Origin of the sequence: Pseudogemmobacter bohemicus, assembly GCF_003290025.1 — a bacterium.
Lineage (GTDB): Bacteria > Pseudomonadota > Alphaproteobacteria > Rhodobacterales > Rhodobacteraceae > Pseudogemmobacter > Pseudogemmobacter bohemicus.
In genome coordinates, this window is the sequence record NZ_QNHG01000004.1 from 502,319 (window position 1) to 558,482 (window position 56,164).

The 56,164-nt window shown below is 64.6% G+C and carries 54 protein-coding genes and 1 pseudogene (2 of these 55 cut by a window edge); 18 read left to right on the forward strand and 37 right to left on the reverse strand.

Annotated features, from left to right (window positions below):
* Both DRF71_RS21500 and dut read right to left on the reverse strand, forming a co-directional pair.
* On the reverse strand, positions 1-150 hold the beginning of the coding sequence (locus DRF71_RS21500) for a HesA/MoeB/ThiF family protein (RefSeq protein WP_232831626.1). Its footprint begins 885 nt before the window's first position; 150 of the gene's 1,035 nt are visible here — the first part of the coding sequence; its start codon is at positions 148-150; its stop codon lies beyond the left edge, outside the window.
* Positions 151-180: 30 nt separating this feature from the next.
* Positions 181-636 carry a dUTP diphosphatase gene (gene dut / locus DRF71_RS21505; protein WP_112312561.1) on the reverse strand — a complete coding sequence of 152 codons (456 nt, stop codon included), beginning with the start codon at positions 634-636 and terminating at the stop codon, positions 181-183.
* A 146-nt stretch (positions 637-782) separates the two neighbouring features.
* Between dut and DRF71_RS21510 the strand changes: the two genes are divergently transcribed.
* The gene (locus tag DRF71_RS21510) at positions 783-1,673 is read left to right on the forward strand and encodes an oxygenase MpaB family protein (protein WP_198672305.1); all 891 of its coding nucleotides are present in this window, start codon (positions 783-785) and stop codon (positions 1,671-1,673) included.
* Positions 1,674-1,893: 220 nt separating this feature from the next.
* Here the strand turns inward: DRF71_RS21510 and ychF are convergent, their stop codons facing one another.
* A complete protein-coding gene (ychF, locus tag DRF71_RS21515) occupies positions 1,894-2,991 on the reverse strand; it encodes a redox-regulated ATPase YchF (RefSeq protein WP_112312562.1) in 1,098 nt (365 codons plus the stop codon).
* A gap of 52 nt (positions 2,992-3,043) precedes the next feature.
* Positions 3,044-4,033, reverse strand: coding sequence for a phosphatase PAP2 family protein (locus DRF71_RS21520; protein WP_112312563.1), 990 nt, complete (start codon positions 4,031-4,033; stop codon positions 3,044-3,046).
* 277 nt (positions 4,034-4,310) lie between these two features.
* On the opposite strand from DRF71_RS21520, the gene trpA reads away from it, so the two are divergent.
* The gene (trpA, locus tag DRF71_RS21525) at positions 4,311-5,102 is read left to right on the forward strand and encodes a tryptophan synthase subunit alpha (protein WP_112312739.1); all 792 of its coding nucleotides are present in this window, start codon (positions 4,311-4,313) and stop codon (positions 5,100-5,102) included.
* Positions 5,103-5,124: 22 nt separating this feature from the next.
* Here trpA and DRF71_RS21530 read toward each other — a convergent pair whose 3' ends face one another.
* Both DRF71_RS21530 and DRF71_RS21535 read right to left on the reverse strand, forming a co-directional pair.
* Entirely contained in the window at positions 5,125-6,840 is a 1,716-nt protein-coding gene (locus DRF71_RS21530) for a proton-conducting transporter transmembrane domain-containing protein (protein WP_112312564.1), read from the reverse strand.
* A gap of 160 nt (positions 6,841-7,000) precedes the next feature.
* On the reverse strand, positions 7,001-7,945 hold the full coding sequence (locus DRF71_RS21535; RefSeq protein WP_112312565.1) for a DMT family transporter: 945 nt from the start codon (positions 7,943-7,945) through the stop codon (positions 7,001-7,003).
* Positions 7,946-8,164: 219 nt separating this feature from the next.
* Between DRF71_RS21535 and ade the strand changes: the two genes are divergently transcribed.
* From ade to DRF71_RS21575, 8 genes are all read left to right on the forward strand, one after another.
* Complete coding sequence (gene ade, locus DRF71_RS21540; RefSeq protein ID WP_408634562.1) at positions 8,165-9,874, forward strand: adenine deaminase; 1,710 nt, start codon at positions 8,165-8,167, stop codon at positions 9,872-9,874.
* A gap of 11 nt (positions 9,875-9,885) precedes the next feature.
* Entirely contained in the window at positions 9,886-10,308 is a 423-nt protein-coding gene (gene arsC, locus DRF71_RS21545) for an arsenate reductase (glutaredoxin) (protein WP_112312566.1), read from the forward strand.
* Positions 10,305-10,943 carry a GDSL-type esterase/lipase family protein gene (locus DRF71_RS21550; protein WP_112312567.1) on the forward strand — a complete coding sequence of 213 codons (639 nt, stop codon included), beginning with the start codon at positions 10,305-10,307 and terminating at the stop codon, positions 10,941-10,943. Before arsC ends, DRF71_RS21550 begins: the two co-directional genes overlap by 4 nt.
* 60 nt (positions 10,944-11,003) lie before the next feature.
* Positions 11,004-11,681: a CbiX/SirB N-terminal domain-containing protein gene (locus tag DRF71_RS21555; protein ID WP_112312568.1), complete on the forward strand. Its 678-nt coding sequence runs from the start codon at positions 11,004-11,006 to the stop codon at positions 11,679-11,681.
* Between the two features lie 28 nt (positions 11,682-11,709).
* Positions 11,710-12,897: an alpha-hydroxy acid oxidase gene (locus tag DRF71_RS21560; protein ID WP_112312569.1), complete on the forward strand. Its 1,188-nt coding sequence runs from the start codon at positions 11,710-11,712 to the stop codon at positions 12,895-12,897.
* A 71-nt stretch (positions 12,898-12,968) separates the two neighbouring features.
* Positions 12,969-14,366, forward strand: coding sequence for an aspartate aminotransferase family protein (locus DRF71_RS21565; RefSeq protein WP_112312570.1), 1,398 nt, complete (start codon positions 12,969-12,971; stop codon positions 14,364-14,366).
* A gap of 1 nt (position 14,367) precedes the next feature.
* Positions 14,368-15,756: a glutamine synthetase family protein gene (locus DRF71_RS21570; protein WP_112312571.1), complete on the forward strand. Its 1,389-nt coding sequence runs from the start codon at positions 14,368-14,370 to the stop codon at positions 15,754-15,756.
* Positions 15,757-16,669: 913 nt separating this feature from the next.
* Positions 16,670-17,446 carry a 2-dehydro-3-deoxygalactonokinase gene (locus tag DRF71_RS21575; protein WP_157971235.1) on the forward strand — a complete coding sequence of 259 codons (777 nt, stop codon included), beginning with the start codon at positions 16,670-16,672 and terminating at the stop codon, positions 17,444-17,446.
* Here DRF71_RS21575 and DRF71_RS21580 read toward each other — a convergent pair.
* On the reverse strand, positions 17,443-19,053 hold the full coding sequence (locus DRF71_RS21580; protein WP_112312573.1) for an alpha-amylase family glycosyl hydrolase: 1,611 nt from the start codon (positions 19,051-19,053) through the stop codon (positions 17,443-17,445). The two genes, DRF71_RS21575 and DRF71_RS21580, sit on opposite strands and share 4 nt — an antisense overlap.
* 54 nt (positions 19,054-19,107) lie before the next feature.
* Positions 19,108-19,596, reverse strand: coding sequence for a hypothetical protein (locus DRF71_RS29110; protein WP_112312574.1), 489 nt, complete (start codon positions 19,594-19,596; stop codon positions 19,108-19,110).
* A gap of 274 nt (positions 19,597-19,870) precedes the next feature.
* On the opposite strand from DRF71_RS29110, the gene DRF71_RS21590 reads away from it, so the two are divergent.
* Positions 19,871-21,133 carry an MFS transporter gene (locus DRF71_RS21590; RefSeq protein WP_112312575.1) on the forward strand — a complete coding sequence of 421 codons (1,263 nt, stop codon included), beginning with the start codon at positions 19,871-19,873 and terminating at the stop codon, positions 21,131-21,133.
* Between the two features lie 471 nt (positions 21,134-21,604).
* Here the strand turns inward: DRF71_RS21590 and DRF71_RS29540 are convergent.
* Positions 21,605-21,707 (reverse strand): annotated as a pseudogene (locus tag DRF71_RS29540) (IS5/IS1182 family transposase); the annotation flags it as partial.
* A 744-nt stretch (positions 21,708-22,451) separates the two neighbouring features.
* Between DRF71_RS29540 and DRF71_RS21600 the strand changes: the two are divergent.
* Positions 22,452-23,474 (forward strand): aspartate-semialdehyde dehydrogenase, encoded by a 1,023-nt coding sequence (locus DRF71_RS21600; RefSeq protein ID WP_112312576.1) that lies wholly within the window; start codon positions 22,452-22,454, stop codon positions 23,472-23,474.
* 75 nt (positions 23,475-23,549) lie between these two features.
* Here DRF71_RS21600 and DRF71_RS21605 read toward each other — a convergent pair whose 3' ends face one another.
* Together DRF71_RS21605 and DRF71_RS21610 are read right to left on the reverse strand one after the other, a co-directional pair.
* Positions 23,550-23,831, reverse strand: a complete 282-nt coding sequence (locus DRF71_RS21605) for a YiaA/YiaB family inner membrane protein (protein WP_112312577.1) — start codon at positions 23,829-23,831, stop codon at positions 23,550-23,552.
* A 44-nt stretch (positions 23,832-23,875) separates the two neighbouring features.
* The gene (locus DRF71_RS21610) at positions 23,876-24,553 is read right to left on the reverse strand and encodes a PspA/IM30 family protein (RefSeq protein ID WP_112312578.1); all 678 of its coding nucleotides are present in this window, start codon (positions 24,551-24,553) and stop codon (positions 23,876-23,878) included.
* A 106-nt stretch (positions 24,554-24,659) separates the two neighbouring features.
* On the opposite strand from DRF71_RS21610, the gene DRF71_RS21615 reads away from it, so the two are divergent.
* Positions 24,660-25,256, forward strand: coding sequence for a TetR/AcrR family transcriptional regulator (locus DRF71_RS21615; protein ID WP_112312579.1), 597 nt, complete (start codon positions 24,660-24,662; stop codon positions 25,254-25,256).
* A 124-nt stretch (positions 25,257-25,380) separates the two neighbouring features.
* Positions 25,381-27,030: a DUF4139 domain-containing protein gene (locus DRF71_RS21620; protein ID WP_157971236.1), complete on the forward strand. Its 1,650-nt coding sequence runs from the start codon at positions 25,381-25,383 to the stop codon at positions 27,028-27,030.
* Here DRF71_RS21620 and mnmD read toward each other — a convergent pair whose 3' ends face one another.
* Positions 27,031-27,714, reverse strand: coding sequence for a tRNA (5-methylaminomethyl-2-thiouridine)(34)-methyltransferase MnmD (mnmD, locus tag DRF71_RS21625; protein WP_112312581.1), 684 nt, complete (start codon positions 27,712-27,714; stop codon positions 27,031-27,033).
* A 57-nt stretch (positions 27,715-27,771) separates the two neighbouring features.
* Here mnmD and DRF71_RS21630 point away from each other — a divergent pair, with 57 nt between their 5' ends.
* The gene (locus tag DRF71_RS21630) at positions 27,772-28,815 is read left to right on the forward strand and encodes an NAD(P)/FAD-dependent oxidoreductase (RefSeq protein WP_112312582.1); all 1,044 of its coding nucleotides are present in this window, start codon (positions 27,772-27,774) and stop codon (positions 28,813-28,815) included.
* A gap of 978 nt (positions 28,816-29,793) precedes the next feature.
* Here DRF71_RS21630 and DRF71_RS21635 read toward each other — a convergent pair.
* Positions 29,794-31,236: an aldehyde dehydrogenase family protein gene (locus DRF71_RS21635; protein ID WP_112312583.1), complete on the reverse strand. Its 1,443-nt coding sequence runs from the start codon at positions 31,234-31,236 to the stop codon at positions 29,794-29,796.
* Positions 31,237-31,558: 322 nt separating this feature from the next.
* Between DRF71_RS21635 and DRF71_RS21640 the strand changes: the two genes are divergently transcribed.
* The gene (locus DRF71_RS21640; RefSeq protein ID WP_112312584.1) at positions 31,559-32,215 is read left to right on the forward strand and encodes a peroxiredoxin; all 657 of its coding nucleotides are present in this window, start codon (positions 31,559-31,561) and stop codon (positions 32,213-32,215) included.
* Positions 32,216-32,303: 88 nt separating this feature from the next.
* On the opposite strand, the gene DRF71_RS21645 is transcribed toward DRF71_RS21640, so the two are convergent.
* The 11 genes from DRF71_RS21645 to DRF71_RS21695 all read right to left on the reverse strand — a co-directional run bounded on the left by DRF71_RS21645 (position 32,304) and on the right by DRF71_RS21695 (position 42,774).
* Entirely contained in the window at positions 32,304-32,783 is a 480-nt protein-coding gene (locus DRF71_RS21645) for a CHAP domain-containing protein (RefSeq protein WP_332872071.1), read from the reverse strand.
* Between the two features lie 417 nt (positions 32,784-33,200).
* Entirely contained in the window at positions 33,201-33,599 is a 399-nt protein-coding gene (locus DRF71_RS21650) for a hypothetical protein (RefSeq protein WP_157971237.1), read from the reverse strand.
* Between the two features lie 72 nt (positions 33,600-33,671).
* A complete protein-coding gene (locus DRF71_RS21655) occupies positions 33,672-34,817 on the reverse strand; it encodes an alpha-hydroxy acid oxidase (RefSeq protein WP_112312587.1) in 1,146 nt (381 codons plus the stop codon).
* A 14-nt stretch (positions 34,818-34,831) separates the two neighbouring features.
* Positions 34,832-35,809: an ABC transporter permease gene (locus DRF71_RS21660; RefSeq protein ID WP_198672306.1), complete on the reverse strand. Its 978-nt coding sequence runs from the start codon at positions 35,807-35,809 to the stop codon at positions 34,832-34,834.
* A complete protein-coding gene (locus tag DRF71_RS21665) occupies positions 35,806-36,738 on the reverse strand; it encodes an ABC transporter permease (protein WP_112312588.1) in 933 nt (310 codons plus the stop codon). Before DRF71_RS21665 ends, DRF71_RS21660 begins: the two co-directional genes overlap by 4 nt.
* Positions 36,738-37,457: an ATP-binding cassette domain-containing protein gene (locus DRF71_RS21670; RefSeq protein ID WP_112312589.1), complete on the reverse strand. Its 720-nt coding sequence runs from the start codon at positions 37,455-37,457 to the stop codon at positions 36,738-36,740. Before DRF71_RS21670 ends, DRF71_RS21665 begins: the two co-directional genes overlap by 1 nt.
* Complete coding sequence (locus DRF71_RS21675) at positions 37,450-38,271, reverse strand: ATP-binding cassette domain-containing protein (protein ID WP_232831627.1); 822 nt, start codon at positions 38,269-38,271, stop codon at positions 37,450-37,452. The genes DRF71_RS21670 and DRF71_RS21675 overlap by 8 nt, the downstream gene beginning before the upstream one ends.
* Positions 38,240-39,427, reverse strand: a complete 1,188-nt coding sequence (locus DRF71_RS21680) for an ABC transporter substrate-binding protein (RefSeq protein ID WP_112312590.1) — start codon at positions 39,425-39,427, stop codon at positions 38,240-38,242. The genes DRF71_RS21675 and DRF71_RS21680 overlap by 32 nt, the downstream gene beginning before the upstream one ends.
* A 52-nt stretch (positions 39,428-39,479) precedes the next feature.
* On the reverse strand, positions 39,480-40,604 hold the full coding sequence (locus DRF71_RS21685; RefSeq protein ID WP_198672307.1) for an ABC transporter substrate-binding protein: 1,125 nt from the start codon (positions 40,602-40,604) through the stop codon (positions 39,480-39,482).
* Positions 40,601-41,800, reverse strand: coding sequence for a CaiB/BaiF CoA transferase family protein (locus DRF71_RS21690; protein WP_112312591.1), 1,200 nt, complete (start codon positions 41,798-41,800; stop codon positions 40,601-40,603). The genes DRF71_RS21685 and DRF71_RS21690 overlap by 4 nt, the downstream gene beginning before the upstream one ends.
* 203 nt (positions 41,801-42,003) lie before the next feature.
* A complete protein-coding gene (locus tag DRF71_RS21695) occupies positions 42,004-42,774 on the reverse strand; it encodes an IclR family transcriptional regulator (RefSeq protein ID WP_112312592.1) in 771 nt (256 codons plus the stop codon).
* A 143-nt stretch (positions 42,775-42,917) separates the two neighbouring features.
* Between DRF71_RS21695 and DRF71_RS21700 the strand changes: the two genes are divergently transcribed.
* Complete coding sequence (locus DRF71_RS21700) at positions 42,918-44,018, forward strand: lactonase family protein (RefSeq protein ID WP_112312593.1); 1,101 nt, start codon at positions 42,918-42,920, stop codon at positions 44,016-44,018.
* Positions 44,019-44,184: 166 nt separating this feature from the next.
* On the opposite strand, the gene DRF71_RS21705 is transcribed toward DRF71_RS21700, so the two are convergent.
* The 12 genes from DRF71_RS21705 to DRF71_RS21760 form a co-directional block, all read right to left on the reverse strand.
* Positions 44,185-45,024 (reverse strand): fumarylacetoacetate hydrolase family protein, encoded by an 840-nt coding sequence (locus DRF71_RS21705; protein ID WP_112312594.1) that lies wholly within the window; start codon positions 45,022-45,024, stop codon positions 44,185-44,187.
* 14 nt (positions 45,025-45,038) lie between these two features.
* Positions 45,039-45,776: an SDR family oxidoreductase gene (locus DRF71_RS21710; RefSeq protein ID WP_112312595.1), complete on the reverse strand. Its 738-nt coding sequence runs from the start codon at positions 45,774-45,776 to the stop codon at positions 45,039-45,041.
* Between the two features lie 10 nt (positions 45,777-45,786).
* Positions 45,787-47,001, reverse strand: a complete 1,215-nt coding sequence (locus DRF71_RS21715) for a UxaA family hydrolase (protein ID WP_112312596.1) — start codon at positions 46,999-47,001, stop codon at positions 45,787-45,789.
* Positions 46,998-47,327 carry a UxaA family hydrolase gene (locus tag DRF71_RS21720; RefSeq protein ID WP_112312597.1) on the reverse strand — a complete coding sequence of 110 codons (330 nt, stop codon included), beginning with the start codon at positions 47,325-47,327 and terminating at the stop codon, positions 46,998-47,000. The genes DRF71_RS21715 and DRF71_RS21720 overlap by 4 nt, the downstream gene beginning before the upstream one ends.
* Positions 47,324-47,770, reverse strand: coding sequence for a MaoC family dehydratase (locus DRF71_RS21725; RefSeq protein ID WP_112312598.1), 447 nt, complete (start codon positions 47,768-47,770; stop codon positions 47,324-47,326). Before DRF71_RS21725 ends, DRF71_RS21720 begins: the two co-directional genes overlap by 4 nt.
* A complete protein-coding gene (locus DRF71_RS21730; protein ID WP_112312599.1) occupies positions 47,763-48,818 on the reverse strand; it encodes a Gfo/Idh/MocA family protein in 1,056 nt (351 codons plus the stop codon). Before DRF71_RS21730 ends, DRF71_RS21725 begins: the two co-directional genes overlap by 8 nt.
* The gene (locus DRF71_RS21735; RefSeq protein ID WP_112312600.1) at positions 48,811-49,140 is read right to left on the reverse strand and encodes an L-rhamnose mutarotase; all 330 of its coding nucleotides are present in this window, start codon (positions 49,138-49,140) and stop codon (positions 48,811-48,813) included. The genes DRF71_RS21730 and DRF71_RS21735 overlap by 8 nt, the downstream gene beginning before the upstream one ends.
* Positions 49,137-50,255, reverse strand: a complete 1,119-nt coding sequence (locus tag DRF71_RS21740; protein WP_112312601.1) for a mandelate racemase/muconate lactonizing enzyme family protein — start codon at positions 50,253-50,255, stop codon at positions 49,137-49,139. The genes DRF71_RS21735 and DRF71_RS21740 overlap by 4 nt, the downstream gene beginning before the upstream one ends.
* 3 nt (positions 50,256-50,258) lie before the next feature.
* Positions 50,259-51,344, reverse strand: coding sequence for an ABC transporter ATP-binding protein (locus DRF71_RS21745; RefSeq protein ID WP_112312602.1), 1,086 nt, complete (start codon positions 51,342-51,344; stop codon positions 50,259-50,261).
* Positions 51,345-51,347: 3 nt separating this feature from the next.
* Positions 51,348-52,214: a carbohydrate ABC transporter permease gene (locus DRF71_RS21750; RefSeq protein WP_112312603.1), complete on the reverse strand. Its 867-nt coding sequence runs from the start codon at positions 52,212-52,214 to the stop codon at positions 51,348-51,350.
* A 1-nt stretch (position 52,215) separates the two neighbouring features.
* Positions 52,216-53,112, reverse strand: coding sequence for a carbohydrate ABC transporter permease (locus DRF71_RS21755; protein ID WP_112312604.1), 897 nt, complete (start codon positions 53,110-53,112; stop codon positions 52,216-52,218).
* Between the two features lie 85 nt (positions 53,113-53,197).
* Entirely contained in the window at positions 53,198-54,508 is a 1,311-nt protein-coding gene (locus DRF71_RS21760) for an ABC transporter substrate-binding protein (RefSeq protein WP_112312605.1), read from the reverse strand.
* A 185-nt stretch (positions 54,509-54,693) separates the two neighbouring features.
* Here DRF71_RS21760 and DRF71_RS21765 point away from each other — a divergent pair, with 185 nt between their 5' ends.
* A complete protein-coding gene (locus DRF71_RS21765) occupies positions 54,694-55,524 on the forward strand; it encodes an amidohydrolase family protein (RefSeq protein WP_112312606.1) in 831 nt (276 codons plus the stop codon).
* On the opposite strand, the gene dhbA is transcribed toward DRF71_RS21765, so the two are convergent.
* Positions 55,521-56,164 carry the 3' portion of a 2,3-dihydro-2,3-dihydroxybenzoate dehydrogenase gene (gene dhbA, locus DRF71_RS21770; protein ID WP_112312607.1) on the reverse strand. It continues 118 nt past the right edge of the window, so only the last 644 of its 762 coding nucleotides appear in the window; the start codon falls outside the window, past its right edge — the gene reads right to left on this strand; it ends in the stop codon at positions 55,521-55,523. The genes DRF71_RS21765 and dhbA overlap by 4 nt on opposite strands.

The following is a 56,164-nucleotide window of genomic DNA, read 5'->3' on the forward strand; positions in this document are numbered from 1 at the left end:
CAGCCGGGCATTCACCCGCTCGACACCATACCAGCCGATCCCGGCCTGGAGGCAGACCCAGAACAGCGCAACGAGAATGGTCGTCCGCCGCCCGAGCCAGGTCGAAAGCAGCATCGCCAGCAGGAAGAACACCGTCGGATTGTCGAACATCTGCGCTCTCCCGCCCTGTCAGACCCGGCCTCAGCCGCCGGTCGAGCCAAATCCGCCGGCACCGCGCTGCGTCTGCGTGCTGAATTCCCCGACCACCCGGAAATCGGGGCGCAGCACCGGCACAAAGATCATCTGGGCGATGCGCTCGCCCGGGATGATTTCAATCGGGTCCGAGCCTGCGGGGTTGCGGTTCCAGACCGAGACCATGATCTCTCCGGTATAATCCGGGTCGATCAGCCCGGTGCCATTGCCCATCACAAGGCCCTTCTTGTGGCCCAGCCCCGAGCGCGGCAGCACCAGCGCCGCCAGCGACAGATCGCCGAAATTCAGTGCGATGCCCGATTTCACCAGCACAGCCGGTGCCTGAGGCGCAACCAGCATCGGCGCGTCGATACAGGCCATCAGATCCACGGCGGCGGCGCCCGCGCTCTGATAGCGGGGCAGGCCCCAGTCATTCAGGCGGGGATCGAGAATCCTGACTTCCACGGGCTGGCTCCTGTGCGGGGAATGGCCCCTCTTAGCAACCGCCCTCACGGCACACAATATCACGGCGAGCCGCCCTTGCGCATCCCCGCCGGGCGGGCGAGACTGCCGCGACGCGACCCCAAGACGCGACCTGGACTGGAAGCATGATGGCGCTGGAACCGCTGCGCAAACTGATCGCCGGCACTATTCTGAAGATCACCGGCAGCGGCCAGATCCGCTTTGATGCGCCCCCGGGCGATCCCGGCCTGTTCGGGCCGGATGCCGTTTGCTGGCGGGTTCATGCCGATTTCGTGCCGATGGTGGTGGGGGGTGTCTCGGCGCTCCTCTTGCAGATGCTGCATCCGCTGGCGATTGCCGGGGTCTGGGACCATTCGAATTTCCGGGATGATGTGATGGGGCGGCTGGCGCGCACGGCGCAGTTCATCGCCGGCACCACCTATGCGGCACGGGCCGAGGCGGAAACCCTGATCGCCCGCGTCCGCCGCATCCATGAGCGGGTGCAGGGCAAGGATGCCTCGGGCCAGCCCTACAGCGCCTCGGATCCCGATCTGCTGACCTGGGTTCATGTGGCCGAGGTTTCGGGCTTTCTTGCCGCCCATCTGCGCTTTACCGAGCCGGATATGCCCATTGCGGAACAGGACCGCTATTACGCGGAAATGGCGCTGGTCGCACGGATGCTGGGCGCGCGGGATGTGCCGGAGACGGCGGCAGCGGTGCAGGATTACCTGGCTGGCATGGTGCCGCAGCTGCGTTTTGACGACCGCGTGGCCGAGGTTTTGCGGGTGATTTCGACCGCGCCGGTCAGGCCGGCGGCTCTGGGCGTGTTTCGCAAGATGGTGACCGTCAGTGCCTTTCAGATCCTGCCCGATCCGATCCGGGCGCTTTATCCACGCAAGGCGCAGCCGCGTTTCCCGGTGGCCTCGGGGCTGATGGGCATGGCCACGCCCGCCGGTCGCTGGGCGATGCAGGGCGGCGTGGCGCGACGCGCCAGAGCGCGGGTGGCGGCGGGAAACCCTGCCCCATCGCCGATGGTCTGAACTCCTCCCGCGCCGTGAAACCGGCAGCGGGCCAGGTGCGGAAGTTGGACGCGGAAGTCAGGTGCGGAAGTCGGGCACAGAAATCAGGCGCGGAAGTCAGGCTGGTTCAGGCCCCGCAGGCTGGCCCTGGTATATGGTTCCAGAGCCTCGCCTGGCTTTCGGGGCGCGGGATGCGCCGGTTTCTGGCCCCGAAGACTGACCCGAGAGACTGGCAACCGATTCAGGCGTTGAACAGGAAGTGGAGCACGTCGCCGTCCTTCACCTCATAGGTCTTGCCCTCGACACGGAACTTGCCGGCCTCTTTCGCGCCGGCCTCGCCCTTGCCGGCGATGTAATCGTCATAGCCGATGGTCTCGGCGCGAATGAAACCCTTCTCAAAGTCGCCATGGATCACGCCCGCCGCCTGGGGTGCCAGCATGCCTTTGGTGATCGTCCAGGCGCGGGCCTCTTTCGGGCCGATGGTGAAATAGGTCTGCAGACCCAGAAGCGCATAGCCCGCCCGGATCAGCCGGTCGAGGCCGGGCTCGGTCAGGCCCATCTCCTCCAGGAAGATGCCCGCATCCTCATCGGGAAGCTGCGCCAGTTCCTCTTCGATGCGGGCAGAGATCACCACGGTTGCAGCCCCCTGGGCCGCAGCCATTTCCGCCACGCGGGCCGACTGGCTGTTGCCCGTGCCAGCCGAGGCCTCTTCGACATTGCAGACATAAAGCACCGGCTTCGCGGTCAGAAGCTGCAAGAGCTTCCACTGTTTCTGGTCATCCTCATGCACCTTGACCGTGCGGGCGGGCTGGCCCGCCTCCAGTGCGGTCTGGGCCTGGGCCAGCAGCCGGTCCTGGTCGGCCGCATCCTTGTCACCCGATTTGATCTTGCGGGCGAGATTGGCGCGGCGGCGCTCAAGGCTTTCGAGATCGGCGAGCATCAGCTCCATCTCGATGGTCTCGGCATCGGCGACCGGGTCAATCCGGCCTTCGACATGGGTGATGTCGCCATCTTCAAAGCAGCGCAGCACATGGGCGATAGCGTCGCATTCGCGGATATTGGCGAGGAACTGGTTGCCGAGCCCCTCGCCTTTCGAGGCCCCGCGCACGAGGCCGGCGATATCCACGAACGTCATCCGCGCCGGGATGATCTGTTTCGATCCGGCAATCGCCGCCAGCTTGTCGATCCGCGCATCCGGCACCGCCACCTCGCCCACATTGGGCTCGATGGTGCAGAAGGGGAAATTCGCCGCCTGGGCCGCAGCGGTCCGCGTCAGCGCGTTGAAGAGCGTGGACTTGCCCACATTCGGCAGGCCGACAATACCCATCTTAAAGCCCATTTCCGGCCCTCCATAGCTTATGGGGGCCAGTTAGACGGTTGCGGGCGCGGGATCAAGGAAGATGCGGCGAAATCGTGGGCGTGGTGACGGCGGGCAGGATGCCGCCCGCGCGCCGCGCAAAACCCCGGATCAGCGCGGCATGGATCCCCAGCACGATCACGAGGCTCGCGATCCCGTCCAGCAGGTAATGGTAGCCGGAATAGACCGAGATCAGCCCGATCAGCGCCAGGAACCCATAGCCCGCAAAGCGCAGGCGCGGCAGGCGCTCGCGCAGGTAGAGCGCGACGATCACCGCCACCGCGACATGGACCGAAGGGAAGGCCGAGATGAAGGACATCGCCTCGCCCGAGCGGGACCAGAGCCGGTCCTGCAACAGGGCGATGGCGCTTTGCGCATAGCCCGACTGTTCGAACGAGGCGGCCATGGCGGCAAAGCGGTCACCCCCCAGCTGCCGGTCGTAATAGACCGGCCCAACCGAAGAGCCGGCCAGCGCAAAGACATTGCCGCAAAGGACCCAGGACAGGAAGAAAAGCCACAGATAGCGCAGCGCGACCGCCTCATCGCGTTCGATCGCGGTGACCAGCACCGGGAAAGCATAAGCCGTCAGCGACCAGGTGGTCAGATAGACCAGCGGGAACCAGGGGATCAGCGCCTCCGGCGTGATCATATGCGCCAGCTGCCAGGCGTCATGGCCAAAGAGCAGCACCTGATCGGCCCATGCCCAGAACGGATCGGCAAAGAACGGCACCAGCTGCGGGATGGCGCTTTTGAACAGCATGAAGCCGACCTGCAACCAGACCGAGGCCAGCGCCACGATCAGCATGGGCCGCAGCCGCTCCAGCGGGACCTTGCGCCCGAACCACCACAAAAGCAGCAGCATTACCGGCACGAAAGCGGCAGAGGCACCGGCGATCAGGCCCAGAAAGCTTGACACGATGCGGGTCAGCCCGACCAGCGTGCCAAGCGGGTCGTCAAGCAGGATGCTGGTCAGCACGGTGGCCGCCAGCATGTAGAGAAATGTTGCCCTGAAAAAGCCTGTCATTGCCCTTGTCACCCCGCCGTTCCGCGCCGCTGTTCAGTCCTGCCCGGCGCGAAACCCCGCCATCTGTCACAAGCCGGTTTCCCGGCCCTTCCCCCGGTGCAGATGCACTCAGGAATGTGGCACCCTCGGGAGGAAACTGCGTTCACTCCTGGGCTTGTGGGCTGCGACACAGGGCCTGCCGCCCGAAATCCTGCCGCAAAGCATTGCCTTTCCGCCGCCGCGCGGGCAAATCATGCGAAAAGGCCCGGTTTCGGGCCAGGTTCGGGGAAAAGGGCTGATGACCAGGATCGACGACACATTCGCGAGGCTCCGCGCCGCCGGCAAAAAGGCCTTCGTCTCCTATATCATGGCCGGCGACCCCGATGAGGCGATCTCGCTCGAACTGATGCGCGGCCTGCCTGGCGCGGGCGTCGATATCATCGAGCTGGGCATGCCCTTTACCGATCCGATGGCCGATGGCCCGACCATCCAGGCCGCCGGTCAGCGCGCGCTCGAGGCCGGGATGACGCTGAACAAGGTGCTCGCCATGGTGCGGGCCTTCCGCGCCGGCGACAGCACGACGCCCATCGTGATGATGGGCTATTACAACCCGATCTATTCGCATGGCGTTGATCGTTTCCTTTCCGAGGCGAAAGAGGCCGGGATCGACGGGCTGATCGTGGTCGATCTGCCGCCCGAAGAGGATGCAGAGCTTTGCCTCCCCGCCCAGGCGACCGGGCTGAACTTCATCCGCCTCGCAACGCCGACGACCGATGCGAAACGCCTGCCCCGGGTGCTGCAAAACACTTCGGGCTTTGTCTATTACGTCTCGATCACCGGGATCACCGGCTCGGCTGTGCCGCAGGCTGGCGATATCGCGCCCGATATTGCCCGGATCAAGGCGGCGACCGATCTGCCGGTCGTGGTGGGGTTCGGCATCAACACGCCGGATATGGCCCAATCCATGGCCGCGATTGCCGATGGCAGCGTGGTCGGGTCGGCCATCGTGAAAAGCGTCGGTGAAAAGCGCCCGGTGGCGGATATCCTGGCACAGGTCGCGGCGCTTGCTGCGGGCGCGCATTCGGCCTGAGCCCGGCGCCCGCCCGATCTGATCAGTCTTCGCTGGCGGGCCTTGGCGCGCGCCGGCGCAGCCCGTGGATCAGAAAGCCCAGCCCGACCGAGCCCAGCCAGAGCCAGGGAATGATATCCGTCGAGGCCGGCCAGAGCCCCAGGGCTTGCGCCGGGGTTTGCGGCAACTCTCCGGCAAAGGCGGCCCACTCGCCCCCGGCTGCAAAGCCGGTATGGGCGGCCAGCCGGGCCGGCAGCGTGGGGAAAAGCCCGCTCAGCGCCACCAGCAGAACCAGCGCAGCCGGTGCCAGCAAGAGACCCGGCCTGGGATCCTGGATCACCGCATGGCTGTCTGCGGCGGGGAAAACCGCATCCGCCCGCGCCAGATCCGCGCTGTGCAGCAGGGCGGCGAAGATCAGCGCATAGCCGGCCAGCACCGTCGCCACTCCGGCGAGGACTGACAGATCGGCCGCCGCCGGAAGCCCATTCGCACCAAAGGCCGCAAAGCTGGTGGTCAGCGCATGCCAGCCGGCGAAAGGCGCGATACCGGCCAGCGCGATCAGCGCAAACGCCGCGATCAGCGCGGTCAGCGGCATCCGGTTGATCAGCCCGCCCGGCACCGCAAGGCGCAGGCTGCCGGTCTCGCGCCGGATCAGCCCGGCACAGAGGAAAAGCGCCGCCGCCGCCGGCACCATGGCCATCACCAGAAAGGCCATCGCCCCGGTATGCCCCATCCCCGCCAGCCAGAAGGCCAGCGCCATCTGCACCGTCAGCACCGCCTCGGCAATCCCGGCAATCCCGCGCCGCCCCAGGGCAGAGAGACCCGCAACCAGCACCGTCAGCACCGAAATCGCCATCAGCGTGCTGGCCCAGACCGGGGCGCCGCCCCCGATCGCGCCGCCTGTGGCGGGGGCCAGCCGCGCCAGCAGATACAAAGCGGCCAGCCCGCTTCCCGCCGGCAGCAAAAAGGCCACCACAGGCGCCGGCGCAAAGATCGCGCGGCTGCGCCCGATGCGGAACGGCACCAGCCCCGCCCCGGCCAGCGCCCCGGCCAGGATCAGGAAAGCGGGCATCAGATGCTGGCCGCTGGCCGCGATTTCCTGGCCGCGATGGGTGATCCGGGTGATGCCGGAACTGCCTGCAAGGCTGGCCAGATGCGACAGGCCGGTAAAGAGAAAGCCGCCCGCAAACAGCGCAACCAGCAGGCCCGGCAGCGCCGCCACCATCCCTCCGGGCTGTTCGCCACAGCGCCAGAGCATCAGAAAGGCAAACAGCGCCGCCAGCATCCAGGACAGCGCCGCCAGCCAGACCTGATCGGCCAGGATCACCAGCGCCACTGCCGCCACCGCCGCCAGCAACAGACCCTGAAACTGCACGACCGTGGCTTCGCGCTCAAAGAACCCGCCGGCGCAGAGCGCGGCCGCCAGCGCGGCCAGCAGCATCGGCAACAGAAAGATCAGCGCCAGCGTGTCGAGCCGCAGCACGAACACAACCCCGCCCGGCAGGATGGTCCTTGCCCGGATCGCCTCGCCGGTGAGGGCCAGCGGCAGGTTCGACAGCGTCACGATGAGCGCCAGAGCCAGCGCCAGCAAGGCAAGGCCGGTGACGCCCCGGAATGCCAGCGCTTTGCCCCTGCCCCCGTCCTTTCCTGTGTCCCTGCCCTTCCCTCTGCCCGGGCCACGCCGCAGGAGCAGCAGATCCGTCAGACAGACAAGGATCGCGGCAAAACCGGGGAAAAGAGCGATCAGGGCGGGTGACATGGGGCCTCGTAACACCAGCGCGGGCGGAAAGGGTCAGCGAATTCGGGGCAGTCAGCCGGCACCCTTCCCGGCGGTTACTGGTCACAACAGGCTCTTGCGGCTGTTTCCGCGACGGGCCCGGGCCTGTCCAGCGAAATTTCTGCAGGTGGGGTCTGCCGGTTCAGCCCTGTGGCGTCGTCGCCTTGCGCTGGCGGGCACGCTCCAGCCCCAGCCGGCGCTCGCGCCAGATGATCATAATCCCGGCCAGGATGATCAGCACCGCCCCGGTCAGCATGGTCCAGGTCGGCATTTCCTGAAATACGAACCAGCCGATCGCCAGCGCGAAGATCATCGAGGCATAATCGAACGGCGCCACCAGCGAGGCATCGGCCTCGCGGTAAGCCGAGGTCAGGAGGATCTGCCCGACGCCCCCCATCAGCCCGGCCAGGGTCAGCGTGGCGGCCTCGCGGGGGGTTGGCCAGACCCAGCCGAAGGGGATGGTGAACAAAGACAGGCAGGTCGCGGTGACCGAGAACCAGAAGACGATGGTGGCGGTCTTTTCGGTCGCCACCAGCTTGCGGATGAAGACCTGGGCCAAAGCCGCAAAAACCGCACCGGTCAGCACGATCACTGCGCCAAAAGCCTCGGCATGAGTGCCCGCCCCCGTCCCTCCGCCCGGAACATCGCCACGCAGGACGGTCAGCCGCGGCCAGATCACGATCAGCACCCCGACCAGCCCCGTCAGCACCATCGAGATGCGAAAAAGCCGGACATTCTCGCCCAGGAACATCGCGGCAAAGATGACCGTCAGCAATGGCGCCGCATAGCCGATGGCGGTGACTTCGGGGAATGGCAGATAGGCCAGGCCGGCAAAGCCCAGCCCCATCGCCATCGTGCCGGCAAAGCCGCGCCAGACATGGCCCATCGGGTTCGCGGTATAAAAGCCGGTGCGCAACTCGCCCCGCATCGCCAGCCAGGCCACGATCACCGGGATCGCAAAGAACGACCGGAAGAACACCGCCTCGCCGCCCGGCACCCGGTCGGAGGTGGTCTTCACCAGCGCCGACATCAGGATGAAAATCAGCACTGATCCCAGTTTGAAGGCGATACCGCGCAAGGGGCGCATGGGGTTTCCTTTTACAACATCCTGTTCTGACCACGCCCCGCCCCGGGAGGCAAGCCCGGGAGAGCAACCCTTCGAGGCGACCCCGGGGGCGACAACCCCGGCGAGGCAAGCCCAAAGCGCCCCGCCCGAAGCAGCCTGCCCGAAGCAGCCCATCCGGCGCGGCCGGCTCTGGACCTTGGCTGCGGGATGGGCTTTCCTGTGCGGGCAGGAGGTGCCGCCATGCCAGATGAAACGATCAGCCGCCTTGCGGCCAGGATAGATCAGGGGCGCGGCCTTGCCCCCGCCGATCTGGTTCTGAAAGGCGCGCGGGTGTTTGACCTGATCACCGGCGACCTGGTCGAGACCGATGTGGCGATCTGCGGCGATACCATCGTTGGCACTTTTGGCACCTTCCGGGGCAGGCGAGAGATCGACCTTGCCGGCCAGATCCTGGTGCCGGGGTTCATCGACACCCATCTCCATATCGAAAGCTCGCTGGTCACGCCGTTTGAATTCGACCGCTGTGTCGGGCCGCATGGGGTGACGACGGCGATCTGCGACCCGCATGAGATCGCCAACGTCTGCGGGCTGGAGGGGATCCGCTATTTCCTCGGCGCCTCCTCGCGGACGCTGATGGATATAAGGGTGCAGCTTTCCTCCTGCGTACCGTCCACGCATATGGAGACCGCCGGGGCGCGGCTGGAGGCGGCAGATCTGATCCCGCTGATGGATCATCCGCGCGTCATTGGCCTTGCGGAATTTATGAATTTCCCCGGTGTTCTGATGAAAGACCCGGGCTGCATGGCGAAGCTCGCCGCCTTTCAGGGGCGCCATATCGACGGCCATGCGCCGCTTTTGCGCGGCGATGACCTGAACGGCTATATCGCCGCCGGCATCCGCACCGAGCATGAGGCGACCTCGGCCACCGAGGCGCTGGAGAAGCTGAGGAAGGGGATGCGGGTGCTGATCCGCGAGGGCTCGGTCTCGAAGGATCTGCATGCGCTGGCAGAGATCCTGACCGAACGGCATTCGCCCTATCTGTGTTTTTGCACCGATGACCGCAACCCGCTGGATATCGCGGAACAGGGGCATCTGGATTACCTGATCCGCACCGCGATTGCGCTTGGCTGCCCGGCGCTGGCGGTTTACCGCGCGGCGTCCCTGTCGGCGGCCGAGGCTTTCGGGCTGAAAGATCGCGGGCTGATCGCGCCGGGAAAACGCGCCGATATCGCGGTGATCGACAGCCTGGAAAGCTGCCGCGTCGCAAAGGTCTTTGCCGGCGGGGTGGAGCTGACCGGGGCCGCCTTCGCCGCGCGCGAGACGCTCCCCCCGGTGGCGCGGCATTCGGTCAAAGCGCCGCGCGTGGCGGCCGGGGATTTCCGCTGTTCGGGGAACCGGGTCGAGACGCCGGTGATCGGCATCCTGCCGGGGAAAATCATCACCGAATTCCTGACTTATGACATCGCGCCCGAAGATGGCGACAAGCGCCCCGATACCACCCGCGACCTGATCCGCATCGCGGTGATCGAGCGCCATGGCAAGAACGGCAACCGCGCCACCGGGTTTGTCAAAGGCTTTGGCCTGCAGCGCGGCGCCATTGCCTCGACCGTCTGCCATGACCATCACAATATTGCCGTGGTGGGCGCCGATTACGCCGATATGGCGCTGGCGGCGAACCGGCTTTCCGAAATCGAGGGCGGTTTCGTGGTGGTCGAGGGCGGGCGGGTGCTGGCGGAACTCGCGCTGCCGCTGGCCGGGCTGATGAGCCTTGAGCCGTTCGAGACGGTGCGCGACGATCTGGTAGTGCTGCGCAAGGCTGCGAAAAGCCTGGGCGTCGTGCTGGAAGAGCCGTTTTTGCAGCTGGCCTTCCTCGCCCTGCCGGTGATCCCGCATCTGAAAATCACCGATCACGGCATGATTGATGTCGACCGCTTCGAGGTGATCCCGTGAAAGATGCTCCCATGACCGTCATTTACCACAACCCCGCCTGTGGCACCTCGCGCAATGTGCTGGCGATCCTGCGCGCCGCCGGTGAGGTGCCCGAGGTGGTCGAATATCTGAAAACCGGCTGGGATGAGGCGCGGCTCACCCGCCTGTTCACCGCCGCCGGCCTCACCCCGCGTGAGGCTTTGCGGCTAAAAGGCACCCCGGCGGAAGAGCTGGGCCTGACCGCGCCCGGGATCGGCGATGCGGCGATCATCGCCGCGATGATCGCCCATCCGATCCTGGTGCAGCGCCCCTTTGTGGTGACCGGGAAAGGCACGAAGCTCTGCCGCCCCTCGGTCACGGTGGCGCAGATCCTGCCGCGGCTGCCGGAGGCTCCGGTCCTCGCCGCAGATGGCAAGGTGATATTCGATCCTGCAGATAAAGAGGTGAGGGGATGACAAAGACCCTGCTGCTTTACGGTGATTCCAACACCCATGGCACCATGCCGATGCATGAGCTGGGCGCTATGGGGCGTTTTGCGCATCGCCACCGCTGGACCAGCCTGCTCGCGGCGGAACTCGACGGCTGGGAGGTGATCCCCGAGGGCCATCCGGGCCGCACGACCCTGCATGATGACCCGATCGAGGGCGCGCACAGGAACGGGCTGACCGTGCTGCCTTCGATCCTCGAAAGCCACCGGCCGATTGATGTCGTTTTGCTGATGCTGGGTACCAATGACCTGAAAGAGCGGTTTTCGGTCAACGCCGGTGATATCGCGCTGTCTCTGGAGCGGCTGGTGCGGGTGATCCGTGCCTCGGGCTGCGGGCCGATGGGGGGAGCCCCGGCGGTGCTGTTGATCGCGCCGCCGCCGATTCGCGAAACCGGGCCGCTGGCGAAGATCTTTGCCGGAGGGGCTGCGAAATCGCGGCATCTGGGCCAGGAGATCGGCGCCGTGGCCGCGCGCAACGGGCTGCCTTTCATTGATCTGACTGACGAGATTGATGTCTCGCCGGTCGATGGCATCCATTACGAGGCCGAGGCGGCACCGATCATCGCGGGGCTGGTCGCGGCGGCGATACGGGCGCATTTCTGAAAGGTGACGCCTTTGGCTGGCGGCAGATTTGAGTATTTGGATCAAGGGGAAGAGGGCAAGATGCGCAATCTGATGATCCTTGCGCATGGCCAGCCTTCGGACCCTTTGCCGGCCGCAGCGGAGCTGGAGGGTCTGGCGTCGCTGGTGGCCGCGCATCTGCCGGACTGGCGGGTTCTGGCGGCAACCCTTGCGGAACCCGGCGCGCTGGAGCGGCTGGCGGGTGAGCCTCCGGGCATGGTTTTCCCGGTCTTCATGGCGGCGGGCTGGTTTACCCGCGTGGCGGTGCCGTCACGGCTGGAGGCTGCGGGGCTGACAGGCTGGCGCCAGCTGGCGCCGATGGGCATGATGGAGACGGTGCAGGACCTTGCGGTCCGGATCGCGGCGGAAAGCGGCGCCGCGCAGGTGCTGGTGGCGGCGCATGGCTCGGGCCGGTCGCCCGCGCCGGCCGAGGTGGCGCGCAAAGTGGCCGGGCGGATCGCGGCGGAAAGCGGCGCGGTGCGGGTGGAATGCGCCTTTATCGAAGAGGCGCCCTTTCTCCGCGATGTTTCCGGCTGGGGCACCGGCGCGGTCTGCCTGCCCTTTTTCGCCATGGCGGGCGGTCATGTGCTGGAAGACCTGCCCGAGGCGCTGCGCGAAGCCGCTTTTCCGGGCCGCATTCTGCCGGCGCTCGGGCTGCATCCGGATATCCCCGGCCTGATCGCCCGCGCCGCGCTTGAGGCGGGTTGCGCGCCGCAGTAAGCCCAGAGCATTGCAAAGGAGCCGAGGCATGACGGTCATCACCTGTATCGAGGATCTGAAGCGCCTGCATCGCGCGAGGGTGCCGCGCATGTTCTGGGATTACTGCGAAAGCGGCAGCTATACCGAGCAGACCTTCCGCGACAATTCCGCCGATTTCGGGCTGATCCGCCTGCGCCAGCGGGTGGCCCGCGACCTCTCGGACCGCCGTGTCGCGGGCAGGATGATCGGGCAGAGCGTGGCGATGCCGCTGGCGATCTCGCCCACCGGCTCGGCGGGGATGCAATGGGCGGATGGCGAGATTCTGGGCGCGCGGGCGGCGCAGCGCTTTGGGGTGCCCTTCACGCTGTCGACCATGTCGATCTGCTCGATCGAGGACCTGGTGGAGGCGGGTGTCGGGCCATTCTGGTTCCAGCTTTACGTCATGCGGGACGAGGATTTCGTTGATCGCATCATCGGGCGGGCAAAGGCGGCGGGCTGCCCCGCGCTGGTGGTGACGCTGGATCTCCAGGTGATCGGGCAGCGGCACAAGGACCTGAAAAACGGGCTTACCGCACCGCCGCGTCTGACCTTGCCGAATATGCTCAACATGATGACGCATCCCGCCTGGTGCCTTGCCATGCTGCGCACCAGGCGGCGCACCTTCCGCAACATCATGGGCCATGTTAAGGGCGTGACCGATCTGGCCAGCCTCAACGCCTGGACATGGGAGCAGTTCGAGCCGCGTCTCGACTGGTCGATGGTGCGCCGGATCCGTGACCAGTGGCAGGGGAAATTCGTGCTGAAAGGCATCCTCGACACCGATGATGCGCGGATGGCGCTGGATGTCGGCGCCGATGCGATTGTGGTCTCGAACCATGGCGGACGGCAGCTGGACGGCGCGCTTTCGACCATCCGGATGCTGCCCCGGATCGTCGAAGCGGTGGGGGATCGCTGTGAGGTCTGGCTCGATTCCGGCATCCGCTCGGGGCAGGATCTGCTGAAGGCGCTGGCTCTGGGCGCCAAAGGCGGCATGATCGGGCGGCCCTGGCTTTACGGTCTGGGCGCCATGGGTGAGGCGGGCGTGACAAGGGCGCTGGAGGTGATCCGCGACGAGCTGGACATCACCATGGCTTTGTGCGGCGAGCGCGACGTGGCGGATCTGGGGCGCCACAACCTGCTGGTGCCACGAGGGTTTGAAGGTGATTTCGGGGGTGATTTCGGGGATGCCCCGGCCTGACGCCTCGCGGGGCTCTTGCTTTTTGATCAAATTATGCATGATAACGGCACCAGATCACAGAGGGCGCCAGCATGCCAAAGACCAAAGCCGATGCAGGACAGATTGCCGGGGTCGATACCGGGCGTTTGCAGCGCTTTGCCTCACACGAGGCGAAGGTCTATGCGAAGGCACATCCGAAATCCAGGGCCCGGATGGCTGAGGCGGCAAAGCACTACCTCTCCGGCGTGCCGATGCATTGGATGACCGACTGGCCCATGCCGCATCTGGCGGTGATCGCCAAAGCGCGGGGCGCGCGGATCACCGATATTGACGGGCATGAGATCGACGATTTCTGTCTGGGCGATACCGGCTCGATGTTCGGCCATTCCCCTGCCCCGGTGGCGCGCGCGATCCGTGAGCAGGCGGCGCGGGGGCTGACCTATATGCTGCCTTCGGAGGCGGTGGCCGAGGCGGGGCGGCTCTTGTCGGACCGCTTTGGCGAGATGCAATGGCAGATTGCCACCACCGCGACCGATGCCAACCGTTTCGCGATCAAAATCGCCCGCGCGGTGACCGGGCGGCCGAAAATCCTTGTCTTCAACGGCTGTTACCATGGCACGGTCGATGATGTCATGGTCGAGCTGGTCAATGGCGTCACGCAAAACCGCCAGGGGCTGATGGGGCAATTTGCTGATCTGACCACTGGCGCCGTCGCGGTCGAGTTCAATGATCTGGCGGCGGTCGAGGCGGCGCTGGCGAAAGGCGATATCGCCGCCATCCTGACCGAGCCGGTGATGACCAATTCCTGCATGGTGCTGCCCGATCCCGGTTTCCATGACGGGCTGCGCCGGCTGGCGACACGGTTTGACGCGCTTTTGATGATCGACGAGACCCATACGCTGTCTTCGGGCCCTGGCGGCTATACCGGAGTGCATGGCCTGTCACCGGATATGTTCATTGTCGGCAAATGCGTCGCGGGCGGGATGCCCATGGCGGTCTGGGGCATGACGGACAGCATCGCGAAACGCTACGCGGGCGCGAATGCCGCACGTGCGCCCGGTCATTCCGGCATGGGAACGACGCTTTCGGCCAATCCGATGCAATTTGCCTGCCTGGTGGCGAACCTTTCGGATGTGATGACTGCCAAAGCCTATGGACGTATGGAAAAGGGCGCGACCCGGCTGGCAAAGGGCCTGTCGAAAGCGATCCGCAAGGCGCGCGCCCCCTGGCATGTCGCCCGTGTCGGCGCGCGGGTGGAGTTCATCTGCGCCCCCGAGCCGCTGAAGAACGGCACCGAGGCCGGCATGGCGCATCACCATAAAGTCGAGGCTGCGGTGCATCTGGGGCTTTTGAACCGGGGCAGCCTGATCGCGCCCTTCCACAATATGATGCTGGTCAGCCCGGTGACGACGAAGAAGCAGATCGACCGCCTGATCACCCATTTCGCCGCCGTGCTGGCCGAGCTTTTCCCTGCCGTGAAAGACCATTGAGATGACCGAGACCAGCCCTTCCGGATCGACCCTGGCCGAGGCCGGGGCCTTCCTCGCCGCCCATCCCGAAATCGAGGCTTTCGACATCATCCTGCATGATGCGAACGGGATCGGGCGCGGCAAGATCATCCGCCGGCATGAGCTGGAGGGATTGTATAAATCCGGTCGCCATTTGCCGATCTCGATCCTTGGCCTCGATATCTGCGGCGAGGATGTGCATGAGACCGGGCTGATCTGGGATCAGGGCGATGGCGATCTGCGCGCCTGGCCGATTCCGGGCACGCTGGTGCCACTGCATGGCACCAATCCGCCGCGCGGAGAGGTCTTCATGTCGATGTATACGCTCGACGGCGCGGCCATGACCTCGGACCCGCGCCATGCGCTGGCGCGCCAGGTCGAGGCTTTCGCGGCGGATGGATTGTTCCCGGCCGGCGCTTTCGAGCTGGAATTCTTCCTGCTCGACAATGAGCGCGACCAATATGGCAAGATGCAGCCCGCCCGCGATGTGCTGGACGGTCGCGCTTCGCGGAAGACCGAGGTCTATTCGGTCGACCACCTCCACGGCATGCTGCCTTTGTTTTCCGATATTTATGCAGGTGCGAAGGCGGCAGGGATCAATGCCGAAACCATGATCTCGGAATATGCACCGGGGCAATATGAGCTGACGCTGCATTACCGCGAGAATGTGCTGCAGGCCGCCGATGATGTGGTGCGGCTGAAGCGGATCGTGCGCGCTCAGGCCCGAGCGCATGGCGTGACGGCGTGTTTCATGGCCAAGCCGAATGAGAATTACGCCGGATCGGGGATGCATTTCCACGTCTCGATGCAGGACACGGTGGGCAAGAACATCTTCCGCGAAGAGGTCGAGGGCCAGTGGAATGAGGCGATCCTGCACGCGCTTGGCGGGCTGAAAGAGACCATGGCGGAATCGATGCTGGTCTTCGCGCCCCATGCAAATTCCTGGCGCCGCTTCGCCTCGCAATCCTATGCGCCGGTCTCGCCGACCTGGGGGGTGAACAACCGTTCGGTCGCGCTCAGGATCCCGGCAGGTGACATCCGGGCGCGGCGGATCGAGCACCGGCCCTCGGGCGTCGATGCCAGCCCCTATCTGGTCGGCGCCACCGTGCTGGCGGGGATCCGCCACGGAATGCAAAACCGCATCGACCCGGGCCCGGAAACCACCGGCAATGGCTATGAGGATGAGGGCGGGAGTGCGATCCCCTCGGACTGGAAATCTGCGATTGATGCCGCGAAACGCTCGGATTTCCTGAAAGAGGCGCTCGGGGAAGAGATGCACCGCACCTTTACCGCGATCAAGGCGGCAGAATATGGCCGGGTGATGCGGACCGTCTCCGAGGTCGATTTCGATCTCTATCTGCATACGGTGTGAGGGACGCGACCGGGCATGGGGGCGCTGCCCCCGTCCCGTTCCGGGACTCCCCCGGGATATTTGGGGACAGATGAAAGGGGCGGGCTTGTCTTGCAGTGGCCGGCCGGAGCTGTGACGGCCAAAGCGGCACGGCATGGTGCAACGGCAGAAAATTGGGCGGGGAATGAGCGCTCGCCAGGCAGAGAGCGGCCTTGGAATCCATCTGCCGGAAGTGCCTGTCAGGCCGCCCGCCCCCCCGCGCGACCGGAGGTCCTGAGGGGAGGAGGTCTGGACGGCGCCATGTGAGCAGGCCCGCGTTTCTCTGCCCCCTTCGCGTCTTATCCTGTGCTGGCGTTTGAAGCCGGCGTGCGACGGCATCCCGTTCCTCGCATCCCTGCGCCTGGGGTTCTCGCATGCCTGCGCCTGGGGTTGCACAACATCCCGCTGTCATCAAATACGTCTTGCCTTGCTTTTTCGCGGGTCCGGCAGGGTCTGCGCCAGATCCGTTCGTGCCAGACCCGCTCGTGCCTGAGCAGCGTGAGGATCGGGCAGGTGAGCGCCATGGGTTCGGAGAACCTGCGAGGCGCGGCGGCGGCTGTGTCGGAACCCCGAGCCGTTATGAAATCGCGCCCACAGGATAACCCCGCCCGGTGACCTGTGCGACTGCATCGCATTTGAAGGCGTCCACGAAGCAGGGGGATATTCGGGGATCTGCCCCTTTCGAACCGCAGCCTTTCCGGCAAGACCCGCGGCAGGCATCGGACCATGCTCTCCGCCGCGTCGCGCATCGGGGCTGTTGCCGTGAAATGGATGGCACCCTGTACGGCAGGCCGGCATGGCCACCTTGCCTCTTTGACTTTAGAGCAGAAACTGACCGGGCGGGCCTGATTCTGCCGACGGCAATCTGTGCGGCAGTCGCGAAAGGAGCGCATCGGTGAGAACGGGTTGGGTCATTGCGGCGCCTTTGGATGCGGGCTGGGCGTTCACCACCGTTTCGGCCTCGGGGGAGACCGCCTTTCACGAGGGCGCCGATCCCGATCTGGCGAGCGGCCTGCTTGAGGGGGGCGCGCGGATCGGGCTGGTTCTGGGCCATGAAGAGGCGCCGCTGGCCGCCCTGCCCTGCGATCCGATCAGAACCCTTGCGGGTATTGCGGCAGATGGCGCCTGGCGCATCCTGCCGCGATTCTCGCAGACCAGCCCTCTGATGCTGAGCGGCGGTGAAGAGCTGATCCTCGCCGGCGCCATGGCGATTGCTCCGAAATTCGACGGCACAATTCTGGTTCGTCAGGCCGGGCGGGCGCTCTGGGCGCAGGTCAGCGCCGGTGAGGTGGTGAGCATTCTGGGCAGTGTCACGCCGGCGCTGCGGGCCGGGCTGGCGCCGGGTGCGGTCAGCAATGCCGCGCGGGTGGCGGAGGCCGCTTCGGAAACGCTGTCGCGTCCCGAGCGGCTGAGCGCTTTGCTTGCATCGCTGTCGGCGCAAAGGCGGCTGGCGGCGATGGACCATGCGGGTGAGGCCGATCTGGTGGCGGGATGGCTGCTTGGGGCAGAGCTGGCCTCGGCCAAAGCCTGGTGGCTTGGCCAGCCGGTGCTGCTGATCGCGGACGAGGCGGATGGCGCCGGTTCCGTGCTGGCGGCGCAGGGGCTGAGCCTGCACCCACTGACACCCGGCGCCGCGCTGCTTGCAGGGCTGAAGACGGTGGCGCCGCTTTAGCCTGAGGACGGCCTGCCCCCGGTGATCCGCAGGAACCCATAGCCATTGCCGTCAAGCCGCAGGCTGGCCTCTGACAGGCCAAAGCCCTGGGCCGGGCCGGTCTGGCGGCCTTCGCCGTCAAAGCGCAGGCTGACCGGTTCCTTGCCGAGGTTGAAGAGGCACAGAAGATCACCGCGCAGGAAGGCCAGCACCGGATCGGGCGCGGGCAGGAATTCTGTCTTGCCCTGGCGCAGCCCCGCCTCGGCCCGACGGAAGGCCAGCATGGCGCGGTAGCTTTCCAGCACGGACCCCTGGGCGCCCTCTTGCGAGGCGACATTGCGCGCCAGCTGCGGCGGCTTGACCGGCAGCCAGGGCGTGCCGGTGGTAAAGCCGCCATTCGCGCTGCCATCCCAGACCATCGGCGTGCGGGTATTGTCGCGCCCGACCGGCGCCGGCCAGAAGGCGATGCCCTGGGGATCGGTCAGTTCCTCAAAGGCGAGGCTCGTATCGGTCTGGCCAAGTTCCTCGCCCTCCCACAGGCAGATCGAGCCTTCAAAGGACAAAAGCAGCGCGCCGCAGAGTTTCGCGAGACTGTCCTGATCGACCGCATAAGGCAGCCAGCGCGTCACCTGGCGCGGCACGTCGTGATTGGCGAAAGCCCACATCGGCCAGCCCTGCGGCGCGCCGTTGAAGAAGCCCTCGATCCGGTCGCGGAAAAAGCCGGGGGTGAATTTGCGCCCGAACATCTCGAAACTGTAGCACTGATGCAACCGGCCCGGCGCGGTATACTCGCCCATCAGCCGGATCGCGTGATGGGTATCGCCGACCTCGCCAACGCTTGCGGCCCCATAGTCGTCCAGCAGCGCCCGCACGCGCGTGAGCCAGGCCAGGTTCTCCGGCCGGTTCTTGTCGAACATATGGTCCTGCATGTCATAGGGATTGTCGGGCGGTTCCTCGGGGTCGCGCCAGTCAGCCGGATTGTTGCGCAGTTTCCGGTCGTGGAAATAGTAGTTTACGGTATCAAACCGGAAGCCATCAACGCCGCGATCCAGCCAGAAGCGCAGGGTGGCAAGCGCCCAGTCCTGGACCTCGGGGTTGTGGTAGTTGAAATCGGGCTGCGAGCTTAAGAAATTGTGCATGTAGAACTGGCGGCGGCGGCCATCCCAGGTCCAGCCCGGGCCGCCAAAGACCGAAAGCCAGTTGGTCGGCGGCGTACCGTCATGGGACGGATCGACCCAGACATACCAGTCTGCCCGCGGATTGTCGCGCGAGGCGCGGCTTTCGGAAAAGAACGGATGCTGGTCAGAGGAGTGGCTGATCACCTGGTCGATGATCACCTTCAGCCCCAGCCCATGCGCCGTGGCGATCAGTGTGTCGAAATCGGCAAGCGTACCGAAAACCGGGTCGATATCGACATAGTCCGACACGTCGTAACCCATGTCTTTCATCGGGCTTTTGAACACCGGCGAAAGCCAGACCGCATCCACCCCCAGCCCGGCCAGATAGGGGAGCCGCGAAGTGATACCGGGCAGATCCCCGATGCCGTCATCGTTTGAGTCCTGGAAACTGCGCGGATAGACCTGATAAGTCACCGCACCTTTCCACCAGTCTCCTGCCTTTGCCGTCACGCGCGCCCCCTGATTGATGTCCCATTCATTGATATCACAGCATCCCGCAGCGTTTCAGCCCGAAGGTGACGCGCCCCCCATGCCCCGCATCACCGCGCGGATATAGGGGCGACAGAACCGGCGGACGGGCGCGGTCACGGTCCGGAAGACGGGGATCAGAGCGGCCAGGAGGAACCCGGCGGTGCAGGTCACAGGCAAAGCGCCCGCCCGCATGACCCCGCTCCCGCGCCCCCCCGACAGCGGGGCCAGCGCGAAGGGTGATGCTCTGGGGTCCGGGGCGCCGGACGATAACCCCGCCCGCCAAAGCCGGCGAGGCGCCGGCAGCGGCACCGCGCCCGCAAAGCGCAGCACCAGCCCCCCAGGCCGACAGAGCCAGCGCCCGGCCAGAAGATCGAGGAGCCCCGGCGCCAGCCGCGAGATCCCCGCCAGCGGCAGCAAGGCCATCACGGTCCGCAACAGCCCGTCCGCCAGAGCGGCAAGCAAAAAGGCCAGCGCCTCCCGCAGCCCCTCTTGCGCCGCAAGCGCCAGGATCACCACCGCCACCAGGCCCCGCCACCAGCACCTCCACACAAATCATACCGGCGATCCCAGCTGTCGCCAGTTGCGCCAGGTCGGCATCGCGCCCGGATCCATGCCTGCCTCCCGTTCGCGCTCATATTCGCGCCTGGATTTGCGCCGGGGGCAAGGGGCTGGCCGCGCAGCCCCCTGCCCTGCCAGCGGCAGGCGCGGTCAGAGCCCGCTTGTATGCATCACAATTCAGCATTTGACGCCACCAGACCCCGGGCGCAGGGTGCCGCCAAGCGCACAGGAAACACCCATGCAACAGAATTCCGCCCCCCAAAGCACGACCCGGGCACCGCTGATGACTCCGGTTCTGATTGCCGGTTCCTTCATCCTGATGATCGGTTTCGCGATCCGAGCCTCTTTCGGCGTGTTCCAGATCCCGGTGGCCGAGGAATTCCTCTGGGCCCGCAGCGAATTCAGCCTCGCCATCGCGATCCAGAATCTTGCCTGGGGGATCGGGCAGCCGCTGTTCGGCGCCCTGGCCGAGAAATTCGGCGACCGCAGGGCGATCATCGGGGGCGCCCTTCTTTATGCGCTTGGCCTTGTGCTGACGGCGATGTCCACCCAGCCCTGGCAACATCAGATGCTGGCGGTAATCGTCGGCTTCGGGATTGCCGGCACCGGGTTCGGGGTGATCCTTGCGATTGTCGGCCGGGCGGCGGCGCCAGAGCACCGCTCGATGGCTTTGGGGATCGGCACGGCGGCGGGGTCGGCGGGCCAGGTCTTCGGGGCACCCGCGGCCGAGTTCCTGATGCTATATTACTCGTGGCAATGGGTCTTCGTGATCTTTGCCGTGGTGATTCTGTTGACGCTTTTCGCGCTGCCCTTCATCCGGTCAGAGCATGTGGCCTCGAAAGCCGAGCTGGAGGAGAGCCTCGGCCAGGTGCTGAACCGCGCCTTCCGCGACCCCTCTTACACGCTGATATTCCTTGGCTTCTTCTCCTGCGGCTATCAGCTGGCCTTCATCACCGCGCATTTCCCGGCTTTCGTAACCGAGCTTTGCGGGCCGATCGACCCTTCGGGGATGCTCTCGATGATCGGAATCACCACGACATCGGCACTTGGCGCGGTGTCGATTGCGGTGATCGGGTTCTTCAACATCATTGGCACGATCTTTGCCGGCTGGCTGGGTAAGCGCTATACGAAGAAATACCTGCTGGCGGGCATCTATGTGCTGCGCACCATCGCGGCGGCGGCCTTCATCATGCTGCCCATCACGCCGACCTCGGTGCTGGTCTTCTCGGCGGTGATGGGGTCCTTGTGGCTGGCCACGGTGCCGCTCACCTCGGGCCTTGTCGCGCATATCTGGGGGCTGCGCTACATGGGCACGCTTTACGGCTTTGTCTTCCTGTCGCATCAGATCGGAGGCTTCCTCGGTGTCTGGCTGGGCGGCAGGATGTATGACCTGCACGGCGATTACACGCTGGTCTGGTGGATCGGTGTCGGCGTCGGCGCGTTTTCCGCCCTGGTGCATCTGCCGATCCGCGAGCGGCAATCGCTGCCGCAAACCGCCTGAGCCCGGCGCTTTGCCCCGGCCCGGCGGAGGGGTAAGCCCCCTCGCGGCTGCGCCGCGCTCCCCCGGGACAATTAGGGCCAGGTCTCGTTCCCGGCTCATGGCCGGAAGAGGACGGTTGCGGCGCGCGCTCTGGCGGACAGAAAGCCCCTGGGGCATCTGTCGTAGCGGGTTGCACCGTATGAGGAGGATCGGCAAATGATCCGAGGGTATCAGATGCCCTGAGATTGTGCTTTCCCGACGCCTGGCCACTCGTCGCGCCTGCCGGACATGATCCCGATGCGGTTGCGGCGTTTGTTGGGGCGCCTGTCTTGCCTGATGGGGTTTCCATGTGATTTACGGCCAGAAATACAGGGCCTTAAACCCCTTTTCAGGGCATCTCTGAGTCGGCCAGCATCATAGCCCCCAGGCGCCGGGCAGCCATTCCGCCTTCGGTAAACTGCCGGGGCGGCCGCGTCACCCGCGTCGTCACTGCGCCTCTCCTGCCGTCCTGAAAAGGCGGATCGGGCGGTTATCGGCATCCGAGACGGCGTGTTGTCTGGTAACGAGGCCCCCCTCTGGTTCGGCCGATCACGCCCGCTGGTCTTCGCCCCCCCCTTTTGAATGCAGCCCCGAGGCCCTGCGATGCGCTCTGAGGTCCAGGCGCAGGCGCATCCGAACCCATGGCCTTCGCCTGCTCACAGCGGTCATCGCCGTTTCGGGCTCGCCTCGGACGCGAGCCCCCACATCATCCGGGCGGACACCCTTCCCATCCCAGGCAGGTTCGAGCCAATGGTGCTTTGCCTGTGATACTCCACAGCCTCCAGCGGCTGCAGGGGGTCTTTAAGGGGCCTGCTCCCTCGGGGCATCCGCCCACATCATAATATTGTTATTGCTAATGATTATTCCGATCAGCACGGGTGATCAGCGACTCGAGGCTTGCCATGGATCGTGGGAAAGCAGGGAGAGAGCCGCGTCATCCGGGTCATCGGGAAAAGAGCCCCCGGACTGTTTTCTGACCCTCCTCCATCCGTCAGCCAGAGCAGGATGCTTATCAGCAGGGTCTCATCAGACCCGCTGAAACAGGTCAGACAAGTGCAATCCGTGGCTCCTGACCCTGGAGACTGATAAAAGAAATCAGGCATTTCATCTGTCCCTTAAATATCCCCGCCGGAGGCTTCCACGGCAAAACACAGGCGGCGGGCTCTGTCAGCAGGGCTATGTCCTTCTCCAAACGCGCTTTACCACCAGGCCGCGATCAGATAAGGGGCTGCGTCCCCGGATGATCCGGGGACAGGCTTTCCCTGAGCGATGATCAGGGCTGGGTAACAGGAGAACCCCGATGGGCTATAAGGTCGTCGTCGCGGGTGCCACGGGCAACGTGGGCCGCGAAATGCTGAACATCCTCGCTGAACGCGAGTTCCCGGTTGATGAGATTGCCGTTCTGGCATCCCGGAAATCGCTGGGCACTGAAGTCAGCTTTGGCGACAAGACCCTGAAGACCAAGGATCTCGACACTTTCGATTTCACCGGCTGGGATATGGCGCTGTTTGCCGTCGGCTCCGAGGCCACCAAAACCTACGCCCCGAAAGCGGCGGCGGCGGGCTGCGTGGTGATCGACAACTCGTCCTTGTATCGCTACGATCCCGATATCCCGCTGATCGTGCCGGAAGTGAATGCCGACGCCATCATGGGTTATGCGAAGAAGAACATCATCGCGAACCCGAATTGCTCGACCGCGCAGATGGTTGTCGCACTCAAGCCCCTGCATGACCGCGCGAAAATCAAGCGCGTGATCGTCTCGACCTATCAGTCGGTCTCGGGCGCCGGCAAAGAGGGCATGGATGAGCTGTGGGAGCAGACCAAGGCGGTCTACAACCCGGTCCATGAAGTGCCGCCCAGGAAATTCTCGAAGCAGATCGCCTTCAACGTGATCCCGCATATCGACGTCTTCCTCGATGACGGCTCTACCAAGGAAGAGTGGAAGATGGTCGCCGAGACCAAGAAGATCCTCGATCCGAAAATCAAGCTGAACGCCACCTGCGTGCGGGTGCCGGTCTTTGTCGGCCATTCGGAAGCGATCAATATCGAATTCGAGGAGCCGCTCGACTGGCAGGAGGCCCAGGACATCCTGCGCGAGGCCCCCGGCATCATGCTGGTCGATAAGCGCGAGCCAGGCGGCTATGTCACCCCGATTGAATCGGTCGGCGAATATGCGACCTATATCAGCCGCGTGCGTCAGGACCCGACCGTCGATAATGGCATCACGCTGTGGTGTGTCTCGGACAACCTGCGTAAGGGCGCGGCGCTCAACGCGGTGCAGATCGCCGAGACGCTGGGCAACCGGGTGCTGAAAAAGGGCTGACCCCAACTGCCTGAAACGAAAACGGAAACGGCGCGGCAGATCCCTCTGCCGCGCCGCTTTCATTCCGGCATTCGGTCAGGCGCGCACGCCGCCTGAGACTTCGGCCAGCAGGCGCTCGGTCCGGGCTTCTTCCAGCTTGTTATAGACGCGCTCGGATTCTTCCTTGTCGCGCAGCGCCTTGGTCACGCCGACGGTGGAGCTGACCAGCATCAGCGCGGCCATGGCGTAAAAGCCCTTGGCGGCGAAACTGGCCTCCATGAAGTAGATGCCGCCGGCCATCATCGCGGATGCCACCACGAAATTGACATAGCTGAACATGTTGAAGGCTTGCGAGGTGCGGATCGGTTGGTCGGTCATGGCGAATACTCTCTGTTGAATAGGGGTTACAGGGAAATTTCAGGTCAGTGCTGGCGCGATCTCAGACGGGCCAGCACCGCCGCCGCATCGGTTTCCAGCGCCGGGCCGCAGCCGGCGGCGGCCATGCGGGCGCTGACGGCCTCGGCGCTCTGGCAGCTGGTCAGGGCGGAAAGCGAGGTCTCGCTGAACTCGGCCACCTGCTGGCGTTCCTGAAGCCGCGCCAGCGTCGCCTCGGCATCGTTCAGCGAAGAGGTCACACCGGTAGTCATCACGCCGCGCAGGCTCTGGCTTTTCGCCACCGCCGCCGCGATATGGCTGCCGCGATCCAGCTCACGCAAGCGGCGCTCGGCCTCGGCCAGGTGGTTTTGCAAGGTGGCGATCTCGGCCTGGTAAGAGTCGCGCGCGGCCTGCGTCGCGCGGCGCTCGGATTCGAGCCGGGCGATGGCGGCGGCGCCCTCGCCTGCCAGGTCCTCGCGGTCAATCGCCAGCGCGCCAAGGCAGCGGGTTTCCAGATCGGAAATCTGGCTGTCGATCCGCTGCAGGGTCTGCCTTTCACGGGCGGCATGCGCCATCACCAGCGCCAGCGAGCGCCGTGCCGATTGCACACCCGCCGCGCTGTCGCGGATCTGCTGGCGCAGGATGGAAAGCGCATTCGCATCCCTGACGCCCTGGGTCAGATCATGGCTGCGGCTCCGGCTCAGGGTAATCAGGGTCTTGAACATCTGTCTCTCCGTGATATGAACGTTGTTCAAGAACACAGATAAGCACGGGCATGAACGTTGTTCAAGAATAAAATGAACAACGTTCACAGAAAAAACGGGGCGCGATTTGACAGAGAGCCGTGAGACCCGCAAGGCAGAGCTGCGCGAGCGGCTGATCGAGGTGACCTCCGGCCAGATCGGCGCAAAGGGGCTGTTGCACCTGAAGGCGCGCGAGATCACCGCCGAGGCCGGCTGTGCGCTTGGCGCGCTATACACCGTCTTTGGCGACCTGGATGAGCTGGTTTTGCGGGTCAATGCGCGCACCCTCACCCGGCTGCGCCAGGCGCTTGAGCCGGTCGGCGCCGGAGAGGGGCCGGTGGCGCGGTTGCAGGCGCAGACCCGGGCCTATATCGCCTTTGCCTCGGATCATCCGAAACACTGGGCGGCGCTGTTCGAATTCCAGCTGGCGCCGGAAAAACCGCTGCCCGACTGGATGCGCGCGGAACAGGAGGCATTGATGGCGCTGATCGCCGCGCCCCTGTCGCAGGTCTTCCCCGCGCTTGGAGAGGCGGCACTGATGATCCGGGTGCGCACCTTTTTCGGCGCGGTGCAGGGCGCGGTGCAGCTGGCGCTCCAGGACCGGTTCATTGCCGTGCCACGGGCAAAGCTGGATGCGGAAATGTCGGATCTGGTGCTGGCACTTTGCCGGGGTTTTCCGGCCTGAACACCCCTGGCCGGTCTGCCGACGCAGCCCGCCCGCCAATCCCTGGGCCGGGTTTTCCATTCTTGCCGCCACCCGGGGCACCGCATTAGCTTCGGCCAGAGTTCATCCTTTCCGGAGCAGTTCCATGCGTGCCCTTCTTGCGGCCCTTCTGGCCACCACCGCCCTGCCCTCGCTGGGCCTGCCCGCCTTTGCCGATACGATCACGGCGACCAGCCAGATCACCTCGGTCACCGTCTATCCCCAGGGCGCAAAAGTCACCCGCGAGGTGCGTTTCGACAGCCCCTCGGCCGGCGCGCATGAATTGCTGATCGCCGATCTGCCGGCCGGCACCCAGGCCGGGCTGTTGCAACTGGCGGGGGCGGATGGGATCAGCACCGGCGCTTTCTCGCTGCGCGAAGACCGGCTGCCGCCGCGCTCCGACGATCTGACGCCCGAACAGCAAGCGGCAAAGGCCAATGTCGAGGCGGCCGAGTCTGCTATGCGCGCAGCCGTAGCCGCGGTCGAGACGGGCAATGCCCGGGTCCAGGCCGCCAATGCGCGGGCGGGTTATCTCGCCTCGATCAGCGGCCAGCCGCCCGAAGGCGCCACCGCCGAAACGCTGCGCGAAATCGCGAAGGTGATCGGCGATGAGACGCTTGCCGCCGCCGAAGAGGCCGCCGCCGCCCGCGCCGCTCTCTGGCCCGTGCAAAAGGCGCTGGAAGAGGCGCAAAAAGCCCTCGCCGAGGCCCAGGCCGCGCTGGCCGCGCTCCCCTCCCGCGATCAGGATTACACCACCCTCGCGGTCAGTTTCGAAACGGAAGCCGCCGGGCCGAAGACGATCACCGTCACCCATTATATCGACCAGGCCGGCTGGCGACCGGTTTACGATCTGTATCTGAGCCGCAAGGATGGCGCCGCCCTGACCATCGACCGCTCAGTTCTGGTCAGCCAGTTCAGCGGCGAGGACTGGAGCGGGGTCGCACTGACCCTCTCGTCCTCGCGCCCGTCTGAACAGGCGGCGCCCTCGGTGCTCTGGCCCTGGCAGCGCTGGATCGAAAAGGAGCAGCCGCCGGCAGTGGATATGGCAAGGGGCAGCGGCACAGCGGCGGAAATGGATATGCTGCCCTCCCCCACCACCGTGGCCGAAGCGGCGCCGATCAATGCCAATATGACCGTCGAGGGCGATACCGTGGTCTATCACTATCCGCGCAAGGTCGATGTGGCGGATGGGGTGGAAGACCTGCGCCTTGGCCTTGACCAGTTGCAGGCCGAACCCGAGATCATCGCCGTCGCGGTGCCGTCGCGTGACCGCAGCGCCTTTGTGATGGCGGAATTCACCAATACGACCGGCGAGCCCCTGCTGCCCGGCGAGGCGCTTTTGTACCGCGAAGGCGTGTTGGTCGGCGGCACGCAACTGGGGCTGATCGCCGCCGGGACCGAGGCCGAAATCGCCTTTGGCGCGCTGGATTCCATCGTGCTGAGCCGCGATATGCCGCAGCGCGATCAGGGGCAAAGCGGGGTCTTCACCACTTCGAACCAGTTGAACGAAACCGCGATCCTGCGCGTCGAGAATCGCGGCACGGATAGCTGGCCTTTGCGGGTGATCGACCAGATTCCCTATTCCGAACAGCAGGATCTGACGGTTAAGACCGCGATCACGCCCGCGCCGAGCCTGACCGATATCGACGGCCAGCGCGGCATTATCGGCTGGGAATTCGAGCTGGCGGCCGGCGGGAAAGAGGAAATCTCGCTGGGCTATACGCTCAGCTGGCCCGAGGGGATGGTCCTGCGCTGATCAGCGCAACACACCCGCAGACATATGCCGCTTGCCCGCGAAACCGGGCAGGCGGCTGACCTCGAACCCTGCCCCGGCCAGCGCACGGCGCACATGGCCGGCTGCGGTGTAAGTGGCGAATGTGCCGCCCTTCGCGGTGTGATGGGCGACCTCTGCCATCAGTGTCTCGCCCCACATTTCGGGGTTTTTCGCCGGCGAGAACCCGTCGAGAAACCAGGCATCCGCCCGCCCTTCCCAGGCCGGCAAAGTGTCGCGCACATCGCCATGGATGATCTCGACCGTGATGCCGGCCAGGGGGAACCGGGTCTCGCCCGCGCGGATGGCCGCCAGAAGCGGGGCAGAGATCGCATCAGCCTCGGGGAAATGCGCCAGCGCCCGCGCCATATCGGCGGGCTGCATCGGGAAGGCCTCGAATGTGGTGTAATGCAGGCTCCCCTCGCCCTGCCAGGCCAGCGCGAGGGTCAGAAGGTTCAGCCCGGTGCCAAAACCCAGCTCGGCAATCCGGAACCCGTCCTGCAGCCGCGCAGGCAGGTCATTGCCGCGCAGGAAGACATGGCGCGTCTCCTCCAGCCCGCCTTTCAGGCTGAAATAGGGGTCGTCAAAGCGGGTGGCGACAGGTATCGCATCGTCAAGCCAGCTGAGGCTGGCGGGTTCGGGTCTGTCGGTCTCGGGTGTGTCGGGCATGGTTGCGCACCTCTGCTCACCTGGCGGGTTGATGTCCCATGCGGCAGCGGAGACAGGATGGCAAGCGTCGATGTGACGGTCCGGGGCGCCGGGATCTTTGGGCTGAGTACGGCCTGGGCGCTCGTGAAGCGCGGGTTGCGGGTGCAGGTGATCGAGACGCGCAGGGTCGGGGCCGGCGCCTCGGGCGGGCTTGTCGGCGCATTGGCGCCACATGCGCCCGAGGTCTGGAATGCGATGAAGGCGCTGCAGCTCCGGAGCCTCCTGATGGCGGGCACCTGGTGGGACGAGGTGCATCAGGTTGGCGGGGTCGATCCGCTTTACCTGCGCGCGGGCCGGTTGCAGCCGGTCGCCGATGCGGCGGCGCTGGACCTTGCGCGGGCGCGCGAAACGGCGGCGCGGCAGGTGTGGCAGGGCGCGGCGGAATGGCTGGTTATCCCGGCCACGGGTGCGGACTGGGAGCCGGTCTCGCCCGCAGGCTGGCTGATCCGGGATACGCTGACGGCGCGGATTTCTCCTCGCCGGGCGCTCGCTTCGCTCGCGGCGGCGCTGCGCGCGAAAGGGGTCGGGATCATCATCGGCGAGGGTGAGGAACACGGGCTGGTGGTGCATGCCACGGGGTATGAGGGGCTGGCCACGCTTTCCGCCGCAATCGGGCGCAAGATCGGGGCCGGGGTGAAGGGCCAGGCCCTTTTGCTGCGCCATGATGCACAGGACGCGCCGCAGATCTACGCGCCTGGGCTGCATATCGTTGCGCATGGCGATGGAACGGTTGCCATCGGGTCCACCAGTGAAACCGTCTGGCAAGAGCCGGGCCCGGACGCGCAGGCGGAGGATCTGCTGGCCCGGGCACGCGCGCAACTGCCGGTGCTGGAACGCGCGGAAGTGCTGGAACGCTGGGCCGGGATCCGCCCGCGCGCGAAAAGCCGGGCGCCGATGATTGGCGCCTGGCCAGAGCGGCCCGGTCATTTCATCGCGAATGGCGGGTTCAAAACCGGCTTCGGCATGGCGCCGCTCTGCTCTGAGATGCTTGCCTCACACATGGTCGAAGGACGGGACGAAATCCCACCGACATTTCTGCCGGAAACCGTGCTGAAGGGGTAACCGCCCCTGCGCCGCCCCCCGAAGCTCACCCCATTGAGCCGCAACCTGCACCAAACGGGTTTCTCGAATGAAATCATATTTTCAGCGCCTTGATGGAAATTATTGCAGCGCGACGGGTCAGAGGACCGGCTCTCTCCCCCTATTGATCTTATGTTGCAGGCACAGGACCCGGAACCCGATGGATGCCCCGCTTGCTTTGCAGCCAATGTGATACAGGGACGGCTCTGCCGGATTGTTAAGAAGGCCAGGCGGATGAGCCGTTTGATCAGGGATGCGACCCTCGGGCGCTTCCACCAGGACTGCCACAACCTGTGGCGGACCACCTCGGCGACGGCAGGACTGCCTGCAGCTATGCGCGCCGTATGAAAAGCCTCACTGGCCCCACGCCCGTTGAATATATCTGCAAAATCCGGGCTTCAGATCCGGACAGCCTCCTCCGAAACCCGACCCACCAGGGCCGGGACCGCACAACCAGGACCCTGGGCCGAAAGGTCAGCCCCCGGGAGCAATGGCAGCAGCAAGACCCTTTCGCGGCGCCGGATCACCGGCCGGCTGGCCCGGGATCGGGGGGCATACCCGGGGGGCGCGTGGATCCTGCTGTTCCCTCCGCTTTTGCTCAGAACCCCTGGCTGCCGGACCCGGGCCAGAACCTGCATGAGGCGCTGTTGCGACAGCCCCCCGGTGCTGGCCTGTGCTGTACCCCCTGCCCGGTTCGGCTTTCGCACCGGTGAGATGCTGCGCGCGGCGGGCCGGCAAAACTGCTTCTGTCCCCCGGGCAGTACGCCCCCTCGCCTGATGACGGGCCAGCCACCGCGAAGATACCGCCCCTGAAGGCCGCCTGGCCGTTACGACAGCGCATAACTTATCGTCAGCCAGGACAAGCCTGTCCCTCAAGCCCTCGCCCCATGCAGGACAATGCCTTCCGGGGTGAGGCCGGGCCTTTTACGGCCTGGGAAGTCACTATAGGGGAGCCGCGTCTCAGGACCCGAAATCGTATCCGGAAATCGCCTTCGGCTCCAGGAATTCCTCAAGCCCCCAGATACCGCCTTCGCGGGCGCGGCCGGATTGTTTGACGCCGCCGAAGAACACGCCGGCGCCGCGCGACTTGCCGTTCATCTCGACCATGCCGGCGACCAGCGCGCGGCCAAGCCGGTTGGCACGGGTCTGATCTTCGGTCTGGACATAATTGGTCAGCCCGTAAGGCGTGTCATTGGCGATGGCGACCGCCTCTTCCTCGCTGTCAAACGGGATGATCGACAGGACCGGGCCGAAGATCTCCTCGCGCTCGATGGTCATGCCCGGCGTCACATCGGCAAAGACGGTCGGTCTGACATAGAAGCCGCGATTGAAGCCCTCGGGCAGGTCCGGGCCACCGGCGACGAGGCGGGCGCCCTCTTCGATCCCCTTGCGGATATAGGCCTGGATCTGATCCCATTGCCGTTTGTTCACCACCGGGCCGATATGGTTCCCGGGCTGATCCGCCGGCCCGACCGTGATCGCATTGGCGAGATCTGCGGCCTCGGCCACCACGCGGTCATAGACCGGCCGCTCGACCAGCAGGCGCGAGGGCGCATTGCAGCTTTGCCCGGTATTTTCCATCATCCTGGCCACCGACCAGCGCACCGCATCGGGCCGCGCATCGGCGAAAAGCAGGTTTGCCCCCTTGCCGCCAAGTTCCAGCGTCACCCGTTTCAGCGTCTCGGCGGCGGCCTTCGAGATCGCGCGCCCCGCCCGGGTCGAGCCGGTAAAGGAGATCATCTCGACATCGCTATGCGTGGAGAGCTGCGATCCCACCCCTGCCCCATCGCCATTCACCAGGTTGAAGACGCCGGCCGGAATTCCCGCCGCGTGGCAGAATTCGGCGAACATCATCGCATCAAGCGGCGCCTCTTCCGAGGGTTTCAGCACACAGGTGCAGCCCGCCAGCATCGCCGGAATTGCCTTCAGCGCGATCTGATTCACCGGCCAGTTCCAGGGCGTGATCAGCCCCACGACGCCAATCGGCTCCAGCGCGATAGCCGCGCCCGGCGCGTGATCGCCCAGCGGGCGGATCCATTCGATATGCTCGAAAGCGCGCAGGAAGTTGGTGGTATGCCAGGGCAGGCAGGGCGCCTGCTCGGCCAGCGCAAAGTCAATCGGCGCCCCCATCTCCATCGCGATCACTTCGGCGAATTCCTGCTTCCTCGCCTCGTACTGGTCGAGGATAGCCGCCACCAGCCGCGCGCGTTCCGCCGGAGGCGTCGCCCGCCAGGCCGGCAGCGCGACCTTTGCCGCCGCAACGGCGCGGTCGGTATCGGCCTGATCCCCCAGCGAAATCACCGCGCAGGGCTCTTCATTCGACGGGTTGATCACCTGATAATCACGGGCCTTCGCGGGCGCGACCCAGGCGCCATTGATGTAGAATTCGCGTTTGATAAGCATATCCGGCCTCGATTGCGGGTTTGACAGAGTGCAGGAGCCACGCTGGCAGCGGTGACTCGGGGCGGCTGACAGGATTTGATCAAAATTAACCTGTTCCCGGGCCAGGAAGCAAGCCTGTTCCCGCGCCGCGCGCGATATCCTCCGCCCGGCATCCAAAGGGAAATCCGCTGCGCGAGGCCCCTCCCCGACGCCAGAAACCTTCCTCTTCCTGCGATGATTTCAGGAAAGCCGTTCTAATTTGCCGCGATGTTCACCGGAGGGGGATGAAATATCCTCCCACAAGGCATAAATCTCGCTCAGGAAATTCCCGAGGAGTCCTTCCATGTCCGTGCGTATCAACGACATCGCCCCCGACTTCACCGCCGAGACCACCTCCGGCACCATCAAATTCCACGACTGGCTTGGCGACAGCTATGGCCTTCTGTTCAGCCATCCGCGCGATTTCACTCCGGTTTGCACCACCGAATTCGCCGCCGTGGCCCAGCTCGCCCCGGAATGGACAAAGCGCGGCATCAAGGTGATCGGCCTCTCGATCGACGGCAAAGCCGACCATGAGAAATGGAAGCGCGATATCGAGGCCTTCGGCGGCGCCCCGGCCGATTTCCCGATCATCGACGATACCAGCCTCGCGGTCTCCAAGGCCTATGACCTGCTGCCCGCCGATTACTACATCCCGACCGAGGGCCGCACCCCCGCCCATACCGCCACGGTGCGCGCGGTCTATTTCATCGGGCCGGACAAGAAAGTCCGCTTCACCATCTACTATCCGATGTCGGTGGGCCGCAACTTTGCCGAGATCCTGCGCGCCGTTGACGCCGTGCTGCTGACCGATGGCAAGCCGCTCGCCGCCCCGGCCAACTGGGAGCCCGGCCAGGACGTCATCGTGGCGCTCAGCCTCAATAACGAACAGGCGGAAGAAAAATACGGGCCGCTCGACATCCGCCTGCCCTATCTGCGCTTTGCGAAACAGCCGGGCTGAGGCACCAAAGCATAAACAACAAAGGGGAGGCACGCTGCCTCCCCTTTTCAATTTGATTTATTGATTGAACGATCTCGCGGAAAGCGGCTCAGTTCGGATAGATAAAGCCGTTGATCGGATAGGAAGAGATCCCCATCTCGCCCGCCACACGCTCGACCTTGACGTCGCTCCAGTCATTTTTATCCGAGACATCAACCACTTTCATATTCATCTGAACCTTGTTCTTGATCCAGTTGGCATGGTTGACGCGGATCTCGCGCTCCGAGACCACTTCCGAGACCACTGCGATATGGCCGCGCGACATTTGGCGCGTCGCGGCGAAAGCCATCACGGCACCCGGGCGGGGCTGGCTGCCGCGCTCATATTGGCCGGCGGCCGCATTCCACCAGGTTTTCGCATCGCCGCGCAGATCAACGCCGCTTGCGGTGCGGGCGAAAGGCACGCACCAGACGCGCTGACCAAGGGACTGCTTCTGCTTTGCCTCCAGCAACGCCATCGCCTGGCGACCCGAATCAAGGCTGCTGAAGATCGACGGATCCGGAACCTCCGGGGCAATATCGCGGCCCATACAGGCGCTCAGGGTCAGAGCGGCACAGAGAACGGCCATGCTCCGGAGAAGCGGTTTGCAGCGCTGAAAATCATAAGGTCCCGTTCCGGCGTAGTCTCGTTGATCTGCTCATGGCCCGGTCTGCGCCGGGCTTTGGCAGGACAAAGCCGGGGAAACAGATTTGAATCAAGTTTTTGTTTCGGCATATTTCGGAGACTGGCGGATCTTTGCCAGGTGCTGCAGCGCAGCAAGCATAAATCGCCGATTTCCCGGTTATTTCAGGCCATTTTCGCCTGATTTCACGCCAGATCCGGGGTGCGTGGTGCAAGATGCGCCGGATCAAGCCTTTTTTGCCCTGATCACGAAATTTGCAAAACCGCCGCTTTCTGCCCTGCCGCATCGCGTGATGCGCGGCCCCGGCAGCGGCTCAGACCTGCCTCACCCCTGGGTTTCGCGGATTTCCAACAGCCTGCCATCGGCGTCGAAGACCAGCACAAGGAACAGGGTGTCGATCCATTGCAGCCCCATCTCATAGGTCCAGTATTGCTCTGTACCCTGTCCCGCGACCTGCCCGGCGACCGGATCGGAGACCTGATCGGCGGGGCCAGGCAGGACCCGTACCTCCTCTTGCGTCATCCCGGGTTTCAAAACCGTGCGAAGCGCGTCCCACATGCCCGCACGCGGCTCCTGGCACTCGAAGCCCAGCACCTTGTCGGGACACCAGGCCGGTCGCCGGTTTTCGCGAAAAGCCTCGCTGTCAAAGGCCATAAGCGGCCCGGCACCGATGGCCAGCATCAGCGGGGAAAGCATCGCGAACCGCTGCATTAGTCTGATCACCGCATCGCCCTCCGCCAGCCCCGCCGGTGATCATCCGGAACCGCCCCGGCAAGTCGGGGAAACCGGCCGGCCTCAGCGAAAGCGCAGATTGTCGCGGTTCAGCGCGGCGATGTTCTTCGCCCCCATCAGCCGCATGTCGCGGATCAGCTCGGCCTTCATCTGGCCAAGCGCGCGCTCGATCCCGGCCTGCCCTGCTGCGGCCAGCGCAAACAGATAGAACCGCCCGAGCCCCACCGCCTTTGCCCCGAGGCTCAGCGCTTTCAGCACATGCGTCCCACGCTGGATGCCGCCGTCAATCATCACATCAAGCCGGTCGCCCACCGCCTGCACCACCTCATCCAGCTGATCAAAGCCGGTGCGCGATCCGTCAAGCTGCCGCCCGCCATGGTTCGACAGCACAATCCCCGAACAGCCGATATCGGCGGCGCGGCGCGCGTCTTCGGTGCTCATCACGCCTTTCAGGCAGAACTCGCCACCCCATTCCGCGCGCAAAGCCTCGACATCATCCCAGGTCATCGAAGGGTCGAGCATCTCGGTGAAATAGCGCCCGATGGTCAGGCTGTCGCCCTTCATGTCGATATGCGCATCCAGTTGCGGCAGGCTGAATTTCTCATGGGTGACATAGTTGATCCCCCAGGCCGGCTTGATCGCGAACTGGAACATACCGCCCAGCGTCAGCCGGAATGGGATCGAAAAACCCGTGCGCAGATCGCGCTCCCGATTGCCGCCGGTGATACTGTCCACCGTCAGCATCATCACATTGATGCCAGCCTCTTTCGCCGATTGCATCATGGCGCGGTTCAGGCCCCGGTCCTTGTGGAAATAGAACTGATAGACCTGCGGATTTTTGTGTTTCTGCTTCAGCTCGGCCAGCGAGACGGTGCCCAGCGAGGAACAGCCGAACATGGTGCCATAGGCCTCGGCCGCCGCCCCCGTGGCGCGCTCGCCCTCATGGTGGAACAGCCGCTGCAACGCGGTCGGGGACAGATAGACCGGCAGATCCAGTTTCTGCCCCATCACCGTGGTCGAGAGGTCGATATCGGCCACGCCCCGCAGGATATTCGGCACCAGATCGACGGTCTCGAAGGCGGCGGTATTCCGGCGCAGCGTCACCTCGTCATCGGCGGCGCCGTCGATATAGTTGAAGATAGGCCCCGGCAGGCGGCGCTTTGCCAGGCGGCGGAAGTCGTGGAAATTATGGCAATCGCTCAGGCGCATGGGTCGGATCCGGTTCAGACAGTTGTGCGGAAATGGCGCTCGCGTCCGTATAGCGAGACGAGCAGCAGGATGATCGCGCCAAAGGCAGCCTGTACCGAGGCGGGCGAGAAGTTCAAGCCGATCAGCAGCGTATTGATCTCGGTCAGCACCAGCACACCCGCGATGGTGCCGATGTAACTCCCGCGTCCACCGATCAGCGCGGCGCCTCCGACGACCACAGCCGCAATGGTCTGGAAGAGGTAGGGCTGGCCGACATCGCCGTAAGCCGAGCCGGTAAAGCCCAGCAGCAGGATCCCCGCAAGTGCCGCGAAAAATGCCGATGCCGCGAAGGTCGAGGTCCAGATCCAGAGCGGGTTGATCAGCGCCCAGGGCGCCGCCCCCGGGTTCGAGCCAAGCGCGTAAAGCTGACGTCCCCAGGGCGTGCGCTCCATCACCAGCACGACGAGGAGAATCAGGACCAGCAACGCCGGGATCAAAGCCGGCACCGGCAGCGGGCCGAAAGAACCTCCGATCGAGACGAAGGCCGAGACCGCTTTCGGGGCGGAGCCTGCCGGGAAGCCTTTGGTCCAGATCAGCACCAGGCCCTGGACGATCATGCCGATGCCCAAAGTCACGATCAGCGGGTGGATGTTCAGCCCCTTCGAGAGCGCCCCGTTCAGCGCCCCGATCATGATGGCAAGACCAAAGACCACCAGACAGACCAGCCCGAAATGCCAGCCCTGCCCGTATAACTGGGCCGCGACCACATTGGCGAAGCCGATCACGAAAGGGATCGACAGATCGATGCCACCCAGGATCACCACCAGCGTCTGCCCGACCGAGGCCACCGCCAGCAGCGCCGCAATCACCAGCAGCGCCCTTATCGCAAAGGGCGCCGAATAGCCCGGGATCAACAGGGTGCCGATCAGATGCAGCGCGCCCGCAACCAGGAAAGCGCCAAAGATGCGGGCCTTCATTCCGGTGAAAATCTGTCCCGTGAAAATCCGGCTCATGCATGGCTCCTTTTCGCGCCGCGATCCTGGAGCGCGATCAGCACGACCGCGCTGACAAGGATCGCGCCATAAGCGACCTGCAGCACATAGGTCGAGAGGTTGAACGTGGTCAGCAGGCTTTGCAGCAGGAAGATGTCAAAGGCTCCGATCGCGGCCCCCAGCAGGCCGCCTTTGCCGCCGGCAAGGCTGACGCCGCCAAGCGCCACGGCGGCAATCGCGATCAGCGTGTAATTGGCGCCCACCTTCGGATCCGCCGACCCGATCAGCGCGGTCAGCATCATCCCCGCCGCCGCCGCCAGCAGGCCTGTGATTACATAGGCTAGGAAGCGGATCAGCGAGACCGGCACCCCGGCTGTATAGGCCGCGCGGTCGTCCGAGCCCACCGCCATCAGCTGGTCATTGAAGGGTGTGCGGCTCAGCGCCCACCAGATCAGGGCGATCACGCCAAGCGGCAGAAAGCTCCAGCCCCCCGCCATGGCCTTCAGCCAGTCCGGCGCCGGGCCGACAGGGGCGGGCAGGATGGTCAGGGTCAGCCCGCCAAGGATCAGATAGGTTCCCAGCGTCGCCACGATGGGCTGCACCCGTACCACCACCGCCATGAACCCGTTGAAAGCCCCGATCAGCCCGCCGATCAGCAGCGCGGCCGGCCAGAGGATCAAAGGCGAGGCGAGCCCATGATCAAGGTAAAGCACCTTGATCACCACCGCCGAGACCAGCGCCATCACCGGCCCGACGGAGATGTCGATACCGCCCCGCCCGGCAAGGATCACCGGCGTCGAGGCCAGAGCCGCCCCGATCAGCGGCGCCGCCATGCCCAGAAGCGTCCCCCAGGCCGCAGGGTGAAACCGCGCCGGATTCATCACCAGATTGGCCACCAGCAGCACGATCAGAATCGCGATCGCAAAGGTATAGCGTCCCATCAGGCGCATCAGCCGGCCCTCCCGAACATGGCGGCGATGACGGCGGCGGTCTGCATCGCCTCTCCCGCCAGTTCCGCCGCGATTTCATGGTCGCGAAACACAAGGACACGGTGGCTCAGCGCCAGGATCTCCTCGATCTCGGAAGAAAGGATCACCAGCGCCATGCCGCCTTGCGCCAGATCGCGGAACAGATCGTATAGCAGATGCCGCGTGGCCACATCGACGCCACGGGTCGGATCGTTCAGCAGCAGAACCTCGGGCTCGCGCGCAAGCGCCCGTGCCAGCAGCACTTTTTGCTGATTGCCGCCCGAAAGCGCGGTGATCGGCGCCTCGGGAGAGGGCGCTTTTATCTGCAGCCGCTCGCGCCAGGTCTCATAGCGGGCGCGGCGCGCGGCGGGCGAGATCAGCGGGCCACGGCGGTCGCGCCCGGCGGTCGCAATGGCGAAATTGTCAAGGATCGAGAGGCCCGGGAAAATGCCGGTCGAGCGGCGGTCACGCGGCACATAAACGATGCGGGCGCGTCCGGCCTCGCGGAAATTCGCGATGCGGGTGCCGTTCAGCGCCACCGTGCCAGGGATCTTTTCCAGCCCGGCAAGACTGCGCAGGAACTGGTCCTGGCCATGGCCGTCCAGCCCGGCAAGGCCCAGGATCTCGCCGGGGGCGACCCGGGCGGAAATCGCGCCCACGCCGGGGCGCAGCACAAGGCCCTTTGCGCTCAGCTCAGCCATGCCGCCCCCCTTCCGGCGCCATCAGCGCCAGCAGATCGGCGGGCGCGGCATCCCCGCGCGGCCCCGAGCGCACCACCTGCCCCGAACGCAGCACCGAAATATCGTCTGAAAGCGCCATGACCTCATCCATGCGATGGGTGATGAACAAAAGCGCCGCCCCCGTCGCCGCAGTCCGTTTCATAAAGGCAAAGACGGAATCGCGGTCGGCGAAATCCAGAGCGGCGGTGATCTCATCCAGGATCAGCACGCGCGGATCGCGCGCGACGGCCCGGGCCAGTACAACCAGCTGCTGCGACGCCAGCGGCAGCGCCCCCGCCAGCGCATCGGGGTCGATGCGGGTGCAGGCAAAGCGCGAAAGCACCGCCTCCGCCCGGGCGCGGCGCGCCTCACGCGGGATATGGCGGCGAAAAAGCCCGTCAAGGCCCAGGAGGATATTGTCGGTCACGCTGCGGTCGGGCGCGATCAGCACTTCCTGAAAAGCGGTGGCGAAACCGGCCTTGCGAAAGCCGGCGGGGTTGCGGGCGGTGACCGCGCGCCCCTCCATCAGGATGGTGCCGCTGTCAGGCGCCACGATGCCCGACAGGAGTTTCACCAGCGTCGATTTCCCCGAGCCGTTTTCGCCAAGGATCGTGTGGATGGTGCCGGGGCGAAAGCGGATCGTGGCCTCGCTGAGCGCCAGCGTCTCGCCATAGCGCTTTGTCAGGCCGGAAATCTCCAGCATCGTCATGCCTTTCGTGCCATGCCGCGCGCACCCTTCGGCGCGCGCGGTTTTGGGGGCCGGATCAGTTGGCGCAGGCGGCGGGGACAGTCGCATAATCCCAGGCCGGGCTGGGCGCGGGATTGGCGAAATAGGCGTCCAGCCAGTCCTCGGGCATTGGATCGGTCGGAGGCACCGGGAAGACCGAGACCGCGTCGGGCGTCATGCAATCCTGCGCCCAGGCCGCAAGATCCGCCTCATGCACCGGCGGCAGGGGGATCATCAGCGTGTTGAGAACCGGCTTTTGGCCCTCCATGATCCGTGCGGCGGTGCGGTAAAGCGTCTGCGCCGTCCAGCCCGGCAGCACGGCGTGACCCTCGAAACGGTAGCCTTCGGGGTTCGCTTTCCAGTAACCAAGCGCATCGCCGGTGATCGAGCCGGTGATCAGCGGCACCGGACGGCCGGCTTCCGTAAAGGCCTCAGCGATCACGCGGCTTTCCGACCCCGCCGACCAGACGGCATCAATCGGCGCCGGATTGGTGGCAAGCGTCTGCAGCACAACGGTTTTCGTGACATTCGCCGTCCAGTCGCCATTGACGACACGGGCGATTTTCAGGTTCGGATACTGCGCCATAGCCGCATCGGCCCCGGCGCGTTCCTGTGCCACAATCGGGTGGCCTGCAATGCCCTCGACGATCAGCACATTGCCACCCCCGGGCAGCGCCTTGCCGATGGCATCCATCATCTCATAGCCCCAGCGGGAATAATTGCTGTCGACATTCACCGCCGAAGGCGCGGTGACCGAGCCTGCCGCCGTGATGAAGGGAATCCCCGCATCGGCCGCCGCCTGGATCGCCTCATCCAGCCCGGTGGCCGAGCCCGGGATCGAGGTGATCACGCCACAGCCCTTGTCGATAAAGGCGCGGATCTGGCTGATCTGCTGGCCGACATCGCCATTGGAATCCGAGACCTCGAAATCCGTGACCACGCCCTCGGCGATCAGCCCGTCGACCAGGCGTTTCAGCTCATTGGTGACCGAGACGCGCCAGGGATTGCCCTGATAGCTTTCCGAATGGCACCATTTGTAAGGCTTTGCTTTCGGGGTGAAATCGGCAAGCGGCCCGGTCGCGATGGTCTGGGGCGCACCCTGATATTGCGATTTCAGCCCCTCGGGCAGGGCCGCGATCACCTCTTCCACCGATTGCGCGAAAGCCGGCAGCGCAAAGGCCACCACCACTGTCGCGGCGCAAAATCCGTGCAGTCTCATCTTCATCGGGTTCCTCCTCCCCATAGTGACGCCGGCTTGTCCCGGCCTGTCCTTCTTCTCAGAAACTCTCCCGGAACAGCCGGTTGATATCGGCGATCACCGGACCGGCGGCTTCGCGGGCGGCCAGCCCTTCGGTGATGCGGGTCGAGGCCGCATGCTGGAAATCCATATAGCCGTCATGGCGCGGGCGAACCCAGGCACGCTCCAGAGTCGCCCTTGTGGCGCGGTAGAAATCCGAGGTCGCCGCGTTGACGCTGGCATCTTCCCAGGCCGCCGCATGGCCGGGCTGACCGCCCGAACCCGCAAAGACCCCCTTTTGCACCGCGCCCGAGGCGATCCAGTAAGCGAAATCCACCGCCGCCTCACGGGCCCCGGAAAAGGCTGAAACCGCGATCCCTGTACCGCCAAGCGCCGAGCCGACCGGGCCATTCGCACCCGCCACCGGCATATCGGCAAAGCGGATCAGCCGGGGGCGGAAGCCGGGAATGGCGTAATTCACATAGCCATAGATCAAGGGCGCCACCGCGATACGGCTGTCGGGCTTTGCCATCTCCTCAAAGACCGCAATCGGGTCCTGGCCGGCACAGGCCGGGTCGATCAGATCGGCGATCTCGCGCAGCATCTCCCAGACTTCGGCGCCGGTCGCGGGGGCGATGATCGCATCGCCGGTCACCGCGCAGGGCGCGCCGATATTGCCGGCCAGGGTGTAAAGCGACATCAGCGAATGCGGCGGACGCAGCGGCAGCGCAACGCGGCCCTCTTTCGCCAGCGCCACCACCTCGGCCCAGCTTGCCGGCGCTGCGTCGATCAGATCGGGGCGCCAGGCCAGCACCTGGGTCGCGGCATCAATCGGGAAGGCCCATTGCCGCCCCTGCCAGGTATAGCTGGGGAAACTCGCGCCCACGGATCCCGCCGCCAGGGCCGCGAGCTCAGCCGCGCGACCCGGCAGATCGAGAGGGGCGAGGCAATTCTCGCGGGTGATCTGGCCGACATGCGGATGGTCGATCACGATCAGATCATAGGCGCGGGCGAGGTCTTCGACCGGATAGCTTTCGAAATCCTGGAGCGAGCGCTTTTCCCAGGTAATCTCGACACCCTTTTCTGCGGCCCAGACGGTCGAACAGGCGACCATCGGATCATAGCCGCGCGGATGGCTCCAGGTCATACCTTTCAGCTTGATCACAGGTCGAACTCCTTGCGGATTGCGGCGGAATGGGCGCCGATCAGCGGTGCGGCGCCGGTTTTCGCAGGGCGATACCCGTTCAACCGCATCGGCAGGCGGGTGGTCTCGATGGAAACCCCATCCTCGCGGGTGACGGTTTGCAGCATATCAAGGACGCGCATCCCCTCGGATTGCAGTAATTCCGGCCAGTCGAGCACTTTGGCGCACCAGATATCGGCGGGTTCCAGCACGGAAAGCCAGTGATCCACCGTAGCCGTCGCGACCTGGTCGGCAATCAGCCGCTTGATGGTGTCGCGCTGCGAGAAGGCCAGTTTCGGATCGTCGAGGTAAGGCGCCAGCGTTCCGATCCCCATCAGATCGGCCAGCCGGGCAATCGGCGTCATCGCAATCGCCAGCCAGCCATCTTTCGCCTGATAGACCCCGTATGGCGCCGAGAGATAGGCATGGGCCGAGCGGAATTCCGAGCGTTTCGGCACCCGGCGCCCGTCATTCAGATGGGTGGTCAGCACCTCGAACTGGAAGTCGATCAGCGCCTCCATCAGCGAGGTCTGCACATGCATGCCCTTGCCGGTGATCCCTTTCCGGACCAGCCCCGCCAGAACCCCCTGGCAGCAGGCGGCACCTGCCAGCATATCCGCGACCGCAAGGCCGAAAGGCACCGGTCCCTGACCCTCATCGCCATTCAGCCACATCAGACCCGAACGCGCCTGGGCCAGGAGATCCTGGCCCGGGCGCATCACCCAGGGGCCCTCATCGCCATAGCCCGAGATCGAGGCATAGACGAGGCCCGGATTGATCGCCCGGGCGGCCTCGTAATCAAGGCCCAGCCGTTCGATCACCCCGGGGCGGAAATTCTGGATCAGCACATCGGCACGCGCGATCAGCTTTTTCAGCGCCGCCAGATCGCCCGCGTCCTTCATATTGATCGCAAGGCTTTCCTTACCGCGATTGATCGCGTGGAAAATCGTGGAATCGCCGCCGATTTCGGTATCCGAGAGGTAGAGCCGGCGCGAGAGATCGCCGCCATCGGGGCGCTCGATCTTGATCACCCGCGCACCCAGATCCGCCAGCCGCAACGAGCAATAGGGCCCCGAAAGGAACTGGCTCATATCAAGGACGACAAGCCCTTCAAGCGGCAGCCCCTCTGACCCTGCCCCTGATCCTGACCCGGGCAGCTCTGCGGAATAGGTCGTCATCTCTGGCTTTCTCCCCCCGTCGCGCCCCTCCCGAAGGCGCGAGACAGTTTCGTATTTGAAGGATCATTTCATTTATGGAAAGTCGTCGCAAGACGGAAAATTGGCGCAAACAGCGAAAAGCCCGCCTTGGGCGGGCTCTTGCGAGAGGCTGAAGAGGCTGTCCGAAGCGCGGCGCCGGTTCCCGTGGCCCGGAAGGCAGAAGCCTAAGCGGCAGGTTCGCCCTGGCCCGAAAGCTCGCGCCCGATTTCCAGCAAAAGCCGAAGGACGCTTTCGCGATCCGGCGCATTGGGATTTTCCAGCCGTCGCACGAAGGGGCAGGTCAGAACCGCAAGCACGGCGCCATTGGCCCCAAGGATCGGCACAGAAAGGTTGGCGACCGCCGGGGTCTGCTGGCTCTCCATCGCCTCATAGCCCTGGCGACGCACCTCACGCAGGCGTTCGTCCAGCCCGGGCGGCGGCACCTCATAGGGCATAGGCTCATGTTCTTCATACATAAGGGCCTTTTCCTCAGGCGAGGCAAAGGCGAGGAAGACATGCCCCGATCCGGAATTGACCAGACCGATCTGCGCGCCGACGCGGATGGTAACGCCCCAATAGCCCGGCGCCTCGACCTGGGCGATCACCACCAGATCGCCGCGGTCATATTTGACCAGATGGCAGGCCTGCTCTGCCGCATTGGTAAAGCGGCGCATTGCCGGCATTGCCTGGGCCACCAGCCGGCGGATCGGCGGGCGCAGATGGGCCAGCAAAAACAGCTTCAGCGTCAGCTGATAGCTGTCGCCATAGCGCGCGACATAGCCCCTGCGCGCCAGCCGGTCGAGCATGCGGTATAGCTCGGTCGGAGAGCGGCCGAGCGCGGTGGCGATGTCTTTCAGCGTCATCCCCTCTTCACGCTCGGCCAGAAGCTCGATCATATCGAGCCCCTTATCCAGCGCCGGCGCCCGGTAGCGGCCCTCGTCTTCCACATCGCTCATGGTTTCACCTGTGAAATTTCATCTTGCGATGCTACGAATTGACGGGAGGAGGTCAACACAGTTTACTGGCAGCAAGATATTTTACATATGGAATACAGCCTGCCGCAAAAACTTGCGAGGCCCATTCCGGAGGGAGGAGAGAAATGTCCGCAGAGCTGCTTTTGTTCATCGGCACGCTGAACCGCGAGACGCCGTATTTCCAGGGCGCGCGGGGGGACGGGCTCTATGCTTTCGCCTTTGACGAAGAGCGCCTGACCTTCACGCAAAAAGCGCATTTCCCCGGGATCGACAATCCGACCTTCCTTTCGGTCACCCCGGACGGGCGCCATATCTATGCCAGTTCCGAAGTGGCCGAATGGCGTGAGGGTCTCGTCACCGCCCTGCGCTATCAGCCGGATAAGGGAGGCTTTTGCTATCTGAACACCCAGCCCAGCCTTGGCAGCATCACAGCGCATAACCTGATCTCGCGCGATGGCAAACGGCTTTATGTGGTGAATTATACCGTCGGCGAAGGCGGTCCCGATCAGTCGCTGGTGGTGTTCGACATCCGTGCGGATGGCAGCCTCTCGCCGGCTGTGGGCGCCGTCGCACATCAGGGAAGTGGCCCCGATCCCGCGCGCCAGGAACGCGCCCATGCCCATAGCGTGGCCGAATTGCCCGACGGTATTCTGATCGTCGCCGATCTCGGGATGGATGCGCTTGTGAGCTACCGGCCGGGGGCGGATGGCACAACGATAAGGCTGCACCAAACCCCAACCCGCCCCGGCGCCGGCCCAAGGCATATGGTACTGAGCCCGGACGGCGCGTTTCTCTTTACCATCAACGAGCTCGATTCCTCGATCACCGCCTTTCGTCGTGATGCGGCGACAGGCGCGCTGACCGAGACAGATCGCAGGATCACCGTGCCCGGGGAGGCGCTGGCCGGGAACCATTGCTCGGATCTGGCGATCTCCCCGGATGGCCGCTTTCTCTATGGCGCCAACAGGGGGCATGACAGCATCGTGCAGATGGAGGTGGAGGCTCTTACAGGCAAGCTGATCTCACAGCGCCTGATCACCTGCGGCGGCACCACACCGCGCAATATCGCGCTGACACCGTCCGGCCGTCATCTGCTGGTGGCAAACCAGAATTCCGACCGGGTCAGCGTGCTGGGCCGCGATGAAGCAAGCGGAATCCTGACCGAAATCGGTCGCTTTCTGGCAATCGGCACCCCCATGTGCCTGAAATTCGCTACCTCTGGCTGAGCGCGGAAGCGGGGGGCTGTCTGCCCCCCGGCGCCTGACGGCGCTCCCCCCGAGGATATTTAGAGACAGATGAAAAGGGCTGCTGTTTTCATCTGTCTCTAAATATCCTCAGGGGGTGAATGAGCCTGCAAAGGCTCAGAGGGGGCGCGAGCGCCCCCTTTCTTCCTCAGGCATCGTCCTCGCAGACCTGGCGCTGTGTGCCAAGGCCCTCGATTCCCAGTTCCACCACATCGCCCGCCTTCAGATAGCGCGGCGGCTTCATCCCCAGACCGACGCCGGGCGGCGTGCCGGTCGAGATCACATCGCCCGGATGCAGGGTGAAGAATTGCGACAGATAAGAGACCAGGAACGGGATCTTGTAGACCATGGTGCTGGACGACCCGTCCTGCATGGTCTCGCCATTCACCTTCAGCCACATATGCAGGTTGTCATGGTCTTTGACCTCGTCCCTCGTCACCAGCCAGGGGCCGATCGGGCCGAAATTGTCCGAGCTTTTGCCCTTGGACCACTGGCCCGAGCGCTCGATCTGATAGGCGCGTTCCGAGACATCGTTGCAGACGCAATAGCCCGCGACATGCTCCATCGCGTCGGCTTCGGAGACGTATTTCGCGCGTTTGCCGATCACCACAGCCAGCTCGACCTCCCAGTCGGTCTTCTCCGATCCACGCGGGATCAGGATCGGATCATCCGGCCCGCAAATGGCCGAGGTGTATTTCGCGAAGATCACCGGCTCGGGAGGCACAGCCATGCCGCTTTCCGCCGCATGGTCGGAATAATTCAGCCCGATACAGATGAATTTGCCGGTCTGACCGACACAGGCGCCGAGGCGTGGATCGCCCGCGACCAGCGGCAGCGATGCCGGGTCGAGTTTTTTCAGGGCCGACAGATCCGCCAACATCTCGCCGGCAATATCCGGGACATGGGCGGACAGGTCGCGCAGCGCGCCATTCGCGTCGATCAGGCCGGGCTTTTCGGCACCCCGCGCGCCATAACGTACCAGTTTCATAGCAGCTCCTCTCCTCAGGTGGTCCAGCCACCGTCGATGACATGTTCGGTCCCGGTGGTGAAGCCCGCTTCGTCCGAGGCCAGATAGCAGACCAGCGCAGCGATTTCATCCGCCCGGCCCAGACGGCCCATCGCCTGGCGGCCGATAAAGGCCTTCAGCGCGCCCTCGTAATCGCCGGTGGCCTTGAGGCGTTCATGCAGGCTGGGGCTGTCGACGGTGCCGGGACAGATCGAATTGCAGCGGATGCCTTGCGCAACATAATCGGCGGCGACAGCCCGGGTCAGGCCGACCACGGCGGCCTTGGACGCGGAATAGACCGCCCGGTTGATCGGGCCTTTCTTCGGCCCCGCAACCGAAGACATATTGATGATCGAGCCATTGCCCCTGGCGATCATCCCCGGCAGCACGGCGCGGATCATACGGAACTGCGCTTTGGCGTTCAGATCAAAGGCGAAATCCCACTCAGACTCAGACGCCTCCAGCACGGTGCCGTTATGGACGACCCCGGCGCAGTTGAAGAGGATATCGACCGGCCCGACCTCATCGACCAAAGCGGTGATCGCGCCCGCGTCCAGCACGTTCAGAACCTTCGCGGTGATCCCCGGCACGCCCGCGAGGCCCTCAACCAGGCCTGGGTTCACATCGGTCGCGATAACCTCGGCGCCCTCGGCCGCCATCCGCTCGGCGCTGGCGCGGCCGATCCCCTGCCCTGCCGCCGTGATCAGCGCGCGTTTCCCCTGCAGTCTCTGCATCTCTCTCTCCTCAGGCCGCACCCGGCAAACAGGCCGGGCCGATAGGTTCAAAGCTCTTATAGGTCAGGATGAACTCGCGATGGCCGAGCTCTTCGGATTTGGTCTGCCGCCCCGCCGCCACCGCCAGCACCAGGTCATGGATCTCCTGGCCGACCTCCGGGATCGAACGGACACCTTCGATAATATCGCCCGCGTTGACATCCATGTCTTCGGCGAGATTGCGGTAGGTGTCGGGGTTGGCACAGATCTTGATCACCGGCGAAATGGCCGAACCGACGACCGAGCCACGCCCGGTCACGAACAGCGTCATATGGGCACCCGAGGCGATCATCTCGACGATTTCGGCATTGTCCGAGATATTCGGGAAGCCAAAACGCACATCCCCATCCGGCACCACATCCATCAGATAAAGCCCGCCGCTGGGGGGAATATCGCCCGGTTTGATCAGACCCGAAATCGGGCTGTCGCCGGATTTCACATAGGCACCGAGCGACTTTTCCTCGATGGTGGAAAGCCCGCCCGCCGCATTCCCCGCCGCAAACGACCCATAGCCCAGCGTCGCATAATAGCGTTCGGCCTTTTGCACGCTTTCTCGCAGGATATTCCCGAGTTCAGGCGTCACCGCGCGGGCCGCCATGATCTCTTCGCAGCCGATCAGCTCGCCGGTTTCCTCGAAGATGCAGGCGGCGCCCTCGGCGACCAGCAGATCGAACGCCTTGCCCGCCGCCGGGTTACCCGAGATGCCGCTGGTCCCGTCTGATCCGCCGCAAACCGTGCCGATGATCAGCTCATCAACCCCCATCCGGACGCGCGGCACTTCGGCGATCTGCGCCAGGGTCTGACGGATCCAGTCCGCCCCCGCCTGGATCGTCGATCGTGTCCCCCCCGCCCGCTGGATCACCAGCGTCTTGACCGGCCGGTTTGAGCTGTCGACCGCATTGGCAGCGCGCACCTTGTCGAAACTCTCGCATCCCAAAGACACGAACAGCACCGCGCCGACATTTGGATGGGTGCAAAGCTTCTCCATCATCTGCGCCGCATATTCATTCGGATAGCAGCCGGGGAATCCGATCAGCTGCACCTCGCCCTCATGGGGGGTATTCCTGAACTGATGCACGATTTCCGAGGCCACGAAATGCGCACATTCGACCAGATAGGCCACAACCAGCGTGTTGCGGATCCCCTTGCGGCCATCAGACCGCAGAAACGCCTGAATCTCGCTCATAATGACACCCCCGCGCTGCGGCCATCGGCGTCTTGCAACATATGCGTGGGCGTATAGGCCGAACGGATATTATGGACATGCACATGCTCGCCCGCCCGGATCGCCGTGGTCGCGATACCGATGGGCATGCCGTATTTCAGGATCACATCACCCGCCGCGATATCACGGCGCGCAATTTTATGGGCCATCGGGATCGGGCGGCTGAGGATGACCTGGCCGCCTTCCAGCGCGACCTGCAACCCTTCGGGCGAATTGGCGCGCGCGACCAGCACATTGTCCTTGTCGGACAAAAGCAGGAACGGCCCGAATGAGGATTTTCCGCTCACTTGCGGCACTCCACCATATAGATGTGGTCGGCGACCAGGGCGGTTTCACCTGTTTGTTTGGTGACCGTGAGACGTTCGGTCACGCGCCCGTATCCGGGGCGCTTTTCCATCAGCTCTTTCGAGATGATCTCGACGCGCGAACGGATGGTGTCGCCGATGAAGACGGGTTTCACAAAGCGCATCCGGTCGTAACCATATGAAAATGCGACCGGATTGATGATGGTCGCGGTCAGGCCGACGCCGATGGTGAACACCATCGTACCATGCGCGATGCGCTGGCCAAAGGGCAGCGTCTTGCAAAATTCCGCATCCAGGTGATGCGGGAAGAAATCGCCCGAATGGCCGGCATGGACGACGAAATCGGTCTCGGTGATGGTGCGCCCGACCGTGTCGCGCGCCTCGCCGATTTCGTAATCCTCGTAATATTTCACCTGTTCAAGCATCGGGGGAAGTCCTGATCGGATGCGCGGGTTTCGCGCTGGATTCATATGCGGCCTCGACAAGGGCCATTGTGTGCCAGGCATCTTCGGCGCTGCCCTGCAATTCGGCGTCTTCACCCACGGCGTAGCGCATCACCTGGGTAATCCGGCCGATGAAAGCCTCGATGAACCAGTTGCCGGAGAGCGGGATCTGCCGCCATTCGTCACCTGTGTTGAGCCAGAGCTCATCCGGCTCGCCCTTCGGGTAATCGAGATTGACGCCGAGTTTCAGATAAGCCGCGCCCTTGGTGCCGCAGATGCGGAACTCGCAGGCCTGGAACTGGCGGCCAAAGGCGTGGTTGTGGTTGATCGAGAGATTGGCGCGCGCCTTTTGCCCGTAATCAAGGATGACTGAGCTGCGGGTATTCGAGACCGATGAGGTCGGATGCCCCATGGTTTTCGCATGCACCCCTTCGGGGTTCCCCAGGATATCCCGAACGAAATCAAGATAATGGATCGAATGAAGCAGGATCTCGACCCGGGGCAGATCTTTGAGGAAGGCCCAGAGATGCCAGGGCGTATCCAGCGCCAGCCAGGCGTCGAAATCGACCACTTCGCCCAGCAACCCCTTCGCAATGGCATCCTTCAGGGCAAGGCACATCGGAGCAAACCGCAGCTGGAAATTCACTGCCGCGCGGATCTTGCGGGCGCGAAGAATGCGGATGATCTCATCCGCCGCCCCGAGGTCCGATCCCAGCGGTTTCTGGATCAGCGCCACCGCCCCTTCGGGCAGGGCGTTCAGCACGCCCGGGATCGCGGCGGGCGGCACGGCGATGTCATAGACCGCGCCGGTGCCTGGCGCCGTCGCCTCGGCCATTGACCCATAGGCCACGGCGCCAGGCGGCAGGATCGCGCGGGCCTTGTTCTGGTCGGGGTCATAGATCCCGGCCACCTGGAACCCGGCCTTTGCATAAGCCGGCAGATGCGCGTCCGAGACGATGGAACCCGCGCCGAGGATCACAATCGGCAATGCCGTTTTCGGGGGGGTGATGCTTTGGATCAGATCAGTCATGGTGGAAGATTTCCGACATTCCCGCCCACCATTCCCCCGTCTCGCGCGTCTCGAGCGGACGTTGCAGCGGCTTGTTGACCGCCCACCATTTCTGGGTCTCGGGATCGGCGGCCATCTTCGCCATATCGCCGGCAAAATCCTTGCCGGAATATTCGAAATAGGAAAACAAAAGGTTCTCCGGCTCTTTCAGGAAGATGGAATAGTTCGATATGTGACAGTCCGAGATCTTTGCCAGCACTGCAGGCCAGACCTCGGAATGGAGTTTGAGATACGCGGCCTTGCCCTCTTCCGAGAGGCCGATCACCGAGCCATAGCGCGTCATGCCGCCCCCTCCGTGATTGTGATTTTCGAACCTTCCGAGATCCGCGCGACAATTGCATCATGGTCCCAGTCGATGCCCAGCCCCGGTGCCACCGGCGCCAGGGCGAGCCCGCCGTCACGGGCCATCGGCGCCGCGATATCGTCAAGCTGCGGGATATATTCCAGCCAGGGCGCATTCGGGACGGCGCAAACCAGCGAGACATGCAGTTCCATCAGGAAATGCGGGCAGATCATCAGGTTATGCGCCTCGGCCATATGGGCGACCTTGAGCCAGGGCGTGATGCCGCCGATCCGCGCCACATCGGCCTGGACGATGCCACAGGCACCAGCCTGGATATAATCGGCGAACTGCCCCGGGGAATACATCGACTCGCCAACGGCAATCGGCACCCGGGATTGCCGGGTCAGTCGCGCGTGGCCCGCGATATCATCGGCGGGCAGCGGCTCCTCGAACCAGGCGATGTTCAGGCGTTCCAGGAGGTTCAGGCGGCGCGAGGCCTCTGGCTGCGTCATCGACTGATTGGCGTCGGTCATAATCTCGTAATCATCGCCCAGGGCACTGCGCACCGCCTCAAGCCGGGCGGCATCGCCGGCGACTGTCGGCTTGCCGATCTTGATCTTGGATCCCCGGAACCCCGCCTCGCGCATCGCCAGCGCGTCATCGACCAGCGCCGCCGGCTCCAGATGCAGCCAGCCGCCTTCGGTCGAATACATCGGCACCGCAGCCTTCGCGCCACCCGCCAGCACATGCAGCGGCAGGCCCGTGCGGCTCCCGCGCAGATCCCAGAGCGCGGTGTCAATCGCGGCCTGGGCGAGCGCCATGATCGGACCCACGGCGGTGGCATGCGAGGAGAAGAGCAGATCGCGCCAGATCGCCTCGATCAGCCCCGCCTCGCGACCGATCAGCCGCGGCAGGAAGGTGCGGCGCAGCAGTTCCAGCACCGACCAGCCGCCATCGCCGATCGTGTAGCTGTAGCCAAGGCCCTGTGCCCCGTCCGCGTCAAACAGCCGGACGAAGATCGTCTCCTGGCTTTTGAAGGACTGGATCGCATCGGTGCGTTTCACCTTTGGGATCAGATCAACGATGAAGGCCTCGGCCCGGGTGATCAAAGCCATGGCTCAGCCCCTCAGATTCAGGCCGGTTTCAGCGTCGAAGATATGGCATTTGTCGAGCGCGATGCCAAAGCGCAGCACCTCGCCCGGGGTCACCGGGCGCGGGTTCAGCATCTTGGCCTGGACCTCGGTGCCGGCGAGCTGGGCGAAGAGCACCGTCTCGGTGCCAAGCGGCTCCGACAGCACCACCTTCATATCGACATGGGCCATATGGGCGGTGGGTGGCAGCGCATGGCCATCCGGCATGATGTTGTCGGCGCGGATGCCAAGCTGCACGCGGCGCCCGTCGGCCAGTTTCACGCCGGGCGGCAGCGGGATCGTGGTGCCATCCGTGAGCCCGATCTGATTGCCGCCGACCACGCCGGTCAGCAGGTTCATCGGCGGCGAGCCGATAAAGGTCGCGACAAAGGTATTCACCGGGTTTTCAAAGACTTCCAGCGGGGTTCCGACCTGGACGATATGGCCGTCGCGCATGATCACGATACGGTCGGCAAGGGTCATCGCCTCGATCTGGTCATGGGTGACATAGATCACCGTCGAGCCGACCTTCTGGTGCAGCTTCTTGATCTCGACCCGCATCTGGGTGCGCAGTTTCGCATCGAGGTTCGAGAGCGGCTCGTCGAAGAGGAACACATCCGGATGGCGCACAATGGCGCGGCCCATGGCGACGCGCTGGCGCTGGCCGCCGGAAAGGGCTCCGGGTTTGCGGTCGAGCAGCGGCGTGAGGGCCAGAATTTCGGCGGCTTCATCGACGGCCTTGTTGATCTCGGCCTGGCTCTTCTTCGCGATCTTCAGCGAAAAGCCCAGATTTTCGCGCACCGTCATATGCGGATAAAGCGCGTAATTCTGGAACACCATCGCAAGGTTGCGCTCCCGTGGCGGCAGATCATTGACGACGCGGTCGCCAATCAGGATCTCACCGCCCGAGATGTCCTCCAGCCCCGCCACCATGCGCAAAGTCGTCGACTTGCCGCAGCCCGAGGGGCCGACCAGCACGACGAATTCGCCCTCGGCAATCGAGAGATTGATCGAATGCACGACATCCAGCGCGCCATAGCTTTTCTTGACGTTTTTCAGATGGACCTGGGCCATGGCTTATCCTTTCACGCCGCCGAAGGTCAGGCCGGCGATCAGATGTTTCTGAACGAGGAAGGTCAGGATCAGCGCGGGGATGATCATCAGGACCGCAAGGGCGCACATGCCGCCCCAGTTCAGGGTGAATTGCGAGGTGAAGTCGAGAAGACCGACCGGCATCGTCTTGGACGAAACCGAGCGCGTCAGCTGCGAGGCCAGGGCATATTCGTTCCAGGAGGTCAGGAAGGCGAAGATACCGGCGCTTGCGATGCCAGCACGGGCGACCGGGAATTCCACACGCCAGAAGGCCTGCCAGCGGGTGCAGCCGTCGATTTCGGCGGCCTCGGCCAGCTCTTTCGGGACCTGGCGGAAAAAGCCGTCGATCAGCCAGATGGTGAAGGGGACATTCAGCGCGACATAGACAAGGATCATGCCCAGATGGGTGTCGATCAGCCCGGTGCGGCCAAAGATGATGAACACGGGCAGCGACAGCGCGACACCAGGCACCGCGCGGGTCGCCATCAGCATCACGAAGGTCATCGCCTTGCCCTTGAACTTATAGCGGGCAAAGGCATAGCCCCCGGCCATCCCGATCAGCAAAGCGATCAGGGTCGAGGTGACCGAGATGATCAGCGAATTGGTGAAATAGGTCCAGACCGGGATGCCCCCCTGCCCCGCGCCGCCGAACATGGCGCGGTAATGGTCGAGGTTCAGGCTGTTCGGGATCCAGACCGGCGGTTTCGCCATGATCTCGACGGTCGGGCGGAACGAGTTCAGCACCACCCAGAGGCCGGGAATGGTGATCACGCACATGGCAAGGAAGAGGCCGATGAAATGGCCGGCCTTCAGCAGACGTTTGCGCAGACGGTGTTGCGAGGCGGATGCCATATCAGTCCCCCATGCCCAGCTCACGCCGCGCGCTTTGCAGCTTGAGGAAGAAGTAAACGGTGAAGGCGATCGACAAGAGGATCGCGATATAGCCCATGGCATTGGCATAGCCCATGCGGGCATCGACATAGCCGGTGCGCCCGATCATGGTCCACAAAAGCTCGGTCCGTTTGGCGGGGCCGCCGCCGGTCATCACCTGAACGATGTCATAGGCACGCGCGACGTCGAGGCTGCGGATCGCCATGGCGATATAGATGAAGGGCATGAGGAAGGGCAGCGTCACATAGCGGAACGATTGCCAGGGTGTGCAGCCATCGACCTTTGCGGCCTCCAGCGGGTCCTGCGGCAGCGCGAAAAGGCCGGCAAGGATCAGGATCGCGAAGACAGAGGTGCTCATCCACACTTCGGCGCAGATGATCGCGAAAAGCGCCAGATTGCCATCGACCAGCCAGGGGATCGCGGTTGATGCCAGGCCCATGGATTGCAGCGCGTTGTTCACCAGCCCGACATTGTCGTTGAAGATGAACTTGAACATAAAGCCCACCAGGATGGGCGAGAACATCATCGGAAACATCATCATGGTGCGCAGCGTGCGCTGGCCGCGCTGCACTTTCGCGACCATCAGCGCGAGGCCAAGACCCAGCAGCATCTCAAGGTTCAGCGCGATGGTCAGCAAGAGCACCGTGCGCCCGAAAGCCTTCCAGAAGCCCGGATCGGTCAGCGCCTTCTCATAGTTGAAGGGGAAGTTGATCTTCCACAGCGTCTCGGGACGCGTCAGCTGATAGGGGGTGAAGCTGGAGTAGAGGGACAGCAAAAGCGGCACCAGCACCACTGCCGCCAGGATCAGGAAGGCGGGCATGAGCAGGAGAAGCCAGGGCGGAAGCTTGGCGCGGGTCATTGGTTTTCCGGGCTGAGCGTCCCATCGCGGGACAGTTGGAACAGGGGCGGCACCCCTCAGGTGCCGCCCGCAAAGATCACGAGGATCAGTAGACGCCGTTCTCGCGCATCAGATCGTCAACGGCGGCGGAGGCATCCTCCAGCGCCTGATCGACGGTCTTGTCACCAAGGATCGCGGCCTGCAATTCCGGGAAGATCAGGTTGCCGGATTCGATCCAGTAAGGGGTCGGCGGCACCGGGAAGGCAGTCAGCGCGGTTTCCTGGAAGGCGGCGAGGACTTCGGACTTGTAGGGGTCATCCTTGGCCTGCTCAATCACATATTCCCAGACTGCGGTGCGCGAGGGCAGCGGGCCCGGCGCCGATTCCAGCTTCTGGCTGTCTTCATTGGTCAGGAAATCGACCAGCGAGGCGGCGGCCTCTTTATTGGCGCAAGACTCGGTGACCGAGAAGCCGTGGAAACCCGACCAGCCGGTCCGAACCCCTGCCGAACCCTTCGGTGCCGGCGCGACGCCGACATTGCCGGCAACTTTCGAAGCCGAAGGATCATTGAAGAAGCCCGACCAGCCCGGCCAGTCCAGGTTCAGCGCGACGGTGCCGGAGGCGAAACCATTACCCAGATCGTCCCAGAGATAGTTGGTGGTGCCCGGAGGCACCGCGCCGGCCTTGTAAAGGTCAACGAACCATTGCAGCGCCTCTTTGCCCTCGGGCGAATTGAAGGCGGGCGACATGTCATCATTGAACATCTTGCCGCCATTGGCGACGACCAGCTCATAGAAACGGCCGTTGATCGCCTCATCCTTGCCGGCATATTGGGTGCCGTAGAAATTCGGCGGATCGGCGAAGAAGATCGCCTGATCGCGGAACTCGTCCCAGGTTTCCGGCGGAGCGAGATCCTTGCCGGTCTTGGCCTTCCAGGCCTCGGCCTTTGCCGGATCGGCATAGAGCGACTTCTGGTAATACAGCGCCGAGACGTCGAATTGTGCGCGCGGCAGCATGGTCAGTTTGCCGTCGATGGTGGCCGCAGTGATGTTTGCAGGCACGAAACCGGCAATCGATTCTGCCGGCACCAGCGCCGCCAGATCGGTGAACAGCGCCGGGTATTGCGAGGCAAAGGACGAATGGTTCGACCCGACGCACCAGCCGGTCGTCCCGGCGGCGATATCGGCCTTATATTCCTTATCCAGCTCGAAATGGTTTTTCTGGCTGATGATTTTGACCGTGGCGCCAGTCGCCTTTTCCCAGTCGGCAATGCGGCTGTAGAGAGCCTCGTATTGTTGCCCCCCGATCAGCTTGGCCTCGATGGTGACGCCGGCGAATTCGCCTTCGGCCATGGCTGCCGGTGCGAAACCGAAGCTGGCCACCAGTGCCAGCACAGAGCCGGCCCCGAATCCCTTCATGGTATCTCCTCCCGTTGCGATGCCCCGGGGCCGCCTCCTGCAGCCGCGCGATTTCATATTCAGAACATCTTTTCATAGTTAAACGTGACACAAGGCAGTGAGTCAAGTAACACTGTCGCCCGGACGCCGGATTCCGTCGTTATGATAGCGCCGCCATTGCCGCGTGACGCGGATGAGGAGGAAGCATGATCTTCGACACCCATCTTCACCTGATCGACCGCAGCCGGCTGGCTTATCCCTGGCTTGCCGGCGTGCCGGCACTGGATCGCGACTGGCGTTATGAGGAGTATGAATCGCTGGCGCGACGCTGCGGCATCACCGATGTGCTGCATATGGAAGTCGATGTGGCAGAAGACCAGATCGGCGCCGAGACCGCTTTTGTGGCGGATCTGATGGCGCGGCCCGGCAGCCTGATCCGCGGCGCGATCTCATCGGCGAGGCCCGAGGCTGCGGGCTTTGCCGCCTGGCTCGACGCGCAGGACCGGGGCGTGGTCAAAGGCATCCGCCGGGTTCTGCATGTGATGCCGGATGGTCTGTCAGAGCAGCCGCTCTTTCGCGAGAATATCCGCCGGCTCGGCCCCACCGGCCTGCCTTTCGATCTGTGTCTGCTGGCACGGCAATTGCCGCTTGGCGCCGCCCTGGCCGATGCAGCGCCCGAGGTCAGCTTCGTGCTGGATCACTGCGGTGTGCCCGATATTGCCGGCGGCGCTTTCGCCCCCTGGGCGGCGGCGATCACCGATCTCGCGCGGCGGCCAAATGTGAGCCTCAAGCTTTCCGGCCTGCCGACCTATACCGGCGGCGGCTGGAGCCTGGAGACGCTCCGCCCCTGGGTTGCGCATGTGCTGGAGGCCTTCGGCCCTGCGCGTTTGGTCTGGGGGTCGGACAGCCCGGTCGTCACACTGCAGTCCGGGCTGGCGGAATGGGTGGCGGCGAGCCATGCGCTGCTGGCCGACCTGACCACGGCCGAGCGCACCGCGATCCTGTCGGGAAATGCGCGCCGGATCTGGGGCGTCTAGGCCTGCTGCGTGGCGCCACCATCAACGTAAAGGTCAGCCATGGTGACATGGCCAGCCTGATCGGACAGCAGGAACATCACCGCATTGGCGACATCTTCGGGCTCGGCGATCTTGCCCAGCGGAATGCCGGGTTTGAACTGTTCGGGAATGCCCCGGATCACCCGCGCCTCGCCCGAGGCATCTTCCCACATGCCGGTCTGCATCGGCGTTCTGGTCGAGCCCGGCGCCACGATATTGCAGCGGATGCCCTGGGCCGCCAGCTCCATCCCCAAAGCGCGCATATACATCGTCGCCGCCGCTTTTGACGCCGCATAAGCCGCCATGCCGTAGCGCGGCACCCCGGCCGCATTGGACGAGACCGCAACCAGCGCGCCCGCACCCCTTGGCCCCATCACCCGCGCCAGCGCCCGCGTCAGGTGGAAAACACCATCCGCATTCACCGAAAACACCCGCCGCCAGTCGGCATCGCTGGTCTCGGTCACCAGCCCGGTCGCCAGCACGCCCGCGACCGAGACACCGAAATGCACCGGGCCAAGCGTCGCCTCGGTTTGCGTGACCAGATGCTCCACCGCCGCAGAATCGGAAACATCCAGCGCCCGCAGCACCAGACCGGGCGCCGGCGCCAGATCGGGCACCGCGA

Excerpts from the sequence above, each read along its gene's own strand:
- DRF71_RS21570 (WP_112312571.1), top strand. The coding sequence starts at position 14,368 with ATGACCGAGACCAGCCCTTCCGGATCGACCCTGGCCGAGGCCGGGGCC.
- DRF71_RS21630 (WP_112312582.1), top strand. The coding sequence starts at position 27,772 with ATGGCAAGCGTCGATGTGACGGTCCGGGGCGCCGGGATCTTTGGGCTG.
- DRF71_RS21730 (WP_112312599.1), bottom strand. The coding sequence starts at position 48,818 with ATGACTGATCTGATCCAAAGCATCACCCCCCCGAAAACGGCATTGCCG.
- DRF71_RS21600 (WP_112312576.1), top strand. The coding sequence starts at position 22,452 with ATGGGCTATAAGGTCGTCGTCGCGGGTGCCACGGGCAACGTGGGCCGC.
- DRF71_RS21665 (WP_112312588.1), bottom strand. The coding sequence starts at position 36,738 with ATGCGCCTGATGGGACGCTATACCTTTGCGATCGCGATTCTGATCGTG.
- DRF71_RS21620 (WP_157971236.1), top strand. The coding sequence starts at position 25,381 with ATGCGTGCCCTTCTTGCGGCCCTTCTGGCCACCACCGCCCTGCCCTCG.
- DRF71_RS21645 (WP_332872071.1), bottom strand. The coding sequence starts at position 32,783 with ATGGGCCGCGATATTGCCCCGGAGGTTCCGGATCCGTCGATCTTCAGC.
- DRF71_RS21635 (WP_112312583.1), bottom strand. The coding sequence starts at position 31,236 with ATGCTTATCAAACGCGAATTCTACATCAATGGCGCCTGGGTCGCGCCC.
- DRF71_RS21550 (WP_112312567.1), top strand. The coding sequence starts at position 10,305 with ATGACAAAGACCCTGCTGCTTTACGGTGATTCCAACACCCATGGCACC.
- DRF71_RS21530 (WP_112312564.1), bottom strand. The coding sequence starts at position 6,840 with ATGTCACCCGCCCTGATCGCTCTTTTCCCCGGTTTTGCCGCGATCCTT.
- mnmD (WP_112312581.1), bottom strand. The coding sequence starts at position 27,714 with ATGCCCGACACACCCGAGACCGACAGACCCGAACCCGCCAGCCTCAGC.
- DRF71_RS21715 (WP_112312596.1), bottom strand. The coding sequence starts at position 47,001 with ATGAGCGAGATTCAGGCGTTTCTGCGGTCTGATGGCCGCAAGGGGATC.
- DRF71_RS21740 (WP_112312601.1), bottom strand. The coding sequence starts at position 50,255 with ATGGCTTTGATCACCCGGGCCGAGGCCTTCATCGTTGATCTGATCCCA.
- DRF71_RS21605 (WP_112312577.1), bottom strand. The coding sequence starts at position 23,831 with ATGACCGACCAACCGATCCGCACCTCGCAAGCCTTCAACATGTTCAGC.
- DRF71_RS21510 (WP_198672305.1), top strand. The coding sequence starts at position 783 with ATGGCGCTGGAACCGCTGCGCAAACTGATCGCCGGCACTATTCTGAAG.
- DRF71_RS21710 (WP_112312595.1), bottom strand. The coding sequence starts at position 45,776 with ATGCAGAGACTGCAGGGGAAACGCGCGCTGATCACGGCGGCAGGGCAG.
- ychF (WP_112312562.1), bottom strand. The coding sequence starts at position 2,991 with ATGGGCTTTAAGATGGGTATTGTCGGCCTGCCGAATGTGGGCAAGTCC.
- DRF71_RS21560 (WP_112312569.1), top strand. The coding sequence starts at position 11,710 with ATGACGGTCATCACCTGTATCGAGGATCTGAAGCGCCTGCATCGCGCG.
- DRF71_RS21520 (WP_112312563.1), bottom strand. The coding sequence starts at position 4,033 with ATGACAGGCTTTTTCAGGGCAACATTTCTCTACATGCTGGCGGCCACC.
- DRF71_RS21610 (WP_112312578.1), bottom strand. The coding sequence starts at position 24,553 with ATGTTCAAGACCCTGATTACCCTGAGCCGGAGCCGCAGCCATGATCTG.
- DRF71_RS21590 (WP_112312575.1), top strand. The coding sequence starts at position 19,871 with ATGCAACAGAATTCCGCCCCCCAAAGCACGACCCGGGCACCGCTGATG.
- ade (WP_408634562.1), top strand. The coding sequence starts at position 8,165 with ATGCCAGATGAAACGATCAGCCGCCTTGCGGCCAGGATAGATCAGGGG.
- DRF71_RS21680 (WP_112312590.1), bottom strand. The coding sequence starts at position 39,427 with ATGAAGATGAGACTGCACGGATTTTGCGCCGCGACAGTGGTGGTGGCC.
- DRF71_RS21655 (WP_112312587.1), bottom strand. The coding sequence starts at position 34,817 with ATGCGCCTGAGCGATTGCCATAATTTCCACGACTTCCGCCGCCTGGCA.
- trpA (WP_112312739.1), top strand. The coding sequence starts at position 4,311 with ATGACCAGGATCGACGACACATTCGCGAGGCTCCGCGCCGCCGGCAAA.
- DRF71_RS21700 (WP_112312593.1), top strand. The coding sequence starts at position 42,918 with ATGTCCGCAGAGCTGCTTTTGTTCATCGGCACGCTGAACCGCGAGACG.
- DRF71_RS21750 (WP_112312603.1), bottom strand. The coding sequence starts at position 52,214 with ATGGCATCCGCCTCGCAACACCGTCTGCGCAAACGTCTGCTGAAGGCC.
- arsC (WP_112312566.1), top strand. The coding sequence starts at position 9,886 with ATGACCGTCATTTACCACAACCCCGCCTGTGGCACCTCGCGCAATGTG.
- DRF71_RS21640 (WP_112312584.1), top strand. The coding sequence starts at position 31,559 with ATGTCCGTGCGTATCAACGACATCGCCCCCGACTTCACCGCCGAGACC.
- DRF71_RS21565 (WP_112312570.1), top strand. The coding sequence starts at position 12,969 with ATGCCAAAGACCAAAGCCGATGCAGGACAGATTGCCGGGGTCGATACC.
- DRF71_RS21690 (WP_112312591.1), bottom strand. The coding sequence starts at position 41,800 with ATGACGACCTATTCCGCAGAGCTGCCCGGGTCAGGATCAGGGGCAGGG.
- DRF71_RS21765 (WP_112312606.1), top strand. The coding sequence starts at position 54,694 with ATGATCTTCGACACCCATCTTCACCTGATCGACCGCAGCCGGCTGGCT.
- DRF71_RS21675 (WP_232831627.1), bottom strand. The coding sequence starts at position 38,271 with ATGCGACTGTCCCCGCCGCCTGCGCCAACTGATCCGGCCCCCAAAACC.
- DRF71_RS21695 (WP_112312592.1), bottom strand. The coding sequence starts at position 42,774 with ATGAGCGATGTGGAAGACGAGGGCCGCTACCGGGCGCCGGCGCTGGAT.
- DRF71_RS21660 (WP_198672306.1), bottom strand. The coding sequence starts at position 35,809 with ATGAGCCGGATTTTCACGGGACAGATTTTCACCGGAATGAAGGCCCGC.
- DRF71_RS21745 (WP_112312602.1), bottom strand. The coding sequence starts at position 51,344 with ATGGCCCAGGTCCATCTGAAAAACGTCAAGAAAAGCTATGGCGCGCTG.
- DRF71_RS21725 (WP_112312598.1), bottom strand. The coding sequence starts at position 47,770 with ATGCTTGAACAGGTGAAATATTACGAGGATTACGAAATCGGCGAGGCG.
- DRF71_RS21705 (WP_112312594.1), bottom strand. The coding sequence starts at position 45,024 with ATGAAACTGGTACGTTATGGCGCGCGGGGTGCCGAAAAGCCCGGCCTG.
- DRF71_RS21670 (WP_112312589.1), bottom strand. The coding sequence starts at position 37,457 with ATGGCTGAGCTGAGCGCAAAGGGCCTTGTGCTGCGCCCCGGCGTGGGC.
- DRF71_RS21555 (WP_112312568.1), top strand. The coding sequence starts at position 11,004 with ATGCGCAATCTGATGATCCTTGCGCATGGCCAGCCTTCGGACCCTTTG.
- DRF71_RS21760 (WP_112312605.1), bottom strand. The coding sequence starts at position 54,508 with ATGAAGGGATTCGGGGCCGGCTCTGTGCTGGCACTGGTGGCCAGCTTC.
- DRF71_RS21755 (WP_112312604.1), bottom strand. The coding sequence starts at position 53,112 with ATGACCCGCGCCAAGCTTCCGCCCTGGCTTCTCCTGCTCATGCCCGCC.
- DRF71_RS21735 (WP_112312600.1), bottom strand. The coding sequence starts at position 49,140 with ATGACGCGCTATGGCTCGGTGATCGGCCTCTCGGAAGAGGGCAAGGCC.
- DRF71_RS21535 (WP_112312565.1), bottom strand. The coding sequence starts at position 7,945 with ATGCGCCCCTTGCGCGGTATCGCCTTCAAACTGGGATCAGTGCTGATT.